The organism is Phenylobacterium sp., from assembly GCF_041920015.1.
In the GTDB taxonomy this organism is placed as follows: domain Bacteria; phylum Pseudomonadota; class Alphaproteobacteria; order Caulobacterales; family Caulobacteraceae; genus Phenylobacterium.
Genome location: NZ_JAYRST010000015.1, coordinates 1 through 55,455 on the forward strand (window position 1 = coordinate 1; position 55,455 = coordinate 55,455).

Here is a 55,455-nt window from a genome sequence, read left to right on the forward strand (position 1 = left end):
GGCCGCCCTCTTCCTTGGTCAGGATATAGGCCTCGGCCACGAACTTCGTGTGCGGGGTGATCGAACCGGGCTTGCAGAGAACCTGGCCGCGCTCGACGTCCTCGCGCTTGGTGCCGCGCAGCAGCACGCCCACGTTGTCGCCGGCCTGACCTTGGTCCAGCAGCTTGCGGAACATCTCGACGCCCGTGCAGGTCGTCTTCTGGACCGGACGGATGCCGACGATCTCGACTTCCTCGCCGACCTTCACCATCCCCTTCTCGATCCGGCCGGTCACGACCGTGCCGCGGCCCGAGATCGAGAACACGTCTTCAACCGGCATCAGGAACGGCAGGTCCACCGGACGCTCCGGCTGCGGGATGTAGGCGTCGACCTGGGTCATCAGCTCCAGGATGCGGTCAGCCCCGATCTCCGGGTTGCGGTCTTCGACCGCCGCCAGGGCCGAGCCCTTCACGATCGGGATGTCGTCGCCCGGGAACTGATAGCTCGACAGAAGCTCGCGCACTTCCATCTCCACCAGGTCCAGCAGCTCGGCGTCGTCGACCATGTCGACCTTGTTCATGAACACCACCAGGGCCGGCACGCCCACCTGACGGGCCAGCAGGATGTGCTCGCGCGTCTGCGGCATCGGGCCGTCCGCCGCCGACACCACCAGGATCGCGCCGTCCATCTGCGCAGCCCCCGTGATCATGTTCTTCACATAGTCGGCGTGGCCAGGGCAGTCGACGTGCGCGTAGTGACGGTTCTCCGTCTCGTATTCCACGTGCGCGGTGTTGATCGTGATCCCCCGCGCCTTCTCTTCCGGCGCAGCGTCGATGTCGGCGTAGTTCATCGCCTTGGCCCCGCCGCTCTTGGCGAGCGTCAGCGTGATCGCCGCCGTCAACGTCGTCTTGCCATGGTCAACGTGACCAATCGTGCCGATGTTGCAGTGCGGCTTGTTGCGTTCGAACTTTTCCTTGGCCATCGGGATCCTGCCGGCGGTTGAATTCAAAAGGTTGGAGCGGGTAGCGGGAATCGAACCCGCATCCTCAGCTTGGAAGGCTGCTGCACTACCATTGTGCTATACCCGCCGAAGGATGCGCGATACTCGCGCCACTCTCCGTTGATCGTCTTGCTCCGGCGCGTGGTGGGGGAAGTAGGACTCGAACCTACGAAGCCATTACAGCAGCGGATTTACAGTCCGCCCCCTTTGCCACTCGGGACATTCCCCCAGCGCGCTCAGAGCCGCATCGGACGCCTGGACAAGACCTCTACGCCTGGGCGAAGAACCTGTCCGGCCCCCAATTTGGAGCGCGTCTTATAGTGTCCTCCCCTCGCGAACGCAACGCGCACTGGAAGGGATCGAAAAAATCGAGCCCGAAACCCTTCAATCGCAAGCCTGACAACGGTTCCGACGACTGGCTGTGGGGCTGGCACGCAGTCGCCGAAGCCCTGGGCAACCCCAGGAGAGGCGGCGCGATCCGCATTTTGGCGACCCCCGACCGGGCGCGCGAACTCGAATCGAGATTCGGCCGTCCCAAGGCCCTCGAGGTCGTCGAGGCCGCCGCGATCTCGCAGATCCTGCCCCAGGGCGCGGTCCACCAGGGCGTGGCCCTGCGCGCGGCCCCGCTCGAATCCGTCGCGCTGGAGGACTTCGAAGCGCGCCGCGGCGCCGTCCTCCTCATGCTCGACCAGGTGACGGACCCGCAGAACGTCGGCGCCATCCTGCGTTCGGCTGCGGCCTTCGGCGCCTGCGGCGTGATCCTTCAGGACCGCCACGCGCCAAAACTGACGGGGGCGCTCGCCAAGGCCGCGGTCGGCGCCGTCGATCGCATCCCCACCGCCCACGTGGTCAATCTCTCACGCGCCTTGGAACGGCTTGCCGATCTCGGCTGGCGGGCCGTCGGTCTCGACGGTCATACCGAGACCTTCCTGGGCGACGCGCTCGACGGCGGGCCCACCGTGCTTGTCCTCGGCTCCGAGGGCGAGGGCCTGCGCCGGCTGGTCGCCGAGCATTGCGACACCCTGGCCAAGATCCCCATGCCCGGAGGCTTCGAGAGCCTCAACGTCTCGGCCGCCGCCGCCATCGCCCTCTATGAAGCGGCCCGCCCGCGCTGACGGGAATCACATCTTCCGCGCCTTACCCGTTGCGATGACGGGCGCGCTGTCGCATTCAGAAGCTGATGCTAGACGTTCTTTTCGCGCCCGGTGCGTTCGCCGCCCTCTTCTCGGTCCTGATGATCGATCTGGTCCTGGCCGGCGACAACGCCGTCGCCGTGGGCCTGGCCGCGGCGGGCCTGCCGCCCGATCAGCGCCGCAGGGCGATCCTCTACGGCCTGATCGCCGCGGTCACCATGCGCATCCTCTTTGCGCTTATCACCGCCCAGCTCCTCGGCATCGTCGGCCTGCTGTTCGCCGGCGGCATCCTGCTCCTGTGGGTCTGCTGGAAGATGTGGCGCGAACTGCGCGATCAGGCCCAGCAGGAGGAAGCCGTCGCCGGGGCGGTGATGGACGACGACCCGACCACCGAGCCTTCGCCCGAAGCGATCGCCAGGCAGCCCAAGACCTTCCGCTCGGCCTTCCTGCAGATCTTCATCGCCGACCTGTCGATGTCGCTCGACAACGTCCTGGCCGTGGCCGGCGCCGCGCGGCAGCACCCGGCGATCATGGTCTTCGGCCTTCTGATGTCCATCGCCCTCATGGGCGTGGCGGCCAGCTTCATCGCCCGGCTGCTGCATCGCTATCGCTGGATCGGCTATATCGGCTTGGCCATCGTGCTCTACGTGGCCCTGCACATGATGTGGGAAGGCCATCAGGACATCGTCCGCGACCTCGGCAAGACCGACGCCTACAACGCCGTCATGCCCGATTTCATGGACATCCAGCCCAAGGCGCCCGCTCCCGCCCACTGAATGCGGCGCCACGCCGCATTGAGCGCGACGATCCGTCGGGCGAAGGGGTTTTCCAACGTGGCGTCTTAACCACGTCTCCCCCCGAAAGATCGCCGCTGGGGAGAAATGTAAAAAGTCTCGCCCGTCGCTCGCTTAATGGGCGAGCGTGGTTGCGCGCCCCTTGCCACTCCCGTTAAACAGTCGTTATCCAAACCGGATACTCCCGGTCGGGTGCGCACGCAGCCGGATCTCGGGAAACTGCACTCTGGGGTCACACATGAAGAAACTTATGCTCGGAGCGGCGCTCGCCGCATCCATGTTTATCGCAGCGCCGGCGGCCTATGCGGCCACCACCATCACGCTGGATCCGCCTGCGGCTGACGGCTCGATCGTCGGCGGCTACACCGAAAGCGGGATTTCTGGTCCGTTCGCTTTTGAATACACCTTCGACTTCCCGTCGGCCGGCACCGCCGCCGCGTTCCTGTCGTCGATCGGCGTCACTGCCTCGACCAACGTGAACTTCACGCAGGTTCTGTTCAACGAGAAGGCGCTGAACATCATCAACGGCGCCCTCGACACCGCCGGCATGCTCAGCAACGGCGACCTGCAAACCTGGCTGGTCAGCGCCGGTCCGCAAACGCTGAAAGTCTTCGGCAACAGCGGCGGCAACGGTGAATTCACCATCGACGTCGCCTTCGCTCCGACCGCCGTGCCGGAACCGGCCACCTGGGCGATGATGATCATCGGCTTCGGCGCCGCCGGCGCGATGGTCCGCAACCGTCGCAAGCTCGTCCCGACCGTGGCCTAAGCCACAGCGGACAAGCGCTACAAGTTAGACGCCGCCGGCCTCGCGCCGGCGGCGTTTTCTTTTGCCGACAGGGAAATCCCGCCTTGCTGACCGGCGGGGTTGTGCTCACTCTGCCGCCCCTCCCCTCTATCGGCGGCCCAAGATGAGCACGACGCCTTTCGTCACCCTCGACGTCTTCACCGACACGCGCTTCGGCGGCAATCCGCTGGCCGTCTTCACCGACGCCCAGGGCCTGACCGACGCCCAGATGCAGGCCCTGGCTGCCGAGATGAACCTCTCGGAGACCACTTTCGTCCTGCCGCCGCAAGACAGCGCCAACACCGCGCGCGTGCGCATCTTCAACCGCACGGCCGAGATGCCGTTCGCCGGCCATCCGACCGTCGGGACCGGCTGGGTGCTCTCGCAGATGGGCCGCGGCGACCTGCTTAGGCTCGAAGTCCCGGCCGGCGTGGTCGAGGTCCGAATCGAGGATGGCGGCGCGATCATCGCCGCGCCACAGCCGCTCAGCCTGGACGCGCCTCTGCCGGTCGCGACCATCGCCGCCTGCGCCGGCCTTGCGCCCGCCGACATCGTCGCAGCGGCCCATCCGCCCATCGCCGCCAGCGTCGGCGTGCAGTTCATCATCGCCGAAGCGACGCCCCAGGCGCTGTCGCGCGCCGCCCCCGACCTCCTGGCCTTCCGCAAGGCCGCCAGCGACCATCCCGAACATGGCGATCGCCTGTCGCTGCACCTCTACGCCCATGACGGCGAAGGCCGCCTGCGCGCCCGGGTGTTCGCGCCCAACTCCGGCACCATCGAAGATCCGGCCACCGGCAGCGCCAACGCCACCCTCGCCGCGCTGCTGCTGTCGTTGTCGGGGCAGGAGGAAGCCGCCTGGAACGTCGTCCAGGGCGTCGAAATGGGCCGTCCCTCGCGCCTGCGGATCGCTGCGCGACGCAGCGCCGACGGCGTCCGCGCCACCGTCGGCGGCGGTTGCGTTCCGGTCCTGAGCGGCGAGGCCCGGCTGGACTGAACCTTAAGCGGCCTCAGGCCCGCCGAAACGCTCCAGCCATTCGGCGACCTGCTCGTTCTCGACCTTTTTGAACAGCACTTCAGGCGCCGCCACCTTGCGGCCGGCCGGCAGGATATCGAGCACCGCCGCGCCCTCCCCCGTCGGCCAGGCGCCGGGGAAGCCTTCGCCCACCGCCAGCGCGATCTTCTCGGCCGCGAACGGGATGAAGGGCTCTGAGACCTTGGCGAACAGGGCGACGAGGTTGAGGCCGGTGCGCACCACCACCGCGGCGCGTTCCACATCGGTCTTGATCGCCGTCCAGGGCGCAGCTTCGGTAAGATACTGGTTGCCCAGCACCCAAAGCTGCCGAAGCGCGGCGGTCGACTTGCGGAACTCGCGCGCCTCCATCAGTTCGGTCAGCTCGGCCAACTTGGCGGCGACGTCGGCGTGGAGCCTCGCCTCCAGTTCGCCCGGCTCGCCGCCCGCCGGGACCACGCCCTCGAAGCGGCTTTCAGTGAACTTCAGGATTCGATTGACGAAATTGCCCAGCACGTCGGCCAGGTCGGCGTTCACCTGCGCCTGGAACTGCTCCCAGGTGAAGGTCGAGTCCGAGGTCTCCGGCGTATTGGCCGTCACCCACCAGCGCCAGTAGTCAGCCGGCAGCAACTCCAGCGCATGGTCCATGAACACCCCGCGCTTCTGCGAGGTCGAGAACTTTCCGCCGTAATAGTCCAGCCAATTGAAGCCCTTGAGCTGGTCGACCAGCTTCCAGGGCGCGTTGCTGGCGGGCGTCCAGCCGCCCTCGACCAGCTTCTCGTTGATCCCGATCAGGGTGCAGGGAAAGCCGACCGTATGGAACGGCACGTTGTCCTTGCCCATGAATTCCACATAGGTCACGTCCGCCGCTTCCGGCCCGCGCCACCAGCGCTCCCACTCGGCGTCCTCCGCCGGCCCGCGCCCCTCCTCGGCGGCCTTGGCGTCGGCCCATTCCCAGGTCGCGCCGATATATTCGATGGGCGCGTCGAACCAGACGTAGAACACCTTGCCGGCCAGGCCCTCGATGTCGGGCAGCGCCCCTTCCGGGTTCGGCCCCCACTCGAAGGCGTTGACCGGCACGCCCCATTCCAGGTCGCGGGTGACGCCGCGGTCCTGCAGCCCCTCGTCCAGCCACTTCAGCGCGATGGAGGTGACCAGCAGCGGCCACTGGCCCTTCTTGCCGTCGATCCAGGCGCGCAGCCGGTCGGCGAACAGGCTCTGGCGCAGGAAGAGGTGCTTGGAATCGCGGATCTCGATGTCTTCCGAACCGGAGATCGCCGAGCGCGGATGGATCAGGTCGGCCGGGTCCAGGACTCGCGTGCAGTTCTCGCACTGATCGCCGCGGGCGGCGTTGTAGCCGCAGTGCGGGCAGGTGCCGATCACGTAGCGATCAGGCAGGAAGCGCTTGTCGGCGTTGGAATAGACCTGCTGGGTGACCCGCTCCTCGATGAAGCCGTTTTCCCAGAGCTGCTGGGCGAAACGCTGGGTCAGGCGGTGGTTCTGTGGCGAGGACGAGCGGCCGAAGTGATCCCAGGACAGGCCGAACCTGCGGCCCAGGTCGTGCTGGATTTCGTGCTGCTCGGCGCAGAAGGTCGCCGGGTCCTGGCCCGCCGCGGCGGCGGCCAGCTCGGTCGGCGTGCCATGCTCGTCGGTCGCGCAGATATAGAGCGTCTCGGCCCCGCGCGAGCGCTGGAACCGCGCATAGACGTCGGCCGGCAGCATGGAGCCCGCAAGCGTCCCCAGGTGCTTGATCCCGTTGATGTAGGGCAAGGCCGAGGTGATGAGGATGCGGGACATGGGGTCTCTCGAAATGAGGAGGAGCGCGCGCTTATAGGGCGCCCGCCAGGCTTCGCCAAAAAATAACGACCTGTGGGCCGGCCGGCGGGAGCCCATCCCTGCAGTCGACGGCTAGATCATCTCGCCGGCCTGGGATCCGGCCTACAACTCGACCTTGCAACTCGGCATCTTCGCCAATCTCTATGTCTTCGAAGCCGGAACCGGCGCCGCCTGGAACAACTTCTCGTCCCATCCCGGCGCCCTGGTCTCGCAGTCGGTGTTCCTGAGCTATGTCAATCCGGCCGAGGCGCTCAACGAGACGATCTTCCAAAGCCTGTCGGGCACGGTTTCGGTAACCGGGAACCAGAGTTTCGATGTCTTTGCGAGCCTGTCGACCTTCGGCGCGCTGAACAACAACCCGGCCACTATCGAGCTCGACTTCCTCAACACCGCCACCTTCGGCGTCAAGGGCGCGGAGGGCGTCAGCTACACGTCCGACTCCGGCGTGTTCCTCGGCGGCGCGATGACCTCCGCCGTTCCAGAACCCGCGACCTGGGCGATGATGATCGCCGGGTTCGGGCTCTCCGGAGCCACGCTTCGGCGTTCACGCCGGCATCTGGCGCTGAGAGCCTGACGGGCGCCGGGTCGGCGGCCCCCACGCCGGCCCGGCCCTTCAGGTGCAGGCCTTCAAGCCCGCCTGCACCGGCTTCAGATTGTTCTCGCGGTCGAAGTCGGAGAGCGAGCCCGCCGTCTCGTAGACCATCATGATCGCCTGGGATTCCCGCAGGGCCGCACAGCCGCGTCCGGCCTGTCCCGCCCGGCCATAGACCTGCGAGATATCCTTCAGGCCCACGGCCAGGGCCAGCCGCGAACCCTTGTTGCCGCCGCTTTTCACCGCCAGCGCCCTGCGGATGGCGATGGCCTCGTCCGCCGCGGCGAGTGCAGCAGCGTGCGCGCCGCGATCGCTCTGCACCTGCGCCAGGGTCAAGCCCACCAGGGCGAGGCCTTCCTGCGGCCCCGCATCCTCCGCGCCCTTGGCGGCCTCGGCCTTGGCGATCCGATGGGCTTCGGCGATGGTGGCGAGCGCCGGGTCCAACCGGCCGGACACCCGTTGCATGTCGGCCAGCGACCATAGGGAGGCGACGAGCTTGCGAGTCGCCGAAGGGGTGCCGGCCTCGGCGACGTTGCGCCGGTTGACGGCCACCGCCTCCTGCATTCGGGCGAGGGCCGGCTCCACGCGGCCGGCGTGGCGGTGGACCTCGCCGCTCTGGCGCAGCAGGCCGGAATGGAACTCGCGCACCTGTTCGCTGTCACGCAGCTCCGGCGGCATGGCCGCCACCGCCGTCAGACCCTTTTCATAGACGGCGCCGGCCCCCGGAATGTCGTTGTCCCAGCCATAGCTATCGCCTTCATAGAGATAGGCGGCGGTCAGGGCGCCGGCGCTGCGCGGCGACGGCGGGTCCACGGCGGCGAGCAGCGCCCTCGCCCGCTCCGCTCGCTTGCGGCCGGTCTTGCTGTCGCCCTCGGCATAGAGGCTCTCGCCGGCCATGACCGCCAGCAGCGATCCCAGGGCCAGCTTGACATCCTCGCGCTCGGGATGGGCCTTCAGCAGATCCTCGAGGATTTGCTCGGACTTGTTCAGCAGGTGCTTGCCATCTTCGCGGCGCCCCAACGATCCGCCTCCGGAGAAGCCGATCACCCGCCCCAGGCGGAAGTAACCCTCCCCGGCCTCGACACGCACGTCCACGGGCGCGCCAGGGTCGGCGGCCAGCCTGTCGAGATAGGCCTGGGCGGTCTCGGCCAGCAGCAGCCGCGCCTTGGCCGACCCCGGCACTCGGTTGATTTCGTCATAGATCTCGAACATCAGGGTCTTGGCTAGGCCCCGCACCTCGGCGAACCGGGCTTCGGCCTGGGCTCTGGCGGCCTCTGCGCGGGCGTTGGCGACCAGAGTGGCCGACAGCGCTCCGATCAGCATCACCACGGCCAGGGCGCTCGCGGCCACCGCCACGCGATGGCGGCGCACGAACTTGGCGGTCACATAGCCGCGCCCGCCGCCCAGAGCGGCCAGCGGCCGTCCGGTCTGATAGGCGACGAGGTCGGCCCGCAACTGATCGGCCGTGGGATAGCGATCTTCCGGCCGAGCCGCGGCGGCCTTGCCGATCACCGCGTTCAGCTCGCGGTCGGCGTCCGGCGCCAGGCGTTGCAGGATCATGCCCAGCGAATAGATGTCCGACAGCGTCGTCACCGCCCCTCCGGCCAGCCGCTCGGGCGAGGCGAAGCCCGGAGTGAGGCTGATCGCGCCGGGAGGAAGGCTGGTCCGCCCGCCAGCGCCCGAACCGCCCACTGCGCGGGCGATGCCGAAGTCGATCAGCTTGGGCGCTCCACCCTCGGCGACCAGTACGTTCGACGGAGTGATGTCGCCGTGGACCACCAGGTTCTGATGGGCGTAGGCCACGGCGTCGCAGAGCGCCGACATCAGGGCGATGCGAGCCGCCAAGTCGGGCGTCTCAGCCTTCAGCCACGCATCGAGCCCGACGCCGTCGATCTTCTCCATGACGATATAGGGCTCGCCCGCCACCGTCTCGCCGCCGTCGAACAGCCGCGCGATGCCGGGATGGGCCAAGCGCGCCAGGGTCTGACGCTCGCGCCGGAACCGCTCGGCGAGTCCATCGGACAAGGCGCCGGGCCGGATGACCTTGATGGCCACGGCGTGATCGAAGTCCCCGATAGCGCGCTCGCCCTCGAACACCGCCCCCATGCCGCCCTGGCCGATGAGCCCGGTGATGCGATAGGCGCCGATCCGGTCCGGCGGCTCGATGACGCGATGGCGGGCGCCGCCGGTGGGCAGCACCTCGGCCGCGCCATCCCCCAGCCGCAGCAGCTTCAGGGCGCGGTCCTTGACTTCGGGCGCCACGGCCTGGGCCATGATCCACGCCTCTCGCGCGTCCGCCGGAAGCTCCAAGGCGCCGTCCACCAGCTCCAGAGCCAGTGAGTCGTGGTGCGCCCGGCTCATGCCGAGGGCCCGAGCGCTTCGTAGAGCCAGAGCCGCGCCGAATGCCAGCGGCGCTTCACCGTCGCCTCGGAAAGCCCCAGGACCACGGCGACGTCGGCGATCTCCATGCCGCCGAAATAGCGCATCTCGACGATCTCGGCGCGTTGCGGATCGATCCGCGCCAAGCGTTCCAGGGCTTCGTGAATCTCCTCGAGCTCGACGTTCACCGCCTCGGGGATATTGGTGTGCAGCAGCACCTTCTGGTGATCGCGCTTGCCTCTTCGCTTGGCGCGCACGTGGTCGATCAGCGCCCGGCGCATCATGCGCGAGGTGAGCGCCATGAAATGCGCCCGATCCTGCCAGTGGATGCGGTCCAGCGCTATCAGGCGCAGCAGACTCTCGTGCAGCAGATCGCCGACCGAGAGCGAGACATGCCGCTCGCCGTGCAACAGCGCCGCAGCCGCCTGACGCAGTTCGTCATAGAGCAGATGGAACAGCATATCGCGGGCATGGACGTCGCCGGTGCGCCAGCGCACAAGCAAGTCCCGCACATCGCCAGACGCCACAACCTCCGACATGCCGACGATACTACTAAGGCCGTCACAACGTGACAAGCAATCTCGCCGTCTGAGCGAAGAAATCTGCAAGACAGATGAGCCGTCGCGCCAAATATTGACGCCTTGACGCTTGAGGGGGAATTCGCCCTCAGCGGCGCGCCCTTAACTCTGGGTCGAAAACAGAAGAAATCGCCTCCCAGGGCCCAGGTCAGACCGTTTCAAAGCTTTCGGTCTCCTGAGCCCTCGGACATCCCATCGGCAGGCGGGCCTGGGATTGAGCTTCCGCCGGACGGCCAGCATCCACTTCGGCGGGAAATGCTCTAGATGGGCGCCACGCGGTCGAACCAGGGCCGCGCCTGTTCGAGCTGCCCGGCCAGGCGGTAGAGCAGCGCCTCCTCGCCCATCCGGCCGACGAACTGGATGCCGATCGGCAGGCCGCCGCGCGCGCTCCAGGCCAGCGGCACGGTCATGGCCGGCTGGCCGGTGTTGTTGAAGGCCTGGGTGTTGGGCATGAAGGCGAACAATCGCTTGGCGATCTCGGCCGGATTCTCCGTCAGATGGCCGATCGGGATCGCCGGGCTGCCGAGCGTCGAGAGCAGCAGCACGTCGTAGCGCTGGAAGAGCCCGGCCACCGCCCGGCCATAGGCGTGGATCGCCGCCAGGCCGCGCACATAGCTCGCGCCTGAAATCTGCTTGCCACGCTGGTAGGTGAGCCAGGTCATGGGCTCGACCTCGCCCTCGGCCACCGGGCGTCCGCGCCGCTCGCCCTCGGCGTCGAGCAGGGCTGCGATGCTGGCGGCGATCACCTCGCCGGCGCCCCGCTGCATGGCCGCCAGGTCGCCGGGCATGGTCGTTTCCTCGACCATATGCCCCAGGCCCTCGCACAGCTTGGCCGCGTCCAGCACGGCCTGCGCGCATTCAGGATCGAGCGCGTCGGAGGCCAGGGCCGCCGTGGTGAAGCCGATCGACAGCTTGCCCGGATCGCGGCCGACCTCTTCGGCGAACGGCCGCTCGGGCCTGGCCAGGAAATAGGGGTCGCCGGGCTGCGGTCCGCACACCGCATCGAGCAGGACGGCGCTGTCACGCACCGAGCGGGTGACCGCATGCTGGATCGAGGCCCCGCCCCATCCCTCGCCCGCCGGCGAGAACGAGACGCGCCCGCGCGAGGGCTTCATGCCGAACAGGCCGCAAGCCGAGGCCGGCGTGCGGATCGAGCCGCCGCCGTCGCTGGCGTGGGCCGCCGGCACGATGCCCGCCGCCACGGCCGCCGCCGCCCCGCCCGACGATCCGCCCGGCGTGCGCGTGAGGTCCCAAGGGTTGCGGCAGGCGCCCAGCAACGCCGGCTCTGTCACCGGCATCAGGCCGAACTCCGGCGTATTGGTCTTGCCGAAGATCACCAGCCCGCCTTCCTTATAGGCGGTGGTGATCGCGCTGTCGGCGCTGGCCAGGCTATCCTTGAACACCGCCGAACCGGCGCTCGTCGGGGCGCCGGCCAATTGCGCGCCAAGATCCTTGAGCAGGAAGGGCACGCCGGCCAGCGGACCGCTCCAGATCGGCCGCTTGACGTCCTGGCGGCCCCATTCGGTCAGATCCATGGTCACGGCGTTGATCTTCGGATTGACCACGGCCATCCGCGTCACCGCCGTCTCCAGCAGCTCGGCGGCGCTGACCTCGCCGCCCGCCACCAGTCCGGCCAGGCCCACGGCGTCGTACTTGCGATAGTCCTCGAACTTCATCGACGTTCCTCCTGCCTCAATCCTCGACGATCAGGCTGTGCTTCTGGGTGTCGCGCATCCGCAGATAGGTGATCAGCGAGACCCCGATCATGCCGGTGACGTACCAGTAGAAACCGCTCTCCATCCCCTGCTGCTTGAACCACAGGGCCACGTATTCGGCCGTGCCGCCGAAGATGGTGTTGGCCAGGGCGTAGGGCAGCGCCACGCCCAGGGCGCGGATATGGGCCGGGAACAGCTCGGCCTTCACCACCGCATTGATCGAGGTGTAGCCGGTGACGATGATCAAGGCCCCCAGCACGATGGCGAAGGCTGCGAACGGGTCCGAGGTCTTGGCCAGGGTCGTGAAGATGATCCAGGTGAAGGCCACGCCCAGCACCCCGAAGGCGACCATCAGCGGCTTGCGCCCGATCCTGTCCGACAGCGCCCCGGCCAGCGGCTGGATCAGCATGTAGACGAACAGCGCCGCGGCGCTGATCGCCGTCGCCGTCTCGCGGCTGAAGCCCGAGGTGTTGACCAGGAATTTCTGCATGTAGGTCGAGTAGGCATAGAAGGCGAGCGTGCCGCCAGCGGTGAGCGCGATGACCGTCAGCGCCTGGCGTGGATAGCGGCGGAACAGGATCAGGCCGCTGGAGCGCGGCGCAGCCTCCCCCTCGGCCTGGGCGTTCTTGAACGATTCCGTCTCGGCCAGTCCCCGGCGCAGATAGAAGACCACCACCGCCAGCGCCCCGCCGATCACGAACGGGATGCGCCAGCCCCAGGCCTCCAGCTCCGGCTCGGGCAGCACCGCCTGCAGGAGCAGCAGGACCAGCAGCGCCAGGAGCTGACCCGAGATCAGGGTCACATACTGGAAGCTGGAGAAGAAGCCGCGCCGCCGCTTGCCGGCCATCTCGCTGAGATAGGTGGCGCTGGCCCCGTATTCCCCGCCGACGCTCAGGCCCTGCATCAGCCGCGCGGCCACCAGCAGGGCCGGCGCGCCCCAGCCGATCTGGTCGTAGCCCGGCGACAGCGCGATCAGCAGCGAGCCGCCGCACATCAGGGCGACCGACAGGGTGAGCCCCGCCTTGCGCCCCTTGCGGTCGGAATAGATTCCCATGATCCAGGCGCCGATGGGCCGCATCAGGAACCCCACCGCGAACACCGCCGCAGCGTTCAGCAACTGCGCGGTGCGGTCGCCCTGCGGGAAGAACACCGGCGCGAAATAGAGCGTGAAGGCCGAATAGACGTACCAATCGTACCACTCGACCAGATTGCCGGTCGAACCGCCGATGATCGAACGCAGACGATGGCGCATCGCGCTTTCGGCCATGCAAGGTCCCTCCCTGACTCGCTGAAGCGAACCTAAGGGCTTGGAGCTACGGCGTCATGAAAAGATGCGGCCGATCGGCCTTGCTGGTGCCGGCTGCAGGGCTCGAACCCGCGACCTTCGGTTTACAAAACCGCTGCTCTACCAACTGAGCTAAGCCGGCGCGGCGGCGCAACCGCGCCGCTGGCGGCGACCGATGCCATGGCGCGGAGGACATGCCAACCCCCCGCCCCTTCGCATGGCGGCGCCCGAGGCGTATGGACAAGCCATGGAGTCTCCCCCACTCACCATCTTCATCGACGCCGACGCCTGCCCGGTGAAGGACGAGGTCTACAAGGCCGCCCAGCGCTACGGCCTGAAGACCATCGTGGTCTCCAACGCCTTCATGCAGATTCCCGCTTCGCCGCTGATTTCGCGGATGATCGTCGACGCCGGCCCCGACGCCGCCGACGACTGGATCGCCGACCAGGCGGTCGAGGGCGATGTCGTCATCACCAACGACATTCCATTGGCCGACCGGGTGCTGAAGATCGGCGGCCATCCGCTCTCGGCCCAGGGACGGCCTTTCACCCCCGATTCGATCGGCGCGGCCCTGGCCCAGCGCGCCCTCATGGAACATCTGCGCTCGACCGGCGAAATAACCGGCGGCCCCCGCCCCTTCGATCGCAACGACCGCTCGCGATTCCTTCAGGCGCTCGACCAGCTCATCCAGAAGGAGCGACGACGACGGGCCTTGCAACCACCCCGTCCTTAACCAGCCTGCAGCCAAGTTTGATCGAGGGGATCACTGTCATGCGCAACACCACCCTGATGACCGTCCTGGGCGCCTGCGCCCTTCTCGCCGCCTGCGGCAAGAGCGGCGAAACCGACACCGCGGCCACGCAAAGCTCGGCGCCCGCCGCGGCCAGCCAGGCCGCCCCGCCCGAGCCGACCGCCGAGGAAAAGCAGGCCCTGCTGGCCAGCCTTCCGGCGCCCTACAACACCGGCGACCTGGCGAACGGCAAGGCCAAGTTCGGCATGTGCCGCTCCTGCCATACGATCGTCGAAGGCGGCGCCAACCTGACCGGCCCCAATCTCTACGGCGTCTTCGGCCGCAAGGTGGGCTCGCTGCCGGGTTACAACTATTCGGAGGCGGTGAAGACCGCCGGCTTCACCTGGGACGCCGAGCATCTCGACAAGTGGCTCGCCCAGCCGCGCACCTTCCTTCCCGGCACCAAGATGACCTTCCCGGGCCTGAAGGCCGAAAAGGACCGCGTCGACCTGATCGCCTATCTGAAGGTCGAGACCGGCTATAAGGCGCCGTAGGGCGTCAGCTCTCCGCTCTATCAACCTTGACGGGAATTTCCGTTGGCCGCAGGATCGCGCAGATCGCGGCTGCGCTTGCATCTGTCCAGCCGAGATTCCGCGCCGTCCCGCGCGACGCCTCCTTGGCGCCGGGGCGGCGCTCCCGACAACTGCCTCCCCCGCCCGGGGGAGGCTTTTTCGTTGCAGCTATTCGGCCGCGTTGGCGGCGCGCGCCTGTTCGGCTTCCTCGAAGGCTTCGATGCGCCGCGCGGTCGCCTGCGGCGATTTCGTGAACCGCGCCAGCATGTTGTAGAACACCGGCACGATGAACAGGGTCAGCAGGGTCGAGAAGATCGCCCCGAAGAATATGACGACCCCGATGGTCTTGCGGCTCTCGCCGCCGGCCCCGCCCCACAGGATCAGCGGGATGGCGCCCGCCGCCGCCGAGATCGAGGTCATGATGATCGGACGCAGGCGCAGGGATGCGCTTTCGATCACCGCCTCGCGCACCGACAGTCCCTCGTCGCGCAACTGATTGGCGAACTCCACGATCAGGATGCCGTTCTTGGCCGCGATGCCGATCAGGATGATCAGGCCGATCTGGCTGTAGGTGTTGACGGTGGACCCGGCCACCAGCAGGCCGAACAGTCCGCCCAGCGCCGCCACCGGCACGGTCAGCATGATCACCGCTGGGTGGATCCAGCTTTCGAACTGCGCCGCCAGCACCAGGAACACCAGCAGCAGCGCCATCCCGAACGCCAGGCCGACCGCGCTGCCGGCCTCCAGATAGTCGCGGGCCATGCCGCCCCACTTGACCTGCGGGCCGGGCGGCAGCTTGGCGACCTCGGCCTGGAAGAACTTCACCGCCTCCCCGACCGGATAGCCGGGGTTGAGTTGCGCCGACAGGGTGACCGACCGCAGCCGGTCGACGCGGGAGCGGTCGGGCGTGTCGCCGCGCACCTCGGTCGTGGTCACGGTCGACAGCGGCACCAGTTGGCCGGAGCTGGCGCGGACATAGAGGTTGCCGATGTCCTGCTCGGTCTGGCGCTTCTCGCGGTCGGTCTGGAGCAGGACGTCGTATTCCTGGCCGTTCTTGATGTAGGTCGTCACCCGGCGCGTGCCGAAATTGCTTTCGAGCGCCCGGCCGACCGCCTGCGCCGATACGCCCAGGCTGGCCGCCTTCTCGCGGTCGATACTGACCAGCACGCGGGGGCTGGTCGGCTCGTAGTCGAGGCGCGCGCGCGACAGGCCCGGATTGGCTTCCGCCGCCGCCAGCAGCGGCTGGATCCACTGGGCGATCTGGCCGTAGTCGTCGCCCACCGCGATCACGTCGACGCCGGCCCCGCCTCCGCCGCCCCCGCCGCGCGAGAAGGCTGGCCGCACGGATGCAATGGCCCGCACCGAGGTCACCGAAGAAAGCTCGCGGTTGAGCTGGGCGGCCAGCTCATTGGAGGTGACGCCGGTTCCCGCCGCGACGTTGACGTTGCCGAAGCCGCCGTTGAACTGGGTGCCGCCGAAACGCGGAACACCGATGATGTATCGGGTGATCAGGCCCTGCTTCAGCAGTTCCTGCAGCCGCGCCTCGACCTGGCCGGCGGCCTTGAGCGTATAGTCGTAGCCGGCCCCTTCAGGGCCCGTCATGTTCAGGTCGATACGGCCGCGGTCTTCGTCGGGCACCAGTTCGCGCGGCAAGGCCGCGAACAGGCCGCCCGCCCCCACCGCCAGGATCACCACCACGGCTGCGGTCGCGATGGTCGCGCTGCGCCGGCCCAGCAGGGCGTCGAGCGAGGCGTGGTACGAGGATCTCAGCCGGTCCATGGCCGCATCGACGCGGCGGGCGATGAAGCCCTCGCCATGCGCGGGCCGCAACAGCTTCGAGGCCAGCATCGGCGACAGGCTGAGCGCCAGCAGCGCCGAGAACACCACCGCCGCGGCGATGGCCACCGCCAGCTCCACGAACAGCCGTCCGATGTAGCCGGGCAGGAACATCAGCGGCGCGAACACCGAGATCAGCACGATGGTCGTCGCGACCACGGCGAAGAACACCTGCCGCGCCCCGCGCTGGGCCGCGACGATCGGCGGCTCGCCGTCGTCGACCCGCCGCTGGATGTTCTCGACCACCACGATGGCGTCGTCGACCACCAGGCCGATGGCCAGAACCAGGGCGAGCAGGGTCAGCAGGTTCAGCGAAAATCCAAGCGGCGCCAGGACGATGAAGGTCGAAAGGATGCAGATCGGGGCCACGACCGAGGGGATCAGCGCCGCGCGCCAGGTGCCCAGGAAGATGAAGTTCACCAGCGCCACCAGCGCCAGCGAAATGCCCATGGTGATCCAGACTTCCTCGATCGCGTGCCGGGTGAAGATCGTGTAGTCGACCGCGACCTCCAGCGACGTGCCCTTCGGCAACGACTTGTTGAGCTCGGGCAGCAGCTTCTGGACGCCGTCGGAAATCTCCAGGTCGTTGGCCTGGGACTGGCGCGTGATGCCGATGCCGACCTGGTCGCGGCCGTTCGACCGGAAGGTCCGCCGGTGCTCGTCGGGCCCTTCCTCGACGCGCGCGATGTCGCCCAGGCGGGTGACATAGGGCTGGGTGGTGTTTCCCGTCGCCGCCGAGGCCGCGCCGCCGGACGGAACCACCGGCAGTTGGGCGAACTCCTCGGGCGTGGAATAGCCGCGGCCGACCCGGATCGTGAAGTCCTTGTCGGGCGCTTCCAGCGAACCGGCCGGCAGTTCCAGGTTCTGGTTGTTCAGCGCGTTTTCGACGTCGTCCACGGTGACGCCGCGGGCCGCCATCCGGTCCGGGTCCAGCCAGATGCGCATCGAATAGAGCTGGCTGCCGCCGACGAACACCTGGGCGACGCCGGGCACCGTCGAGAACCGCTCGATCAGGTAGCGCTGGGCGTAGTCCGACAGCTCCAGCCGGTTCAGCGTCGTGGAGGCGAACGAGATGAACATGATCGGCGAACTGTCGGCGTTCGCCTTGGCGATCTGCGGCGGGTCGGCCTGCAGCGGCAGGTTGGCGGCGACCCGGCTGACCGCGTCGCGCACGTCGTTGGCCGCATCGTCCAGGTTGCGGTCGAGCCGGAACGAGATGTTGATGTTCGAGCGGCCGTCGCGCGAAGAGGAGTTCACGCGGTCGATCCCCTGGATGCCGGAGATCTGGCGCTCGATGACCTCGGTGATCCGCTCTTCCACCACCTCGGCCGAGGCGCCGCGGTAGGTCGTGGAGATCGACACCACGGGCGGGTCGACGCTGGGCAGTTCGCGCACCGTCAGCGAGGCGAACGCCGCCAGGCCGACCACGCAGAGGATGATCGCCGCGACGGCGGCGAAGACGGGCCGACGGACCGAAAGGTCTGACAGCATCATGCGCCGGGCCGCGCGGCGCGCGCTCCGGTCGGGGGGGCCGCCATGGCTTCACGCGCGCCGGCCGCCAAGGGCGTCACCGGCTGGCCCGGTTGGATCTTGTTGAGGCCGTCGGCGACGATCCGCTCGCCGGCCTTCAGCCCGTCGCGGATCTCGACCATGCCGTCCTGCCGCGCACCGGTCAGCACCGGGCGCTGCTCGGCGATGGTGGCCTCGCCCTGCTTGGTCAGCACATAGACGAAGTTCGAGGCGCCCTGCACCGACACCGCAGCCTCCGGCGCGGCGACGACCTGCCGCTGGCCGCGCGCGATGCCGATGCGCAGCATCATCCCGGGCTTCAGCCGGCCGTTCGGATTGGGGAACTCGGCCCGCGCGGTGATCGCCCGGGTCTTCTCGTCGATCCGCGTGTCCAGCTTCTGGATGCGGCCGGCGATTTTCTCACCGCCATAGGCGTCGATGCTGGCGGTGATCGGCTGGCCCTCGCGGATCGTGGCCAGGTAGCGGTCCGGCACCTCGAAATCGACGCGGATGGCGCTGACGTCGTCCAGGGTGACGATCGGCGCGCCGGGATTGATCAGGGCGCCGGGCGCGATGTCGGTCAGGCCCACCACGCCGGCGAAGGGCGCGCGGATCGTCCGGTCGCCTTCGCGGGCCCGCGCGGCGTCGACATCGGCCTTGGCCGCCAGATAGGTCGCCTCGCGCTGGTCCAGCGCCGACTTGGCCGCAAAACCCTGGGCGGCGAGCTGCTTCCAGCGGTCGTAGTCGCGCTGGGCCTGCACCAGCTTGGCCTGGGCCTGCACCAGGGCCGCGTTCTGCTCGGTCGCCTTCAGTTCGACCAGCACCGCGCCCTTCGGCACGTACTGCCCGTCGCTGAATCGGACCTTGTCGACCAGTTGCGTCGCCGCCGCGGTCAGGGTCACCGACTGGCGTCCCTTGGCCAGGCCGATCACGTCGATGGTGTCGGTGAACACCTTCTGCTGGACGGCGACCAACGCCACGGGCATTCCCCCGCCGCCGGCGCGGGGGCCGCCAGCGCGCGGGCCTCCCTTTCCTGGAGCGCCCTGCGCCATGACCGCGCCGCCGCCTCCGGGACCCTGTTTCTTGCCCAGGGTCAGCTTCCAGGCGCCTGCGGCCACCATGAGGCCGAGGATCACCAAGGCGCCTACGAGGAAGAAGTGGCGACGTATCAAGCTCAAGGAACTCCGGACCGCTCGACAGTCGAGGCGGGATGACACTGAATCGTAACGGGACTTATGGCGACGACTTAGGCGCCGTCCAGTGACAGAACGATGGCTGAGCGTGTCGACTTTGAAATAGAGCCCCGCTGAAAAGCGGTTCGACACGCCCGAAATCAGGAAACTACGGACAAAACGGTAATCGCAAAGAAAACAGGCGCCTCTAGAAGGGGCGCCCGCTTACCAATCTCTTAAGATGCGCCCGACCTAGCTGTCATAGCCGGGCAGCGCCCGGTCGAGCTGGCGAAGGGCCCCGGGCCAGGCCAACTGCCCGCCCAGCCCGCGCGCAACCTGGCTCTTCACCTCGTCCTGGGCCTCCTGCGGGGCGATCAGCACGTTGTCGCGGCCGGCGCTCAGCGCCATCACCTGCTGCTTACAGGCGCGCTCCAGATAGAACATGTTGATCCAGCACTCGGCCGCCGTCGCGCCGACGGTCAGGGTGCCGTGGTTGCGCAGCAGCATCATCTTCTTGTCGCCGATGTCGGCGACCAGCCGCTCGCGCTCGTCCAGGTTCAGGGCGATGCCTTCATAGTCGTGATAGGCCAGCATGGTCCGCACGATCAGCGCATGCTGCGACAAGGGCAGCAGCCCGTCCTTCTGCGCCGACACCGCCACGCCCTGGTCGGAATGCAGATGCATGACGAAATGGGCGTCGTCGCGCGCCGCATGGATGGCCGAGTGGATCGTGAACCCCGCGGGATTGATGAAATAGGGCGTGTCCTGGAGGATGTTGCCGTCCAGGTCGATCTTCACCAGCGACGAGGCGGTCATCTCGGCGAAGTACATCCCATAGGGATTGATCAGGAACTGGTGTTCCGGCCCCGGCAACCGCGCCGAAATGTGCGTATAGATCGCATCGTCCCAGCCATAGAGCGCCACCAGCCGGTAGAGCGCGGCCAGGTCCACCCGCGCCTGCCACTCCTCGGCGCTGACCTTGCCCTTCAAAGACGTCACGCTCGCGAGCGAACCATCGGCCATGACGGCCTCCCTTTGTTATTGTCTGATCTTGATCTCTGGGGATCAGAGTCACGCCGGGGGCGGCGAGCGTCAAGCTGTGGTCTTCACCCGCGCCACCGCGTCCAGCCAGCGCGCATAGGCCGCCTCGCGCTCATGCGTCCCGCGCGCCGGCTCGAAACGCTCGGTCGTCGGCCGGGCGGCGACCGCCGCCTCCAGGTCGGGATAGACCCCCGCGCCCAGGCCGGCCAGCAGCGCCGCGCCCAGGGCCGTGGTCTCCATATAGCTCGCCCGGCCGACCGCCACGCCGGTCAGGTCGGCCAGCCGCTGGCTGAACCAGACGCTGCGCGACATCCCCCCATCGATCCGAAGCTCGACGTCGCGACCGAACGCGCCGGGCGCATCGGCGCGCATGGCTTCGATCAGGTCGCGCGTCTGCAGGGCGCAGGCGTCGAAGGCGGCCTGGGCGATCTCGGCCAGGCCTGTGTCGCGGGTCATGCCGAACAGCGCCCCGCGCGCATTGGCGTCCCACCACGGCGCGCCCAGGCCGGTGAAAGCGGGCACCAGAACGACGCCATGATCCTCGCGCGCGCTCATGGCCAGCTTCTCGACGCCGGCCCCGCCGCCCGGCACGCCCAGGCCCTCGTTCACCCATTGCAGGGCCGCGCCGGCGATGAAGATCGAGCCTTCCAACGCATAGGTCGTGCGACCGCCCAGCCGCGCGGCCACCGTGGTCAGCAGCCGCGAGCGCGACGGCGCCAGATGCTCGCCGGTGTTGACCAGCAGGAAGCAGCCGGTGCCATAGGTGGCCTTCATCTCCCCGGCGCGGACACAGCCCTGGCCCATCAAGGCCGCCTGCTGGTCGCCCGCCACCCCACGGATCGGGACCGGCCGCCCCAGCACCTCGGGCAGGGTCTCCCCATAGTTGTCGGCGCAATCCAGCACCTGCGGCAACAGCGAAGCCGGGACCGCCAGCATCTCCAGCATCTCGGCCGACCAGGCCTGGGCCTTCAGGTCGAACAGCAGGGTGCGCGAGGCGTTGGTCGCGTCCGTGGCGTGCACCGCCCCGCCGGTCAGCCTCCAGATCACCCAGGCGTCCATGGTCCCGGCCAGCAGTTCGCCGGCCTCGGCGCGCGCCCGCGCGCCTTCGACCTCGTCCAGCAGCCAGGCGATCTTCGTGCCCGAGAAATAGGGATCGAGCAGCAGGCCGGTGGTGCTGGTCACCAGCGGCTCCTTCCCCGCCGCCCGCAGCCGCTCGCAGGTCGCCGCCGTGCGCCGGTCCTGCCAGACGATGGCCCTGTGGATCGGCTCGCCGGTGGCCTTGTCCCAGATCACCACCGTCTCGCGCTGGTTGGTGACGCCGATGGCCGCCACCTCCTCCATGGCGCGGCCCGATTTCGCCACCGCCTCGCGCAGCACCTCGACGCTGGCGGCGTAGATCTCCTCGGCGTCGTGCTCCACCCAGCCGTCGGCCGGATAGAACTGTTCGAGCGGGCGGCTGGCGTCCGAAATCTGCACGCCCCGCGCATCGAACAGGATCGCGCGGGTTGAGGTCGTGCCCTGGTCGAGCGCCAGGATCAGGGGTTCGCCCATCTTGCCCGCCTTGCGATCTGGTCGGCGGCGCGACTCGCGCGCCGACATGGTTTGCCGGTTGTAACCATGTTTTCATGCGCCCGATGCAGAGTCACCGGGGTCGCCCGACCGCGATGGTCCGGCTTCATCGTTTCGGAATGCGCGCTTGAGCTTCGCCGCCAAGACCGACGAACTGCTGAACCTGGCGCGCAGCCGCGCGCCGGCCGATCGCGAACGCCTGCTCCTGGCCATCGTCGACCTCTGCGACGCCGGAGACGCAGCCGTCGGCCTGATGACCTCCCAGCCGATCCAGGCCCTGCTCAACTCGATCTTCATGAGCCTGGTGGTCGAGGCCGAGCGCGACATCCGCCGCCGGCTGTCCGAAAAGCTCTCCGCCGCCGAATGGGCGCCGCCCGCCCTCATCAACGTCCTGGCCCTGGACGACATCGAGATCGCCCGGCCGGTGATCGCCGGCAGCCCGGTCCTCAAGGACCACGACCTCGTGCGCCTGCTGGTCGAGGCGACGATCGAGCACCAGATCGAGGTGGCCGGCCGCCCAGGCATCGGCCCGCCGGTGATCGCCGCCATCCTGCAGCAGAGCGAGCCGGCCGTTCTCACCGCCCTGGCCGGCAACGCCAGCGCCGCGCTCGGCGCGCACGACCTGGAACGGTTGGTCGAGGCGGCCCAGCGCCACGCCGCCATCCGCTCCCCGCTGGCGCGGCACCCTGCCCTCTCCGGCGACCTCGCCGCTCGCCTCTATCTCTGGGTCGGACAGGCGATCCGCCAGTCGCTGGTCGAACGCTTCCGTCTCGATCCCGTCGCGCTCGACGCCGCCATCGCCGCCTCCGTCCGCGAGGCCCACGCCGGAACCGCCGCCGAAGCGTGCGAGGGGCGCACCCTGGCCCGCGACGACGAGCGCGAGGATATGGAACGGCGTCTGGTCGCCAAGCTCAGCGCCGCCGGCCAACTGCGCGCCGGCTACCTGCTGCGCGCCCTCAAGGAAGGCCGCCTGCCCCTCTTCGCCGCGGGCCTGGCCGCGCTCGGGCGCTTCGAAGAGAGCCAGGTGCGCCGCGCCCTCGATTCCGACCGTCCCGAACTGCTCGCCCTGGCCTGCGCGGCGGTCGGCATCGACCGCAGCGCCTTTCCGACCATCCTGGCCATGGTCCGCGACCTCAACGGCGGACGCCCCGGCGGCGGGTCCGAAGGCGCGCGCCGGGCGTCCGGAGCCTTCGGGCCGTTCGACGCCAATATCGCCGGCGCCGCGTTCCGCCAGACCGTGAACCCCGGTTGACGGATCGCCCGTTTCCCTGACTTCTGCCCGGAATGTTCAAGCCTGAGCCATTCGTGACCCGGCTGGCCTTCGCCGCCAGCGACCGCCCCGAGGCCCAGGAGGCCAAGGCCGCCCTCATCGCCCGCTACGGCCAGGCCAGCGCCGAGGACGCCCAGGTCATCGTCGCCCTCGGCGGCGACGGCTTCATGCTCGAGACCCTGCACGAGAACCTCAAGAACGGCCGGCCGATCTACGGCATGAACCGCGGCTCGGTCGGCTTCCTGATGAACGAGTACAGCGAAGACGGCCTGCTCGAACGGATCGCCGCCGCCGAGCAGGCGGTGATCCATCCGCTCTCCATGCGGGCCGTCGACATCACCGGCGCGCGCCACGAGGCCCTGGCCATCAACGAGGTCTCGCTGCTGCGCCAGACCCGCCAGACCGCCAAGCTGCGCATCTCCATCGACGGCAAGGTGCGGCTGGCCGAACTCTCCTGCGACGGCGCCCTGGTCGCCACCCCGGCCGGCTCAACCGCCTACAATCTCTCGGCGCACGGCCCGATCATCCCTCTCGACGCCAAGGTGCTGGCCCTCACCCCGATCAGCGCCTTCCGCCCGCGCCGCTGGCGCGGCGCCCTGCTGGCCCACACCGCCACGGTCACCTTCGAAATCCTCGAGGCCGACAAGCGCCCGGTCAGCGCCGTGGCGGACAATTTCGAGGTGCGCGACGTGGTCGAGGTCCAGGTCGCCGAAACTCGCGACGTCGCCCTTCACATGCTGTTCGACGCCGGCCGCAGCCTCGAGGAGCGCGTGCTTTCCGAACAGTTTTCCGTTTGATAACAATCAACTGCGCGGATCATGCGTTGTTAACGCCTGAGAGCTAGGCTTTCGAACGCAGTCCCAGGAGGCGCGTTGTGAGCCAGCAGAACCCGGTCATCCAGCCCCCCAACCTTCGCCTGAAGGTCGGCGGTCGGTTCGGCGCCATCGACCCGGCGGCCATCGCCAAGGCCGAGGCGGCCCTGAAGAGCCTGTCGGGCAATTTCGCCCAATGGCTGGCCGACGAAGTGGTCAAGCTCGACGCCGCCCGCCAGCGCGTCCGTGACGAGGGCATGACCGTCGAGGCCATGGAGACCCTCTATCTGCGCGCTCACGACCTCAAGGGGCTCGGCACGACCTACGAGTTCCCGCTGATCACCCGTATCGGCGCCTCGCTCTGCCGGCTGATCGACGACAAGGACAAGCGCCTCACCGCCTCCCTGGCCCTGATCGACGCCCATATCGACGCGATCAAGGCCGCCGTGCGCGACAGCATCAAGACCGACGACCATCCCATCGGCCGCGTGCTCATCGAAGAGCTGGAGCGCAAGGTCGCCGCCGCGGCCTGAGGCCGAAGGTTACATCACCCGTTCCAGCGGCTCCTCCACCGCGCCATAACCGGCGTCTGGCGGCAGGACCAGCACCTTGCCGCCGGGTCGATCCTGGATCTGCGGCTCCACCGTGACCAGCCGCCGCGCCTGCGCGCGCGCCACGCAATCGTCCGCGCTCTCGGCTTCCGCCAGCAGTTGCAGGTTCATCCGGGTCGGAAAGATCACCTTGCGCTCGCCGGCCTGGGCCAGCCGCAAGGCTTCGCCCGGCGCGATCCACTCGGCGTCCACCGTCTCGCGGCCGTCGCACGCCGCCACCTGGTCGTCAGGCGCGGCCGCCGCATAGAACCAGGTGTCGAACCGCTTGGGCGTCAGCGGCGGGGTGATCCACCGCGCGAACACCGTCAGGGCGTCCAGGTCGATCTTCACCCCCAGGTCGCGCACCAGGTCCAGGAACGCCAACTCGCCCGCATCGACCTTCAGCCGCACCTCCAGGCTGGCGCTTTCGCCCCGGATCGGCGCGCCGGCCGCGTCGCGCCCCAGCAGGATGCCGGCCTCCTCGAAAGCCTCGCGGATGGCGGCGGTCCGCAGGCCGCGCTGCTCGGCGTCGAACCGCTCCCAGCCGATCGCATGCTCGGCCCAGGCGGGGTCATGGTCGCCCGCATGGCTCTTGCCGCCCGGGAACACCAGCGCGCCCGAGGCGAAGTCGATCTGGTGGTGGCGCTTGACCATCAGCACCTCCAGGCCCGGATCGTCGCGCAGCAGCAGGATGGTGGCGGCGGGTTTGATGTCGGAAGCGCTCATGCCGCAAGTTTCAGGCTCGCCACCCGGCCGCGCAAGCATGACGTCGCGGCAGCAGCTCAGGCGCGGACGGCCATGTGGGAATCGCGCGCCGCCTCGGACAGCCGGTCCATCTTGTCGAGCAGATAGTCGACGTCCTCGCGCGCCGCCGTCAGCGGCTGCGTCAGGAACCGCTGCAGCATCCGCTCCTGGAACCGCTCGCGGTCACGCGCGCCGCCGTCGAACTCCATCGAGTGATAGGTGTCCACGCCCGCGCGAAACGCGCTGTAGAGCCGCGCCGGCAGTCCCGCCCGCTCATAGATCGCCTTCAGGCCCAGCGGCCCGGCGTCGTGGATCATCAGCCAGGTGCGGTGGTGCGGCACGCTGGCCAGTTCCGCCAGCCCCCACTCCAGGAAGGTCATGTGGCCATGCGCCAGGGCGCGCAACAGCAGCGAGGCGGTGAGCCGGTTGTTGCGGTGCAGATGGGCGACGAAACCCTTGACGTCCGGCGTGCGCCCGGCCTCGTCCACCAGGTCGACGGTCGCCCGCTCGGCCGCGGTCGTGGCGATCTCCAGCGCCAGGTCCGCGGGAATCTGGTGATGGTTCAGCAGGTGGTCGCGCACCTGGTCGGAGGCAAGCCGGACCAGTTTCTCGGTCACCGACAGCGGCAGGACCCGGCGATAGGCGATCGCGGTCAGCACCCGGTCCGAAGCTTCGAACCGCTCCACCGCAGCCTTCAGGGTCTGCTCGGCGAAATCGGCGTTGTCGTTGGCGCAGACCGCCTCGACCGCTCGCTCGCAGCCCTGTTCGACGATCGCCTGGCTGAGCGCCTGCGACACCCGTGGCCGCTTGGCCACCGCCACCTGCCGCACCGGGCCGCCGATCCGGACGATCTCGATCAGGTCGGCGTCGGTGAAGACCGGCGAGGCGCCAAGGATCGGCAGGCAGACGCACTCCACATCCTTGGCCAGTTGCAGAGCGACGTCCCGCGGCACCAGCGGCGAGGATTTCAGGGTGGTGGACAGCGCCGCGCGCACCAGTTCGGCCGCATCCTGCGCCAGGACGCGGAGAATCTCGTGGGCCCGTTCCCGGTCGGCCTCGGTCAGAACCGCGCCGTCCAGCGTGCGGCAGATCTTGTGCGCGGCCAGCGCCCGTTCGTCGGGCGTGGCGCCCCTGACCAGCGTACGGATGTCCTCTTCGGTCAGCGCCGCCCGCGTCGTCGCCATGGCCCCCTCGCCCTTCGGCGGCGGCCGAAGGCCCCGCCAAGATGGATAATCGATGGTTAAGCTTAATGAACGGTTGCGGCCTTCCCGGGGGATTTACGCTGCGCCGTAACCTGTCGCCAACCGTGCGCCGATAGGGTCGGCTCTTGCCGCCGAGGAATGGGTCCATGCCGCCAGAGATCGAACAGACCGCCGCCCTCGATGGTTCGGTGGCGCGGCAAGCGCTCGACACCCAGACCTCGCTGCTCCCCCACGCCCTGGCGGCCTTCGCCGTCAGCCTGCCGTTCTATGTCTGGGCCGGCTCCTACGCGCTCAACGCCGTCTGGATGACCGGGACCTTCGCGATCTTCGCCGCCGCCTGGGGCGTCTTCTACATCATCGTCAACTGGCTGAAGCAGCCGCAGAACGCCGCGAACCTGCGCGACCGCAGCCGGATGCACATCCTGGCCGGCCTGCTCTGGTCGATCGCCGTCGGCCAGATCGCCGCCTTCGCCGACGGCGCGGGGCCGGCGCGCACGCCGCTGCTGCTGATCTCGGTGGCCGCGGCGGTGATGGTGATCTTCTTCACCTCGCCCTGGCTGCCCAGCCTGCTCATCGTCGGCGGCGCCACGGCGGCCGGGCCGCTCTATTTCCTTCACGACATCCAGGAAGACAAGGCGCTGGCCAATACGGCCTGGGGCGCGATCGCTTTGGCCCTGGCGCTGGCCCTCATCGTCAACCGCCTGCTGCGCCGCCAGTTCACCCTCGCCGCCGAGCGCGAACACCTCATATCCGAGCGCGCCAGCCAGACCGACCAGGCCCAGCGCCTGGCCCAGTCGAAATCCGACCTCCTGGCCACCCTCAGCCACGAGATCCGCAACGGCCTGACCGGCGTCGCCCACGTCCTCTCGGCCGCCGTCGGGCGCAACGGCCGCGCCGCCCCCTCGCGCGAGCAGTTGCTGGCGGCGCTCGATGCGGCCAACGACCTCCTCGCCGTGCTCAACACCACCCTCGATTCCGAAACCGCCGAGGCCGGCCGCCTGGAGGTCGAGCGCGAGCCGTTCGACGCCCTCGCCCTGCTCGGCGACCTCGTCATCCTCAACCGCCCCCACGCCGCGGCCAAGGGTCTGGAGCTGTCGCTCCACATCGATCCCGAACTCGCGGGCCTGCGGCGGGGCGCGGCCGTCGCCGACGCCCATCGGGTGCGCCAGATCCTCGCCAACCTGCTCGGCAACGCGCTCAAGTTCACCGTCCGCGGACGGGTCGAGGCGCGCGCGGAACTCACCGCAACCGGCATGCTCGCCATCGAGATCGCCGACACCGGCCCTGGCCTGGCGCGCGAGGAGCTGGAGCAGGCCTTCGAGCCGTTCAACCGCATCGCCCGCACCAGCGCCGGCACCTCGGGCGCAGGCCTTGGCCTGTCGCTGTCGCGTCGCCTCGCCCGGCTGATGGGCGGCGAGCTGGCCGCCCACAGCGCCGTCGGCGTCGGCTCCTGCTTCCGCCTCGAACTGCCCTTCGACGACATGGCCCTGGCCGAACGCCCGTCGCAGGCGGCGAGCGAGGCCGCCGCCGGTCCGGCCGCAGCCCCCGAAGCGCGCCAGGCCCTGCGCGTGCTGATCGCCGAGGACGACGCCCTCAACGCGGCCATGCTGCGCGCGGTGATCGAGCAACTGGGCCACCAGGTCGTCCACGCGGTCGACGGCCGCCGCGCGGTCGACCTCGCCAGCGTCTGCGAGTTCGACCTGCTGATGATCGACGGGCGGATGCCCAATCTCGACGGGCCGGCCGCCATCGCCGCGGTCCGCGCGCTCGACGGCGCCTGCGCGGCCGTGCCCATCGTCGCCGTGATCGGCGGCGACGCCGACGAAGCCCGCGAATGCGTCGCCTCCGGCGCCGATGCGGTGCTGCGCAAGCCGGTCAGCGTCAACGCCGTCGCCCGCGCCATCGCCGAGGCGGTCGCCGCCGAGCGCGACGACGACCGTCCCCTGCGCGCCTTCGCCTGACGCCGCTCGCACGCCCTTGAGGCGCCGCCCCCGCCCAGCCAAGATGCGCTCCAATCAAAGAGGGAGGCGTGAAAGTGCTGCTGCAGGGTCTCAAGGTCGTCGAGTTCGCCTCCTACATCGCCGCGCCCGGCGCCGCCGGCGTGCTGGCCGACTGGGGCGCCGAGGTGGTCAAGGTCGAGCGGCCCGAGGGCGACCCGATGCGGCACGTCTTCGGCGACGCCAAGAGCGAGATCGCCAGCAACCCAACCTTCGGCCTCGACAACCGCGGCAAGCGCGCCATCGTCCTCGACATCTCCAAGCCCGAGGGGCGCGATGCCCTGGCCCGCCTCGCGGCACAGGCCGACGTCTTCCTGACTAACGTCCGTCCCGCGGCCCTCAAGCGCGCCGGCCTGGACGAAGCAGCCCTGCGCGCCGCCAACCCACGGCTGATCTACGCCATGGTCACCGGCTATGGGCTGGAAGGCCCCGACGCCGCCAAGCCGGGCTTCGACGTCACCGCCTTCTGGTCGCGGGCCGGCGTCGCCCACATGCACGCGCCCAAGGGCTCGGACCCGTTCATCCTGCGCACCGGGGTCGGCGACCACACCACCTCGCTCGCCACCGTCTCGGCCATCCTCGCGGCCCTCTACGAGCGCGAGCGCACCGGCCAGGGCCGCGTCGTCCAGACCTCGCTGCTGGCGACGGGCGTCTATTCGGTCGGCTCCGACCTCGCCGTCCAGCTCGCCTTCGGCAAGCTCGCCTCCAACCGCCCGCGCAACGCCCCCTTCGATCCGCTGGCCAATTTCTATCGCAGCCGCGACGAGCGCTGGTTCGTGCTCAATCCCCGCGGGGCCAGCAACGACTGGCAGACCCTCTGCAAGATCTTCGAGCGCCCCGACCTGCCCGCCGATGAGCGTTTCGCCACCGGCCGCGTCCGCCGCCTGCACAGCGCCGAGCTGGTCGCCGAACTCGACAAGGCCTTCAACGCCCTGGACTTCGACGAGATCGCCGCCCGCCTGGACGCGGTCGATTTCGTCTGGGCGCCCGTCCAGTCCCCGGCCCAGGTCGCCGCCGACCCGCAGGCCGCCGCCGCCGGCGCCTTCGTCGAGGTCGAGGACGGCCAGGGCGGAACCTATCGCTCGCCCGCCGCCCCGGCCCTGTTCCCCGGCCTGGAGCGCCAGACCCGCCCGGCCTCGCCCGACCTTGGCCAGCACACCCGCGAGGTCCTGACCGAGCTCGGCTATTCGTCCGAGGACATCGAAGCCCTGATCGCCGCCGGCGCCGCCGCTTAGCGTTGATAACTATTATCAGCCCGCGCTATATTCGGGTGGGAGATCGGTCATGGCGAGCAGCGTCAATCTCGGAAGCCGGCTGGAAGATTTCGTCGCCAGCCTCGTAAAGACGGGCCGCTACAATTCACGCAGCGAGGTCATGCGCGAGGGCGTTCGTCTCATTCATGAGCGCGAAACCCGCCTTGCAGCGCTCGACGCTTCGATCCGCCGCGGGCTCGACGACGCCGACAAGGGGCGTGTCCACGATCTCGATACCGTGCTGGAGACCCTCGACGCAAAATATGCGGCCATGGATGAAGCCGGCGGCGATCGGTGAAGGTCGTCCTCTCGGACGAAGCCCGCGACGATCTCGAACGCATTGGCGACTATATCGCGCAAGATAGTCCCTCACGCGCCCGGAGCTTCATTCGCGAATTGATCGCCGCCGCACGTGAGATCGGCGACATCCCGAACGGATTTCCACTCGTCCCACGGTATGAGCGGCTCGGGATTCGCCGTCGGCCCCATGGCGCCTATCTCATCTTCTACCGCGCCGAGGCGGGCCGCGTGACGATCCTCCATGTCCTGCATGACGCCCGCGACTACGAGGCTCTTCTGTTTCCCGATGCCTGATCGCGCGTCATCGCGCGCCGCCTAGCTCTTCTTGTCCCGCGCCTCGGACAGCACCCGCAGCATTTCGCTGGTGAACAGCGAGCCGGTCGCCCGCAGGCTGGAGCTGGCGTCGTCGTCGGCCTTGCTGCCGCGCAGGATCAGGTCGACCATCGCCTCCTGGCTCACCTGCATGGCCTGCTGGCGGGCCGAGGCGTACTGGATGAAGCCACTGCTCTCCTGCACGGGCCTGGCCGCCGGCGCCGCCAGGCCTGCGCCCCCCGTCCGCGTCAGGTTGGCATAGACCTCCGAGACCGTGGCGGGCCGGCCGTCGCGATAGAAGATCGAGCGGTTGGCGCCGGCCGCATCGGGGAACAGGCTGGCCGCGCTGGCGCCCGGCTGGCTGCGCATCGCCTCGATCAGCCGCGCCGAGCCCTGCGGCCCCAGGAAGTGCGCCGCATAGAGCTCGCCCGCGGTCGGCGTGCGTCCCACCCGCCCGCGCAGGTACGAGGCGTGGTCCGAGGTCAGCTCCCCGGCCATCAGCGAGGCCGCATGCGGGTCCAGCCGCAGGTCCATCACCGCCTTGCGCGCCTCGGCCCCGGCCACGCGATAGCGCCCGTCCGCCCCCTTGGTGATCAAGTCGGCGTAGCGGGCGTAGCCGTATTTCGCCCCATGCTGCTTGAGGGTCGAGAGCCAGGTCTGCTCGACGAACTGGAACAGCCCGGCCGCCGAGGACGACGACGCCTTGGCCTTGGGGTTGTAGCCGCTCTCGCGGTGCGCCGTGCGCATCAGGAAGGTGAAGTCGACGCCGGTGGCGTTGGAGGCCCGCTGGATCGCGGCCTCCACGGCTCCCCTGATTCCCTGGATCGACATGCGCCAGATGTCGCCGCTCATGGTTAACGCGGCGCTAACCATGTTCGGCCAGCCGGCGCCGGAAGGTCACCGCCCCGCCACGGTTACGCTTCCCCAAGGTCAAGCTGCAGCCACGATCGCGGCGCGACCCTTTGTTTCAGCGACGCAAGAAACAAAGGGAGGTCGCCATGGTCGTCCGTCAATTCCTGCCCCTCGCCGCCGGCCCCGCCGCGCCGCGGCCACGACGCTCGCCCGCCGTCACCGCCGCCGTCGCGCTGTCGGTGCTGATCCACGCCGGCCTGGCCGCCTATCTGGCCGTGAAGACCTGGACCCCGCCGCAGGCGCCGCCCCTGCCCGAAGGCCCGATCATCTCGGTGGAGACCGTCACCCTGCGCCCCCCGCCCAAGGTCGAACCGCCGCAGGACCGGCCGCGGCCGGTGAGCCCGCGGGTCAGCGCGCCGGTCCAGGCGCCGCTGCAGGTCGCGCCGATCCCGATGGCCCCAGCGCTCAGCTCGCCCCCGCTCGCCCCGCCCGCGACCATCGCCCCGCCGGCGACGCCAGCTCCGGCGCCCGCGCCGGTGATCGTCTCGCCCGACTGGCTGAAGCGCCCCGGCGCCCGCGAGTTCGCACGCTTCTATCCCGACTCCGCCCAGCGCCGCGGAATCGGCGGAACCGCGACCCTCGCCTGCCAGGTCAGCGCCTCCGGCCTGCTCAGCGCCTGCTCGGTGGTCCGCGAAACTCCGGCCGACGAAGGGTTCGGCCGCGCGGCCCTGAAGCTCGCGCCCTTCTTCCGCATGAGCCCCATGACCCGCGACGGCCAGGCGGTGGAGGGTGGGACCGTGCAGATCCCGATCCGCTTCAACCTCGGCTGAGCGCCGCGCTCGGCCTGTTCAATAGCTCTTGGGCAGGCCGAGCACCCGTTCGGCGATGTAGTTCAGCACCATCTCGCGGCTGATCGGGGCGATCCGCGCGATCATCGCCTCGCGGAAATAGCGCTCGACGTGGAACTCCTTGGCGTAGCCCATGCCGCCGTGCGACAGCACCGCCGCCTCGCAGGCGAGGAACCCCGCCTCCCCGCCCAGGTACTTGGCCGCGTTGGCTTCGGCCCCGCACTCGCGGCCGGCGTCGAACAGGGCCGCGGCCTTGAACGCCATCAGGTTCGCCGCCTCCAGCTCGGCCCAGGCCCTGGCCAGCGGATGGGCCACCCCCTGGTTCTGGCCGATCGGCCGGCCGAACACTACGCGCTCCTTGGCGTAGCCCGCCGCACGCGCCAGGGCCGCGCGCCCCAACCCCACGGCCTCGGCCGCGAACAGCACCCGCTCCGGGTTCAGCCCGTCGAGCAGGTAATAGAACCCGCGCCCCTCCTCGCCGATCAGGTCGCCGGCCGGGACTTCCAGGCTGTCGATGAAGACGCTGTTCGACTCCACCGCCTTGCGGCCCATCTTCGGGATCACCGTGGCGCTGATCTTCGAGCGGTCGAAGTCGGTGTAGAACAGGCTGAGCCCTTCGGTCGCCTTCTTCACCTGATCGCGCGGCGTCGTGCGCGCGATGATCAGCATCTTGTTGGCGCGCTGGGCCATGGTGGTCCACACCTTGCGGCCGGAGATCACATAGCCGTCGTTGGTCCGCACCGCCCGCGTGGTCAGGCTGGTGGTGTCCAGCCCCGCATCCGGCTCGGTGATGCCGATGCAGATCTTGTCTTCCCCGGACATCAATCGCGGGATCGCCCGGTTCCGGAGTTCATCGCTTCCATACCGGACGATCGGCATCGGCCCGAAGATGTTGAGATGCATGGCGCTCGCGCCGGAGAACCCGGCCCCTGACTGCGCTACCGCCTGCATGACCAGCGCCGCCTCGGTCAGGCCCAGCCCCGCCCCGCCCAGCTCGGCCGGCATGGCCGTTCCCAGCCAGCCGCCAGCGGCCATGGCTGCGACGAATTCCTCAGGAAAATCGCCGGTTTCGTCGGTCCGCCTCCAGTAGTCGGCGTCGAACTGGGCGCAGAGGCGCGCAACGCTCTCGACAATGGCTTCCTGTTCCTCGCTCAGCCAGAAGCCGCTCATCGTCCGTCCTCCCCAAAGCCGCTTCAGCCGGCGTCGAACCGCGCCGGACTCAGGCGCTCGGCATAGGGGCCGGCTTCCCCCTCCGTCACGCAAGCGGCGATCAGCCGGGCGACCAGCGGCGCCAGCAGCCAGCCGTTGCGCCTGGCTCCCACCGCCAGCAGCACGCCATGGTGCCGCCCGCGCCCGACCAGCGGCAGGCCGTCGGGCGTCGCCGCCCGCACCCCGGTCTCGGCCTCGAACCTCGCCCCCGCCAGCGCCGGGAACAGCCGCGCCCCGGCCGCCTCCAGCGGCGCGGCCTGATCCGGCTCTACCGCCCGGTCCGCCGCGCCCGCCTGCATGGTCGCGCCGACGGTCAGCCCCCCCGGCGCGCCGGTCACATAGGCTCCAGGCCCCCGCACCACCACGCCGCGATAATCGACGTCGCGCGTGCGCAGGATATGTCCCTTGATCGGCGACAGGTGCGACAGCTCCGGCGCCACCACCGCCAGGTCGCGGCCGCCGCCCGTGGCGATCACCAGCCGCTCGCCGCCCTCGAAGCCGGTGGCCGCGGCCTGGCGGAACTCCACTCCGGCCGCCTCGGCGGCGCGCCGCAGGGCCGCCAGCGCCGCCTTCGCCTCGATCCGCCAGTCCTCGCGCACCAGCAGGCCGCGGCCCCAATCCGCCGCCAGGCCCGGCGCCAGCCCCTCCAGCGCCCGGCGCTCCAACTCCGTCGGATGCAGGCCAAGCCCCCGCAGCCGCGCCTCCACTCCCGCCAGATGGGCGCTGTCGCCCGTGGCCAGCGCGCCCGCCCGGTCGACGACGATCCCGATCCGCGCCTCCAGCGCCGGCCACAGGTCGCGGGCCGCCAACAGCAGGTCGAAGTGCGGCGTCGCGGCGGCGTCCAGCACCGCCTCGAAGGCCGGCGCCAACATGCCCGCCGCCACGCCCGAGGCGTTGTCGCCCAGCCCGGCCGGATCGAACACCGTCACCTGCGCCCCAGCGTCCGCCAGGGCGAGCGCCGTGGTGAGGCCGAGCGCGCCGGCCCCGGCCACAGTGATCTTCGGGCCTTTGGTCATGGCCTTAACGAGCGGGCTTCGCGGTCAAAATCAAGGGGCGTGGCCGCGCCGGTTCCGCTCAGCGGCGTCGGAACAGCACCTCCAGCCCCTGGATCACGTCTTCCATCAGCGGCGAGTCCCGGGCCGCGCCCTCGGCCAGGGTCAGGGAGGCGGCGCCATGGCCGCAGGCCCAGACCGCCAAGGCGACCTTGTGGACCAGGTCCGGCTCGACGCCCTGCTGGCTCGGCGCCTTGCCGATCAGCTCCTCCAGCACCGCAAAGGCGCTGTCGCGGGCCGCCGCCGCCTCCGGGTCGGTCATCAGGGCGGCGTCGAACATCAGCTCGTAGAGCGCCGGCTGGGCGCGCGCGAAGGCGAAATAGGCCAGGGCTGCGGTGCGGATCGGCGTCTCGGTCGGCGCCTGTTCGGAGGCTTCGCGCAGGCTGGCCTCCAGGTCGCGGAAGCCGCTGGCCGCCAGCCCCGCCATCAGGGCCGCCTTCGAGGCGTAGTGATGATAGACCGAACCGGCCGCGATCCCCGCCCGCGCGGCCAGGGCGCGCAGGTTCAGCTCCGAGCGGCCGCCCTGTTCCAGCAGGGCCCGCGCCTCGTTCAGAAGCAACGCCCGCAGGTTGCCGACATGATAAGGCCGCCGCCGCGGCGCGCCGCCCTGCACCCACGGCATCAGTTCGCCTCCGCAGCGACGAGGGCGCTCGGTCTGCGAGTCATGGCGATCCTCCAGGGCGTCTCCGGCGAAGTCGCGCCGGCTCAATCAAGAAAATTGTTTAAATTCAAAAGCTTTTAAGCGAAATCCGAAATAGGATCTCGCTGCGGGTGAACGATGTTCACAAGCTTGACGCAGCTTGTCGATAGGCGCTTTGCGCGGCGTCAAGCCGCGCGGGCGGCCTCGGCGCTCTGCAAGGCCAGCTCCAGGATCTCGTACAGCCGCGCGATCTCCAGGGGCTTGGGCACGAAATCGTCCATGCCGGCCTCGGCGTACTCCGCCACCTGATGGGCCATGGCGTTGGCGGTCAGGGCGACGATCGGCGTCCTCGCCCGACCCTCGGCCCGCTCGCGGGCCCGGATCATCCGCGTCGCCGTCGGCCCGTCCATCCGCGGCATCTGCACGTCCATCAGCACCAGGTCCCACGGCTGCTGTGACCAGGCCTCCAGCGCCTTGGCCCCGTCGTCGACGATCACCGGCTCTATGCCCACCTGCTCCAGCAGGGTCTTGAGCACGAGTTGGTTGACCGGATTGTCCTCGGCCGCCAGCACCCGCAGCGCCGCCGCACGCCGCCCGTCGAACGCCTCGACGGCCGGCGCCGCGGCATGCTGGCGTGCGCCCTCCACCCGCCGCAGCGGCAGGGTCACGACGAAGGTCGTTCCTTCGCCCGGCCGGCTCGACGCCACGATCTGGCCGCCCATCATCTCGGTCAGCTCGCGGCAGATCGCCAGGCCCAGCCCCGTGCCGCCGAACCGCCGCGTGGTCGAGGCGTCGGCCTGCTCGAACTTGGCGAACAGGCTGCTCAGCCGGTCCGGCGACACGCCGATGCCAGTGTCGCGCACGATGAGCGTGAGTCCTGCCGATCCATGCGCGGCCTCGACCGACACCTGGCCTTGCTCGGTGAACTTCAGCGCGTTGGAGAGCAGGTTGTAGAGAATCTGGCGCACCCGCGTGGAATCCCCGCGATAGACGCCCCGCGCCCGCGCCTCGATGGCCAGCGAGAACTCCAGCCCCTTGCTCCGGGCGATGGCGGCGAAGGCGGCGTGCGCCCCGCGCGCCAGGTCCTCGATGTCGAACTCGGTCTCCTCGAGCTCCAGCTTACCGGCCTCGATCTTCGACAGGTCCAGCACGTCGTTGAGGATGGCCAGCAGCGTCTCGCCCGATTGCCGGATCACCTCCAGCCGCTCGCGCTGGCGTTCGGGCAGGGCCGCATCGGCCGCCATGGCCTGGGCCATGCCCAGCACCCCGTTCAGCGGCGTGCGGATTTCATGGCTCATCGTGGCCAGGAACGCCGACTTGGCGCGGTTGGCGGCCTCGGCCTCCTCCTTGGCCTGCACCAGCGCCCGCTCGGCCATCTTGCGGGTGGTGACGTTCTGGATGGCTCCGACCACCCGCACCGGCCGTCCGCGAGGGTCGCTGAACAGCCGCGTCGCGCCGGTCGCCCAGACCTCCACCCCGTCGGTCCGCGCGATGCGGTATTCCGGCATCGGCCCCTCCTCGCCGGCCAGATGCGCCTGCCAGGCCGCGATGATCGCGGCCCGGTCGCGCGGATCGATGGTGCTGAACAGGTCGTGCTCCAGCTCCTCGAAGGTCTTGGGCTCGGTAAAGAAGGTGTCCTCGGCCCCGACCTTGATGAGTTCGCGGCGCAGGTAGTCCATCTCGAAGACGTGGACGTCGGCGATCTGCATGGCCAGCTTCAGGCGCTCTTCCGAACGCTCCGTCGCTTCCAGCGCCCGCACCACGTCGGTGATCTCGTGGCTGGCCAGGATCATGCCGCCGACCGCGCCGCCGGCGGTGCGCCAGGGGGCCAGTTCGGCGCTGTACCAGCGCAGGGTCCCGTCGTCGCCCGTGACCGAGAACCGCTCGGCGCGGATGGCCTCCCCGGCCAGCACCCGCGCATAGGTCTCGCGCCAGGGCTCGAACTCGCGCGGGGCCAGTTCGCAGACCGACCGCCCCTCGATCTCGCGGCCTTCCAGGCCCAGAGTCCTGATCCACCGGGGGCTCGCCTTGACCACCCGCAGCTCGGCGTCGGTCAGCACCACAGCCACCGGCATCGCCTCGATCATCGCCGCCAGGGTGGCGCGCACCGCGTCCCGCTCGCGCAGGCTCTCCTCCCGCGCGCGCGCGGTCTGGGCCCGCTCCCAATCGTCGGCGACGAACTGCGCCAGGTCGCCCAGCCGCGCCGCCAGCCTGGGGTCGAAGGCCATCGGCTCCACGCCGGCCACCGCCAGCACGCCCGGTGTCGATCCGTCGGCCAGGCGGATCGGCGCGCCGACATAGAACCGCAGATGCGGCGGCCCGACCACTGGGGGCAGGCCGGCGAAGCGCTCGTCCTTCCGCGCGTCCTCGATCCAGAGCAGCCGGCCCTCGGCCAGCACGATCTCGACGCCGCGGTCGCGGGTCCGTCGGACGTCTTCACGCCGCTCGCGGCTGCACCAGATTTCGCCGTCGCGCGTCAGGACCACCTGGGCGTCGAGCGCGCCGAACATCGTCTTGGCCAACCGCGAGGCGCGGTCGCAGACAGCCTGGGATATGTCCAGCCCCAAGGGACGCTGTTCCCCCGCGCCTGTCGCCATGCCCGTTCTCCGCCCCGAAAACCCCGCCGATACTGCGGGGGCAAGGTTAAGGCGCCATTGAGCCGCCCGGCTCGCATGTAAGGCTGCAATCCAGAATCGCGTTAGAGGCGCGTATTAACTTTCTGTTGCGCCGCAATACCCGCCTCACGATAAAGGTGTGGCCGGGCGGGTTGCGGCCATGCCAGAGAGCCGAAGCGTCGCCATGGCGCACCGTGATCGAGGACGTTCTCTAGTGAACGAGCATTCTGAAGACCAAGGCCCGGATCCGATCGACGTCGCGGTCGGCCACCGCATCCGCGTCCGCCGCAAGTGGCTGGGCGTATCCCAGTCGACTCTGGCCGAACACCTGGGCGTCAGCTTCCAGCAGGTCCAGAAATACGAGCGCGGCGCCAACCGCGTGTCGGCCTCCATGCTCGTGCGCATCGCCCAGAGGCTCGACACCACCGTCGGCGAACTGGTCGGCGAGACCGCCACCCCGTTCAGCGACGAGGGCCTGTTCGAAAAGCTCGCCGTGCCGGGCGCGGTCCAGTTGCTGGAAGCCTTCGCCAGCGTCCAGCAACCCTCGATGCGCACCGCCATCCTCAACCTGACCCGCTCGCTGATCGACGAGTCCGACGCAGGCTCGGTCGCCGTCCGCCGCGCGCGCTGAGATCAGGCGCTCCGCCGCTTCGCCATGAAGGCCAGGTGGTGCAGCACGATCCCCGAGGTCGCCGCCACATTGAGGGAATCGAACGCGCCCGCCATCGGAATGCGGACCGTGCGCGCCTGCGCCAGCAGGTCGTCCGCCAGCCCCGGCCCCTCGGCCCCCAGCAGCACAGCCGCCCGCGCCGCCCGCTCGGTCTGCGCCAGGGTTTGCGCCCCGCGCGGGCTGAGCGCCAACGCCTCGAACCCATGCGCCGCCAGCAGGCCGGGCAGGTCCTCGCCCGGCGCCAGCCGCGCGAACGGCGTGATCAGCGCGGCCCCCACCGAAACCCGGATCGCCTTGCGATAGAGCGGGTCGCAGCAGTCGGAATCGAGGATCACCGCGTCCGCGCCGAACGCCGCCGCATTGCGGAAGATTCCGCCCATATTGTCGTGATTGGCGATCGCGCTCAGCACCAGCACCAGCGCCTCGCGCGGCAGCCTCGCCAGCAATTCGTCGGCGCTCGGCGCCGCGCGCCTGCGCCCCAGCGCCAGCATGCCGCGATGGATCGGAAACCCGACGATGGCGTCCATCGCCGCCTGGCCGGCGACATAGACCGGCGTCCCGTCCGGCAGGGCCTCGATCACCTCGGCCAGGGCCGCCAACCGTTTCTGCGCCACCAGCAGCGACACCGGCGCGCATAGCGGCGAGCGCGACAGCACCCGCAGCACCACCTCGCCCTCGGCCACGAACAGTCCCTGACGCCCGACCAGGTCGCGCTCGCGCACGTCCCGATAGGCGGCCGTCCGCGGATCGTCAGCGTCTTCGATATGGACGAGCTGGCCCGCCAGGTCTTTCCCCTCGCTCTTCCTTGCGCCCGGCGGGTCATACACCGGGGCGTTCTTCGGAACATCCCTCGCCCCGCGAAGTTGAAACCCGAGAGGAGAGCCGACATGAAAACCCTGATCCTGGCCGCCGCCATGGCCGCCTTCGCCCTGGCCGCCTGCGACCAGCGCCCCGAGCCGCAGGGCGAGACCACCGGCGCGGCCATGCCCGACACCTCACAGCCGACGCCCGTTCCCGGCCCGGCCCAGACCGCCGCGCCCGACGCCGGCGACACCGGCGTGGTCCCCGCCGACGGCTCGGCCCCGCCTATGCAGCCCTCCCCGCCGCCGGCGAAATAGCCTCAAGCCGCCCTGGCCCGGCGCAACGTGCTGAGGATCGACTGCGCGGCTCCAGCCGCCTGGCTGCGGATGTCCGGCGCCGAGGTGATCTCCCAAAACGCGCCGCGGGTCAGCGGCCCGACGGCGTAGAGCCCCGCTTGCGCCTGCCCGCCGGCCCCCACCAGGCGCGATCCGACATCGACCTCCGCGCCCAGCCGGCACGGATCGGGCCGGATCAGGCCCGAAGCCAGCAGCCGCGCCAGCAGCGGATCGCGCGCCTGCTCCAGGTCGCCCAGGAAGCCGCTGCAGTTCACCACCGCCGAAACGCCCAGCCGGCGCGCCACACGGCCGCCCCGCGGCCGCCATGTCGCCTCCACGCCGCCTTGCGTCAGGGCCAGGCCGGTCAGTTCCCCGGCCCGCACCACCAGTTCGCGCCCGCGCATCATCAGCCCGATCCGCCGCGCCACGCTGGGCGCCAGCCGGTGGCGGTGAACGTCCCACCATGGCCGCACATGCCGCAGGAACTGGCGCCGTTCGGCCAGGCTCCAGCCCAGCCAGATCCCCTGCACATGCGGCCGCAGGGCGTCGACCGCCTCGCGCCAGCGGCCGCCATCCGAGGCCGCCCGCACCGCCGCGAACAGCTCTCGCGGCGATCCAGCCGTCCGCATCGGGACGGCCGCGCCCGCGGTCGGCGCATGCGGCCGCGGAACCAGCCCGCGACGCGAGATCGCCCAGAACCGCCGCCCCGGCCGCCAGAGACTGATGGCCGCGTCGATCATGGTCAGGCCGCTGCCGATCAGCAGCACGTCGCTCGCCGCCCCATCCAGCCGCGCCTTCGGGTCCCACGGGTCGCCGATGTAGCGCGGCGAGGCCAGCAGGTCGGCGCCCGCCGCGGCCGGCGGCGCCGGGGCCAGCACACCCAGCGCCAGCACCACCGCGTCCGCCTCGATCTCGCGGCCCAGCGCCAGCCGCACCCGCCAGCCTTCGCCGGCGCGCCGCACCTCCACCGCCTCGTCCTGCTCCAGCAGCAACCGCCCGGCGGGCGCGCTTTCCAGCGCCCGGCGCAGCAGGTCCTGCAGATAGTCGCCATAGACGCCGCGGGTCACGAACCCGCCATGAGCGCTCCAGCCCTCGCGCCCCGCCAGCCAGCGGGTGAAGTGGTCCGGGTCGTCCGGATAGGCGCTCATATTGGCCACCCGCACGTTCAGCAGGTGATCTGGATTGGCCGTCGCATAGGCCGCCCCGCGCCCGAATGCGCCGGAACGCTCGATCAGCCGCACCGTCGGCCCATCGGGCGCCGCCGCCAGGTGCAGCGCCGTCAACAGCCCCGAGAACCCCGCCCCGATCACCGCCACCGCTGGTCTTTGACTCATGGCCGAACTCCGCATGAGCCAAATTCCTATCAATCTTATTGGATTTAAACAGGCAGAAAAACTGCATCCAAACGCAGATCGGATGGGACGGCGGCCCAAACATGCGCTAAAAAACTTGACGCATGCGTCATCTTTGGCTGAAGACCACGGGGCGTTGACCGAGGAGGAAGTTCTACATGAGCGACGGCAATATCGATTTGAGCAAGGACGCGCGGGCACTCGCCTATTCGACGCCGCTCGACCAGATCAACCCGGCCCAGCCCGCCCTCTTCCAGGCCAATGAGATGTGGTGGAACTTCGAGCGTCTCCGCAAGGAAGACCCGGTCCACTACACGGCCGAGAGCGAATACGGCCCCTATTGGTCGGTCACCAAGTACAACGACATCATGTCGGTCGACACCAATCATCAGGTGTTCTCGTCCGAGCCGGGCATCACCATCGCCGACCAGAACGGCGACGAAGGTCCGTTGCCGATGTTCATCGCCATGGACCCGCCCAAGCATGACATCCAGCGCAAGACCGTCAGCCCGGTCGTGGCTCCGCACAACCTGCAGATCCTGGGCCCGCTGATCCGCGAACGCGCCGCCAAGATCCTCGACAACCTGCCGATCGGCGAGGAGTTCGACTGGGTCGACAAGGTGTCGATGGAACTGACGGCCATGACCCTGGCCACCCTGTTCGGCATCGACCAGGCCGACCGCCGCAAGCTGACCTACTGGTCCGACGTGGTCACCGCCGTCCCCGGTCATGGCCTGATCGACACCCTCGAGCAGAAGATGCAGATCTTCCTCGAGTATCACGCCTACTTCACCGAGCGCTGGAACGAACGGGTCAACTCCGAGCCGACCGGCGACCTGATCTCCATGCTCGCCCACGGCCCCGACACCCGGGACATGTCGCCGCGCGAGTATTTCGGGAACGTCGTGCTGCTGACCGTCGGCGGCAACGACACCACCCGCAACACCATCTCCGGCTCGGTCTACGCCCTGAACCAGAATCCGGACCAGTACCGGAAGCTGCGCGAGAACCCGTCGCTGATCCCCTCGATGGTCTCCGAAACCATCCGCTGGCAGACCCCGCTGGCCCACATGCGCCGCCGCGCCACCCAGGACTTCGAGCTGGGCGGCAAGCAGATCCGCAAGGACGACAAGGTGGTCATGTGGTACGTCTCGGGCAACCGCGACGACGAGGTCATCGAGCGTCCGAACGACTACATCATCGACCGCGCCCGTCCGCGTAACCACATGTCGTTCGGCTTCGGCATCCACCGCTGCGTCGGCAACCGTCTGGCCGAGCTCCAACTCCAGATCATCTGGGAAGAGATCATGAAGCGCTTCCCCGACATCCAGCTCGTGGAAGAGCCCAAGCGCGTCTACTCGACCTTCGTGAAGGGCTACGAGTCGATGAAGGTGGTGATCCCCAAGCGCGCCTGATCGCTGGCGCGATCCGTTTCGATAGAAAGAGCCCGGGGTTCTTCCCCGGGCTCTTTTTCTTTCATGGCCGGGCAGAACGGCCGCTGGACCTTCCCCACCGTCACGCGCGTAGCGTCGGACACGCCCCTCGGAAGCTGGGAGTCCCCATGGCCGAGCCGTTCGACATCGAGGCCCACGTCCAGCGCCTGGCCAGCGACGGCTATACGCTCATAGAAGATTTCGCAGGCGCAGGCGCCCTTGCGGCCGCACGCGCCGCCCTGGTTCCGCACCTGGGCGCCCATCACGGCCGCAACGCCTTCGAGGGCTTTGCCACCGAGCGGGTCTACACCCTGGTCGCCCGCGGCAAGGTGTTCGAGGACCTGACCGCCGAACCGCGCCTGCTCGCCCTCCTCGACCGCTTCCTGCTGCCCGGCTACCTGCTGACCGCCAGCCAGGCGATCTGCATCCATCCCGGCGAAGCGGCCCAGGCGGTGCATTTCGACGACGGCTTCTATCGCCAGCCACGCCCTCGTCCGGCCGTCAGCCTTTCGCTGATCGGCGCCATCGACGCCTTCACGGACGCCAACGGCGCCACCGACATCATCCCCGGCAGCCATCTCTGGAGTGACGCCGACATCGCCGCCCTCTCGCCGCAGAAGGCCGAAAGCCTGCTGCGGCCCGTCGTCATGCCCGCCGGCGCGGCCATCGTCTTCCAGGGCACGCTGCTGCACCGCGGCGGCGCCAACCGCTCGAACGCGCCGCGCCTGGCCTTCACCAACCAGTATTGCCAACCCTGGGCCCGCACCCAGGAGAACTTCTATCTCGGCGTCCCGCGCGCCCGCGCCAGGGCCATGTCGCCCCGCCTCCAGGACCTGCTCGGCTACAACATCTGGCCCCCCTTCATGGGCCAGGTCACCGGCTCCCATCCCTTGAAGAGCCTCGAAGACGACTGGGTGGCGCCGGTGGAGCGCTGACGACGACGCGCGCGAACCGCTCCCTACCCCAAATTCCGCCGGAACAGCGCATTCAGCCGCGCCCAGTGCTGCTCGGCTGCGGCCTTGTCGTAGAGCGCCCGCTGGGGGAACACGAAGCCGTGCTGGACGCCGGGATAGACCTCGACCTCGGCCTTGATCCCATCGGCCTTCAGCGAGGCGGCCAGGGCCTCGACCGTCTCGGCCGGCGCCCAGCGGTCGATTTCGGCGCAACCGAAATAAAGCTCGCCGCTGGCCTTGCGCGCCGCCAGGTGCGGGCTGTCGTCCTTGTCGGTGACCAGGAAGGTGCCGTGGATCGAGGCCGCCGCCTTCACCCGGCCCGCATGGCGCGCGGCCGCATTGATCGAGAATTGCCCGCTCATGCAGTAACCCACGCACCCGACCCTGGCCGCATCCGCCGCGGCCTGGCCCTCGGCGAAGGCCAGCAGGGCGTCGGAATCCTCCATCACCATCGCGATGGAGAGCCCGTCCATCAGCTCCATCATCCGGGCCCGCAGCGCATCGTCCATCGCCCCGCCCGGCGGGACCAGCTCCAGCACCCCGGCGCGGTAATAGAGGTTGGGCAGCATGACGTAGTAGCCGGCGGTCGCCAGCCGCCGGGCCATGTCGCGCAATTCCTCGCGGATCGCCGGAGCGTCCATGAAGAACAGGATCACCGGATGCGGCCCATCCCGGTCCGGATGCACGATGAAGGTCGTCGTCGCCCCGTCGCGGGTCGGAATCTCGATCGTCTGCTCGATCATGCCGCCGCCCTCGGCATCAGCACGCAGGCCCGCGCCAGCGACACCCGCGTCAGTTCGCGCCGCCGCAGGAACACCTTCATCGCCTCGCTGGTCGGGTCGCGCGAGACCTGCCATTCGCCGAGGTCCCGATAGCGCGTCATCAGCAACAGCCGCCGCGCCCCGTCCCGCCGGTCCGCCTCCGACGCCTCGGCCAGGAAGAGGCCGTAGATCTGCGTCTCGAACCTGGCCTCGAAGTCGGGCCAGGCCTCGCCCGACAGCCGCACGAACTCCTCGGCTGCATCGCCGTCGATGGTGAACCAGTTGTGGACGTAGATTCCGCCCTGCGGCGGCTCTACATCGGCCGTGGGCCGCAGGGTCGGGGTCAGTCGGTCGCGCTCGCTGGCCACCACGCCCGGCGCGGTGGCCACATCCGCTCCTGCCTGCGTCAGCACCAAGGTGGTGTTGGAGGCAAACCCCAGCAGCGGCGCAAACACCGCCCGCGTCCGCGGCGCGGCGTAGAGCTGGTCGGCCAGCGCCCGCTGCGCCGTCCGCTCACGGCCCAGGGTCAGTTGGAAATAGTCGTATTCCAAGGCCTTGCTCCTAATAGTTCACGCGGGTCGAGATCGCCCCGTCCACCACCAGATTGACCCCGGTCGTGAAGGCCGAGCGGGGGCTGGCCAGGAACACGGTCGCGGCCGCCACCTCTTCCGGCGTCGCCATGCGCCCGGTCGGGTTGCGCTTGATCATCTGGTCGAAGAAGGCCGGCATGCCCGCCTTGACGTTGCCCCAGACCCCGCCTTCGAAGAACACCGTGCCGGGCGAGACCACATTGGCCCGCACGTGCTTGGCCGCGCCCTCTCGCGCCAGCCCCTTGGCGTAGTGGATCAGCGCCGCCTTCATCGCCCCATAGGCCGAGGGGTTGCTGGCCTCGGCGGCCGACACCGACGAGGTGACGAGGAAGGCCGCATCGCCGTTCGCCTCGCCCGCCGCCTCCAGGAACGGCTGCGCCGCCTCGAAGGTGCGCACCGCGCCCAGCACGTCGATCTCGAACATCCCCCGCCAGGACGCCTCGTCCGCCCCCTGGACCAGGGCGCTGGCGTTGGAGACCATCACGTCGATCCCCCCAAGCGCCTCGCCCGCCGCCTTCACGAAGCCTTGCAGCGCCGGGCCGTCGGCGATGTCGACCGCCTGGCCGAACGCCTTGACGCCCTTGGCCTCCAGCTCGGCCACCGCCTGCGCCACCTGCTCGGCGTTCCGCGCGCAGACCGCGACGTCGCAGCCTTCGTCGGCCAGCAGGTCGGCGATCGCCCGCCCGATTCCGCGCGTGCCGCCGGTGACGACGGCCTTCCGGCCCTTCAGACCCAGGTCCATGTTCCACTCCCGTTTTTCGTTGGACGAGGTTCTAGCCCGCCCCGAACAGCTTGCGCAGGCTTGACAGGCGTCCTCACACGACAATTTGTGAGCCCATGCTCACGCCCGCCCCATCGACCAAGGACAAGCTGCTCCGCGCCGCGCTGCAGATTGGCGCGCGCGACGGGCTGGAGGCGGTCACCACCGCCGCCATCGCCGCCGAGGCGGGCGTGGCCGAAGGCACGCTCTATCGCCACTTCCCCTCCAAGGACGACCTGCTGATCGAGGTCTATCGCGGGGTCAAACGCCGCATCTTCGAAGCGATCAGCGACGGCGAGGATGGGGACGAAACCCCCGACGCCCGGCTCAAGCGCGTCTGGCGCAAGCTCTACGAGGCCTACCGCGAGGAGGCCGAGGCCTTCATGTTCGGCCAGCGTTTCGCCGAATCCTCGCTCTCCAAACGCGAGGGCGGCGCGGCCCACGAGCAGATCGCCGCCGCGGTCGGCCGCCTGCGCCAGGCCGGCATCGACGCCGGCGTCTTCAAGGACCTGCCCAGCGACCTGATGGGCGCCTTGTTCTTCGCGCCGGTCGGCTACCTGCTGAAGATCGAGCTCAAAGGCCGCGGCTGGACCCCCGCCGAACTCGACGCCGCCGCCGAGTCCGTCCTGGATTCCTGGCGCGCCTGAACCCGACCGCTTGACGATATCCCATGGCGGGTCTAACTATCAGCATGTGAGTGAGCGCTCACACTTCCCACAATCCAACCTGCGGAGTTTCCCATGATCCGTCGCCAGATCGGCCAGACCGGCCGGGACGTGAACGCCATCGGCCTGGGCTGCATGGGCATGTCGATCGCCTATGGCGAGCCGATGGACCAGGCCGAGGCGGTCAAGCTGCTGCACGAGGCCCTCGACCTGGGCGTCGACCACTTCGACACCGCCGAGCTCTACGGCTTCGGCGCCAACGAGACCCTGCTGGGCCAGGCGTTCCAAGACCGCCGCGACAAGGCGTTCATCGCCACCAAGTTCGGCCCGGTCGGCGACCTCGCCACCCGCACCGTGCGCGGCGTCGACGGCTCGGAAGAGAACATGCGCCGGGCTATCGAGCAGTCCCTACGCATGCTGAAGACCGACCACGTCGACCTCTACTACCTGCACCGCAAGGACCCGAACCGTCCCATCGAGGAGACCGTGGGCGCCATGGCCAAGCTGGTGCAGGAAGGCAAGGTCAAGGCTCTCGGCCTCTCCGAGGTCAACGCCGACAGCCTGCGCCGCGCCCAGTCGGTCCACCCCATCGCCGCCGTGCAGTGGGAATATTCGATCTTCACCCGCGACGCTGAAAAGGAGGTCCTGCCGCTCTGCCGCGAGACCGGCGTCACCCTCGTCGCCTATTCCCCGCTCGGCCGCGGCATGCTGACCGGCGCCTTCACCCGCGACCACAAACCCGAGGGGAACGACTACCGCGCCGCCGTCTCGCCCCGCTTCCAGGGCGACGCCTATGAGGCCAACCTCGCCCTGGTGGAGGAGATCGGCAAGATCGGTGCCGCCCGCGGCGCGAACGCCTCCCAGGTCGCTCTGGCCTGGGCGCTGGCCGCCAGCCCCAACGTGGTGACCATCCCCGGCACCACGCGGCTGGCGAACCTGAAATCCAACCTCGCCGCCGCCGACATCGCCCTGACCGCCGAGGAGACCGCCAGCCTCGACGCCCTGGCCGCCAAGGTCGCCGGCGACCGCTACGACGAACGCGGCATGACCCTGGTCAACGCCTAGGACGCAGCTCCCCTTTTCCTCTCCCGCCCGCGGGAGAGGAAAAGGCTTCCGTTCCCACACGGAACGGCGGCAACCTTCCTCCCGGAATCGAGGGCGCATCAGACGCCCCGGGAGGACGCCGATGAAGACCGCCGCCCTGGCCCTGGCGCTTTGCGCCACCGCCAGCCTCGCCCACGCCAAGACCATCGCCGTCACGCCCGGCCCCGACGCCCAGGAGCGGGTGCAGACCGCCCTGCTCGACGCCAGGCCCGGCGACACCGTCGCGCTCGGCGCCGGAACCTTCGCGTTCACCGACGGCCTCTCGCTCGACATCGACGACGTGACGGTGACCGGCGCCGGCCAGGACAAGACCATCCTCTCCTTCAAGGGCCAGAGAGGCGCGGGCGAGGGCCTGCTGGTCACCTCCGACCGCGTCACGGTCCGCGACCTCACGGTCCAGGACACCAAGGGCGACGGGATCAAGTCCAAGGGCTCGGACCAGATCAGCTTCCTCTCCCTCACCGTCGAATGGACCGGCGGCCCCAAGGAGACCAACGGCGCCTACGGCGTCTATCCGGTCTCCTCGACCAACGTCCTGATCGACAAGGTGAGCGTGCGCGGCGCCTCCGACGCCGGCATCTATGTCGGCCAGTCGAAGAACATCGTGGTCAGGAACAGCCGCGCCGAGTTCAACGTCGCCGGCATCGAGATCGAAAACTCGATGAACGCCGACGTGTTCGACAACGTCGCCACCCGTAACACCGGCGGCATCCTGGTGTTCGACCTGCCGAACCTGCCGCAGATGGGCGGCCACTCCACCCGCATCTTCCGCAACCAGGTGGTCGACAACGACACCCCGAACTTCGCGCCCAAGGGCAACATCGTCGCCAGCGTCCCGGTCGGGACCGGCGTGATGCTGATGGCCAACAAGAACGTCCACGTCTTCGAAAACCGCATCGACGGCAATCAGTCCGCCGCGGTCATGCTGGTCGCCTATGTCCAGCCGTTCGACGACAAGACCTACAACCCCCTGCCCCGCGACATCGTCGTGCGCGACAACCAGATGGGCCGCAACGGCTTCAAGCCGAGTTTCGAGGGCGGAGACCTGCTGGCCAAGGCCTTCGGCGGCGCCCTGCCGCCGATCATGTGGGACGGGATCTTGACCCACCCGGCCAGCCCCGAGCCGGTCCGCGTCTGGCTGAAGGACGGCCCGGTCCTGAACCTCAACCTTCCGGCTCCGGGCGCCCTCGACAAGGCCGCCCCCTCGGTGAAGCCCGTCATGGGCGAGGCCGCGCCGGCTCCCGAACCCGCCCCGGTGGCCTTGCCGCCCGCCCAGGCCCGGCTGGCGCCGTGACGTCTCTCCCAATTCCTCCCTCTCCGGGGGAGGTGGATCGCCGCGCAGCGGCGAGACGGAGGGGGCGCGCGGAGTCAAAGTCCCCCTCAGTCCGCCATGCGGCGGACAGCTCCCCCCGCGGGGGAGCAATTTGGTGCGCCATCCTCGCCGCCGCTCTCAGCCTCGGCGCCGGCCCGGCCCCGCCGCCCGTCGACCTCGCCGCCTTGCTCGCCGAGACGCCGGCCCCGACCCTATCGGCCTATCGCCTGTTCACCGACGCCGGCGCCCGCACGCCCAACGCCAGCCTGACGCCCTACGCCCTGAGCACCCCGCTCTTCAGCGACTACGCCGAGAAGTTCCGCTTCGCCTACCTGCCGCCTGGAACCTCGGCCGCCTACCGCCAGACCGGCGCCCTCGACTTCCCGGTCGGGACCACCCTCGTCAAGACCTTCGCCTATCCGGCTGATTTCAGGCGGCCTTCCGAAAACGTCCGCTACCTGGAGACCCGCCTGCTGATCCGCCAGGCCCAGGGCTGGACCGCCCTCGCCTATGTCTGGAACGAGGCCCAGGACGAGGCGCGCCTCAAGCGCGCCGGAACCCGCCTCGACATCTCGTTCGTCGACGCCCATGGCCAGCCGCATCGCATCGACTACGCCGTCCCCAACGCCAACCAGTGCAAGGAGTGCCATTCGCTGTCCGGCGAACTGGCGCCCATCGGCCCCAAGGCCCGCAACCTCAACGGCGACTTCGCCTATTCCACCGGGACCGAGAACCAGCTCGCCCACTGGGCCCGGACCGGCCTGCTCTCCGGCGCGCCGGCCCCGTCGCAAGCTCCGCGCACCGCCGCCTGGGACGATCCCGCCGCCCCGCTCGCCGATCGCGCCCGCGCCTATCTCGACGCCAACTGCGCCCACTGCCACAACGCCGCCGGCATGGCCTCCAACTCCGGCCTCAATCTCGACCTCGAGGAGGACCGCCCCGCCGCCCTGGGGATCGGCAAGCGCCCGGTCGCCGCCGGCCGCGGCTCCGGCGGTCTGGAGGTCTCCATCGCCCCCGGCGATCCCGACCATTCCATCCTGCTGCACCGGATGAAGTCGACCGAGCCTGGCGTGATGATGCCCGAACTCGGCCGCACCGTGGTCCACGAGGAAGGCGTCGCCCTCATCGCCGACTATATCCGCAGCCTGCGCCCCTAAGAGCTAAGAGCTAAGCGCCATACGTTCCCGCATAGCGTTCGCGCAGCAGGTTCTTCTGCACCTTGCCCATGGCGTTGCGCGGCAGTTCGTCCACGAAGAACACCCGCTTGGGCGTCTTGAACGCCGCCAGCGTCCCGCGCAGAGCCGCGATGATCGCGCGCTCGTCGCCCGATCCGATCACCACCGCCGTCACCGCCTCGCCGAAATCGGCGTGCGGCAGGCCGATCACCGCGCTCTCGACCACCCCGTCCATCTCGTCGAGGATCAGCTCGATCTCCTTCGGATAGACGTTGAAGCCGCCGGAGATGATCAGGTCCTTGGCCCGGCCCGAAATCCACACCCGGCCGTCGGCGTCCCGCCGCCCCACGTCGCCGGTCTTGAAGAAGCCGTCGGCGGTGAACTCCTCGGCGGTCTTTTCCGGCATCCGCCAATAGCCGCCGAACACGCTGGGCCCGCGGATCTCGAGGACGCCTGTCTCCTCCCCGCCGCCGATCCGCAACTCCACGCCGGGCAGCGGATAGCCGACGCTGCCGGCGATCCGTTCCCCCTCCAGCGGATTGGAGGTGATGATCACCGCCTCGCTCATGCCGTAGCGTTCCAGGATGCGCTTGCCGGTCCGCTGCTCGAACTCGGCGAAGGTCGATTCCAGCAGCGGCGCCGAACCGGAGATGAACAATCGCATGTGCTCGGCCGCCTCCCGCGTGAACCCCGGATTGGCCAGCAGCCGCGTATAGAAGGTCGGCACGCCCATCATCACCGTGGATGTCGGCAGGGCGGCCAGCACCTGCGCATCCTCGTACTTCTCCAGCCACACCATCGGCGCCCCCGACAGGAACGCGCAGTGCAAGGCTACGAACAATCCATGCACGTGGAAGATCGGCAGGGCGTGCAGCAGCACGTCCTCTTCGGAGAACCCCCACGCCTGGTGCAACGCCGCGGCGTTGGCCGCCAGGTTCCCATGGCTCAGCATCGCCCCCTTCGAGCGCCCGGTCGTGCCCGAGGTGTAGATGATCGAGGCGAGGTCGCCGTCCTCCCGCGCCACGCTCTCCCACAGCGGCGCGCGCGTGCGCGCATCGGCCACCAGTTCCACCGCATCCTCGACGAACAGCGCCGGCTCGGCGTCCTCGATGAAATAGTCGACCTCGGCCTCGGTATAGGCGGTGTTCAGCGGCAGGAAGACCGCCCCGACCTTCAAGGTCGCCAGATAGACCGCCACCGCCTCGATACTCTTGACTGACTGCATGGCCACCCGGTCCCCCGGCTCGACCTCATGCTCGACCAGCAGCGCCGCCGTCCGCGCCACGTCCTCCTCCAGCGCCCCATAGCTGACCGCGCGCCCATCCGGCAGCAGGAACGCCGGCCGCGAACGATCAGCCGGAAAACGCGAAGCGAGCAGGTCGTAAAGGTTCATGCCCCTTGCCTAGCGGGTCTCGGCCAGCCCGAGAAGGCGGCAAGACACCGTCCAGGCCATTCGTGCACTCAAGATGCTCCCCCGCTGGGGCAGGGCAATCGCATATGGCGCGGATAAGCGGCGGCAGCCCACTTCGCATGTCGTCCCGGAAAGCGCGCAGCACTTGTCCGGGATCCATGAACGCCTGAGCTTTCAGGATATTGCGCCGCCGGGACGGATTCTGAACCGCCTGTGTTCATGGATCCCGGTCTTGCTTCGCAAACCGGGAGGACACTCATATGCGATCGCCCTGCCCGCTGGGGGAGCTGTCAGCGGAGCTGACTAAGGGGGACTGCGACTCCCCCTAAACCGGCAGGGCGGTCGTGAACTTGATCTGCTCCATCGCGAACGCCGAGCTCACGTCGTCCAGCGGCGCGGTGGCGATCAGCCGCTTGTAGAAGCGGTCATAGGCGGCGATGTCCGAGACCACCACCTTCAGCAGGTAGTCCGTCTCGCCGGCCAGCCGGTAGATCTCCACCACCTCCGGCAGGGCCGAGGCGCCGCGCGCGAACTGGGCCAGCCAGGCCTCGTCGTGGCGGCTGGTCTTCAGCGAGACGAACACCACCAGCCCCAGGTCCAGCTTTTCGCGGTCGAGCAGCGCCACCTTGCGCGCGATCACCCCCTCGTCGGTCAACCGCTTGACCCGTTTCCAGCAGGGCGTCTGCGACAGCCCCACCCGCTCGGCCAGCTCGGCGACGGGAATCGTCGCGTCGGTCTGCAGCTCGCGCAGGATTCGCCGATCTATCGCATCCAGAGAAATCATATATCTGCACAAGTCCAATATGGGAGAATTATGTTCTCCATTTCTGCCGCATCACCGCCAGATCGACAACGTCTTTCTCCGCAAACGGCCCGATCCTCCAAGCCTTCTGGCGAGTATGGAGAGCCTCAATGCTGGACGCGTTCAACCGGCACCCGGAATCGGTCGGCGAGACCTATGGCGAGCATCTGGCCCAGGCCGGGACCTTCGGCGGAACCATGATCGCGGCGGGCGCGGCCTGCCTGGTCCACGCCGTCTTCCCCTTCCTGTTCGAGAAGACCGCCAGCCAGTGCGTCCAGCGGCTGCACGCCCAGATGTCGGCCCGCAGCCGCCTGGCCGAGACGGCGCCGCGCAAGGCGCTCCAGGCGTGACCCATATCGCCGCCGGCGACGCCCTGGCCTCGCGGCGCCCGGCCGCCGGCGCGGCGATCATCGGCGTCATCGCCGCCCTGGCCCTGACGATCGGCAAGGCGAGCGGCTTCCCCGCCCCCGTCCTCGCCGCCGTGGCCGGCATGGGCCTGGGCCTGGCGGGCTGGTCGCCGGCCATGGCGCCGGGCCTCGCCCTTTGGGCCAAGCCCGGATTGAAGACCGGCGTCGCCCTGCTGGGCGCCCAGATCGCCTGGGCCGAACTGGCCGCGCTCGGCCTGCCGGTCGCCCTGGCCAGCGGCGGGGTGGTGATGGCCAGCCTCGGGGCCGGAACCGGGCTTGGCCTGCTGCTCGGCCTGCCCCTGGTCGAGGCGCTGATCGCCGCCAGCGCGGTCTCCATCTGCGGCGCCTCGGCCGCCATGGCCGCCTCCAGCGCCCTGCCCGACAGCGAGGCCAGCCGCCGCACCACCGCCCTCGTCGTGGTCGGCGTCAACCTGCTCTCGACCCTCGCCATGGTCGCCTATCCGGTCATCGCCCGCCATTTCGGCTTCAGCGAGCGCCAGACCGGCGTCTTCCTCGGCCTCTCGATCCACGACGTCGCCCAGGTGGTCGCCGCCGGCTCGTCCGTTTCGCCCACCGCCGAGGCCTCGGCCGCCCTCTCCAAGCTCTCGCGTATCCTCTGGCTCGGCCCGGTCGTCATCGCCGTCGCCCTCTCCATGGGCGTCCGCGCCGGCCAGCGCCGCTTCCCCGCCCCGCCGCTGTTCGTCTGGGCCTTCGCCGCCCTGATGGCCGCCCGCAGCCTCGACCTGATCCCGGCCGCCGCGCTCCCGGTCCTCAGCCTCGCCTCGCAACTGCTGCTGCTCGGCGGGGTGGCCGCCATCTCCGCCCAGGTCGCCCCCCGCGACCTGATGCGCATCGAGCCCAGGCTCGCCTGGACCCTCGCCACCGCCACCACCGTCATCGCCCTGCTGGCCGCCACGGTCAGTCTGGTGCTGGTGCGGTAGGCGGACAAATCCTAGATCCTCCACCTCCAGGCAGAGCTATCGCACATGGCGCTGGCGCACTTCTCCTCCCCCATTTTATGGGGGAGGGGGACCGCCCGCAGGGTGGTGGAGGGGGCGGGATCAAGCTCGGTGCCGGCCGCTCGCCCCCTCCACCGGCTGCGCCGGTCCCCCTCCCCCGCTGCGCAGGGGAGGAAAAGAAGGTTTGATCGCATATACGATCGCCCTACCCGATCGCCGCCTCCAGCGCCGCATGCGCCTCGCGCGCCTGCGCCCACAGGTCCGGGCTGGTCAGGTCGGCGGGCGTGATCGTCTCGGGCCAGTAGGCCTCCACCACCTTCGCCAGCGCCTCCCAGCGCGCCGCATCGAGGATGAAGCGCGGGTCGATCCCGGCCTGGGCCGCCCCATCCGCCGGCACGCGCAGCCGCAGGCACGCCGGCCCGCCGCCGTTGCGCATGCTCTCGCGCACATCGACCACCACCGCCCGCTCGATCGGATTGTCGCCGGCCAGCACCGCCTCGACCGCCGCCCAGGCCGCCGCGTTCTCCCGAACGTCCGAGGGCAGGACCAGCGCCGTGCCCCCGCCCGGCAGGCTGACGAGCTGGCTGTTGAACAGATAGGACGACACCGCGTCGGCAAGGCTCACCCCGAAGGTCTCGACCACCTTCAGATTCGGCAGCCCCTCGCGCAGGTCGCGATAGAGCCGCGCCGGGTCGGCGAAGGCCTGCGGATGGGCCAGCAGCACATTGGCGTTGGCCACCGCCACCACGTCGTTGTGGAAGGCGCCGGCCTGCACCGCCGCCGCGTTCTGCAGGGCGTAGAAGGTCCGCGCCGGGTCCAGCCCGGCCAGCCGCGCGACGGCCTGGCTGGCGCGCAGGCTCTGCCGCTCGGGAAAGCCGCCGCCGCGGCTCGCCTCGCCGTGGACGAAGATGTTGAGGCCCGGCGCGCCGTGGCTGGCGGCCAGCCGCATGTGGTTGGCCGCGCCCTCGTCGCCGAAATGCCGCGCGCTGGGCAGCGGCCCATGCACGGCGAAGCGATCCTCGTCTGCGAACACCCGCTTCAGCAGGGCGAAGGTCTCCTGCGCCTCGAAGCTTCGATGCAGCATGCCGGCAAGGTTCGCCACCACCAGATGCACCCGCCCGTCGCCGGTGTCGGGCGCGGCGAGCACGCTTGCGGCGTTGGCCCGCCACATGCTCGAGGCCGAGCAGGCCGCCCGGAAGAGAGCCAGGTCCGCTTCGGCCGCGGCGGCCAGCACCTCGTCGTCGCCTCCCCTGAAGCCGAACCCGCGCAGCACCTGCGCCGCCGGTCGCAGCGGCGGGGGAAGGAACCCCTGGACGAGGCCCAGTTCCATCAGCGTCCGCATCTTGGCCAGGCCCTGCAAGGCCGCAGCGCGCGGATGCGAGACCTCGCCGACATTGGTCTGGCTGGCGAGGTTGCCGACCGACAGGCCCGCATAGTTGTGGGTCGGCCCCGGAAGGCCGTCGAAATTGATCTCCACCGCACTCATGGCGCCAGCCCCGTCCCGATACGGAAGCCGGCCTCGCCCGCCTCCATGCTGGCGACCGGATAGGCGCAGTAGTCGGCGGCGTAATAGGCGCTGGGCCGATGGTTGCCCGACAGGCCCGGCCCGCCGAACGGCGCGGTGGCCGCCGCGCCGGTGGTCGGCCGGTTCCAGTTGACGATCCCCGCCCGCACCCGGCTCCAGAAGTCGCGGTAGCGCGCCTCGTCGTCCGACAGCAGGCCCGCGGCCAGGCCGAAGCGCGTGGCGTTGGCGCTCGCCACCGCCTCGTCCCAGTCGCCCGCCCGCACCAGTTTCAGCAGCGGCCCGAAATGCTCGACATCGGGGATCGGAACCCCCGTCACGTCGATCAGTCCCGGCGTCAGGAACGGCCGCCCGGCCTCCACCTGCCGCATGGGCCGGATCGCCTGACCGCCCAGCCGGTCCTGCGCCTCCAGCAGCGCCTGCGCGCTCGCCAGGTCGATCACCGGCCCCATGAACGGGGCCGGCTCATCGAACGGCGCCCCGACCACGATCTTGTCCATCACCTGCGTCAGCGCCTCGACGATCTCATCGCCCGCCGCGCCGGCCGGCACGATCAGCCGCCGCGCGCAGGAACAGCGCTGCCCGGCCGAGACGAAGGCCGACTGCACGATCAGGTGCGCCGCGCTCTGCACGTCCCCCACGTCCCAGGCCACCAGCGGATTGTTGCCGCCCAGCTCCAGCGCCAGGATCTTCTGCGGCTGGTCGGCCAGGGCCCTATGGATCGCCCGGCCCGCCGCCACGCCGCCCGTGAACAGCACGCCGTCGACCTCGGGATGAGCCGTCAGCGCCTTGGCGACGTCAGGCCCGCCGATCACCGCCTGCAACGCCTCGGCCGGCACGCCCGCCTCGCGCCATAGCGCAACCAGCAGCAACCCGCTGGCAGGCGTCTTCTCGCTCGGCTTGAACACCACCGCATTGCCGGCGATCAGCGCCGGCGCGATGTGGCCGTTCGGCAAGTGCATGGGGAAGTTGAACGGTCCGATCACCGCCAGCACGCCATGCGGGCGATGCGCCAGCCGCGCCTGGCCGCCGGCGATCTCCGTCGCCCGCTCGCCGGCCCGCTCGGCTTGGGCGCGGATCGAGACCTCGATCTTGCCCGCGACCGTATCGGCTTCGGTCAGGGTCTCCCAGAACGGCTTGCCGGTCTCGCGGCTCAGCAGGGTCGCGATCTCCTCGCGCCGCGCCTTGGCGAGGTCGGCGAAGCGCCGCGCCGCCGCATGCCGCTCGGCCA

General features: G+C 69.6%; 50 protein-coding genes, 3 tRNA genes and 1 pseudogene. 25 read left to right on the top strand and 29 right to left on the bottom strand.

Going from position 1 to position 55,455, the window contains the following annotated elements; all coding sequences use genetic code 11:
* The 3 genes from tuf to ACE3TL_RS05050 form a co-directional block, all read right to left on the bottom strand.
* A partial coding sequence (gene tuf / locus ACE3TL_RS05040) for an elongation factor Tu (RefSeq protein ID WP_374577632.1) occupies window positions 1-961 on the bottom strand: 961 nt, incomplete at its 3' end.
* Window positions 962-993: 32 nt separating this feature from the next.
* Window positions 994-1,067: transfer RNA gene (locus ACE3TL_RS05045), tRNA-Gly, on the bottom strand.
* A gap of 54 nt (window positions 1,068-1,121) precedes the next feature.
* Window positions 1,122-1,208: transfer RNA gene (locus ACE3TL_RS05050), tRNA-Tyr, on the bottom strand.
* A gap of 91 nt (window positions 1,209-1,299) precedes the next feature.
* Between ACE3TL_RS05050 and rlmB the strand changes: the two genes are divergently transcribed.
* The 4 genes from rlmB (at window position 1,300) to ACE3TL_RS05070 (ending at window position 4,687) form a co-directional block, all read left to right on the top strand.
* Entirely contained in the window at window positions 1,300-2,094 is a 795-nt protein-coding gene (rlmB, locus tag ACE3TL_RS05055) for a 23S rRNA (guanosine(2251)-2'-O)-methyltransferase RlmB (protein ID WP_374577633.1), read from the top strand.
* A 65-nt stretch (window positions 2,095-2,159) separates the two neighbouring features.
* Window positions 2,160-2,888 (top strand): TerC family protein, encoded by a 729-nt coding sequence (locus ACE3TL_RS05060; RefSeq protein ID WP_374577634.1) that lies wholly within the window; start codon window positions 2,160-2,162, stop codon window positions 2,886-2,888.
* A gap of 295 nt (window positions 2,889-3,183) precedes the next feature.
* Window positions 3,184-3,675 (top strand): FxDxF family PEP-CTERM protein, encoded by a 492-nt coding sequence (locus tag ACE3TL_RS05065; protein WP_374577681.1) that lies wholly within the window; start codon window positions 3,184-3,186, stop codon window positions 3,673-3,675.
* A 142-nt stretch (window positions 3,676-3,817) separates the two neighbouring features.
* A complete protein-coding gene (locus ACE3TL_RS05070; protein ID WP_374577635.1) occupies window positions 3,818-4,687 on the top strand; it encodes a PhzF family phenazine biosynthesis protein in 870 nt (289 codons plus the stop codon).
* A 3-nt stretch (window positions 4,688-4,690) separates the two neighbouring features.
* Here ACE3TL_RS05070 and metG read toward each other — a convergent pair whose 3' ends face one another.
* Window positions 4,691-6,499, bottom strand: coding sequence for a methionine--tRNA ligase (gene metG / locus ACE3TL_RS05075; protein WP_374577636.1), 1,809 nt, complete (start codon window positions 6,497-6,499; stop codon window positions 4,691-4,693).
* Window positions 6,500-7,001: 502 nt separating this feature from the next.
* Here metG and ACE3TL_RS05080 point away from each other — a divergent pair.
* A pseudogene (locus ACE3TL_RS05080) lies at window positions 7,002-7,112 on the top strand (PEPxxWA-CTERM sorting domain-containing protein); the annotation flags it as partial.
* A 39-nt stretch (window positions 7,113-7,151) separates the two neighbouring features.
* Here the strand turns inward: ACE3TL_RS05080 and ACE3TL_RS05085 are convergent.
* From ACE3TL_RS05085 to ACE3TL_RS05105, 5 genes are all read right to left on the bottom strand, one after another.
* The gene (locus tag ACE3TL_RS05085) at window positions 7,152-9,491 is read right to left on the bottom strand and encodes a serine/threonine-protein kinase (protein WP_374577637.1); all 2,340 of its coding nucleotides are present in this window, start codon (window positions 9,489-9,491) and stop codon (window positions 7,152-7,154) included.
* Entirely contained in the window at window positions 9,488-10,021 is a 534-nt protein-coding gene (locus ACE3TL_RS05090) for an ECF-type sigma factor (protein ID WP_374577638.1), read from the bottom strand. The genes ACE3TL_RS05085 and ACE3TL_RS05090 overlap by 4 nt, the downstream gene beginning before the upstream one ends.
* Window positions 10,022-10,347: 326 nt before the next feature.
* The gene (locus tag ACE3TL_RS05095; protein ID WP_374577639.1) at window positions 10,348-11,763 is read right to left on the bottom strand and encodes an amidase; all 1,416 of its coding nucleotides are present in this window, start codon (window positions 11,761-11,763) and stop codon (window positions 10,348-10,350) included.
* 16 nt (window positions 11,764-11,779) lie between these two features.
* On the bottom strand, window positions 11,780-13,069 hold the full coding sequence (locus tag ACE3TL_RS05100; RefSeq protein ID WP_374577640.1) for an MFS transporter: 1,290 nt from the start codon (window positions 13,067-13,069) through the stop codon (window positions 11,780-11,782).
* A gap of 84 nt (window positions 13,070-13,153) precedes the next feature.
* Window positions 13,154-13,229 (bottom strand) — tRNA-Thr (locus ACE3TL_RS05105).
* Window positions 13,230-13,334: 105 nt separating this feature from the next.
* On the opposite strand from ACE3TL_RS05105, the gene ACE3TL_RS05110 reads away from it, so the two are divergent.
* Together ACE3TL_RS05110 and ACE3TL_RS05115 are read left to right on the top strand one after the other, a co-directional pair.
* Window positions 13,335-13,820: a YaiI/YqxD family protein gene (locus ACE3TL_RS05110; RefSeq protein ID WP_374577641.1), complete on the top strand. Its 486-nt coding sequence runs from the start codon at window positions 13,335-13,337 to the stop codon at window positions 13,818-13,820.
* Window positions 13,821-13,858: 38 nt separating this feature from the next.
* Window positions 13,859-14,371: a cytochrome c family protein gene (locus ACE3TL_RS05115; protein WP_374577642.1), complete on the top strand. Its 513-nt coding sequence runs from the start codon at window positions 13,859-13,861 to the stop codon at window positions 14,369-14,371.
* Between the two features lie 186 nt (window positions 14,372-14,557).
* On the opposite strand, the gene ACE3TL_RS05120 is transcribed toward ACE3TL_RS05115, so the two are convergent.
* The 4 genes from ACE3TL_RS05120 to glpK form a co-directional block, all read right to left on the bottom strand.
* On the bottom strand, window positions 14,558-17,716 hold the full coding sequence (locus ACE3TL_RS05120; protein WP_374577682.1) for an efflux RND transporter permease subunit: 3,159 nt from the start codon (window positions 17,714-17,716) through the stop codon (window positions 14,558-14,560).
* Complete coding sequence (locus ACE3TL_RS05125) at window positions 17,716-18,906, bottom strand: efflux RND transporter periplasmic adaptor subunit (protein WP_374577643.1); 1,191 nt, start codon at window positions 18,904-18,906, stop codon at window positions 17,716-17,718. The genes ACE3TL_RS05120 and ACE3TL_RS05125 overlap by 1 nt, the downstream gene beginning before the upstream one ends.
* Window positions 18,907-19,158: 252 nt before the next feature.
* A complete protein-coding gene (locus tag ACE3TL_RS05130; RefSeq protein WP_374577644.1) occupies window positions 19,159-19,929 on the bottom strand; it encodes a class II aldolase/adducin family protein in 771 nt (256 codons plus the stop codon).
* 69 nt (window positions 19,930-19,998) lie between these two features.
* Window positions 19,999-21,498, bottom strand: a complete 1,500-nt coding sequence (glpK, locus tag ACE3TL_RS05135; protein WP_374577646.1) for a glycerol kinase GlpK — start codon at window positions 21,496-21,498, stop codon at window positions 19,999-20,001.
* A 145-nt stretch (window positions 21,499-21,643) separates the two neighbouring features.
* Between glpK and ACE3TL_RS05140 the strand changes: the two genes are divergently transcribed.
* The 3 genes from ACE3TL_RS05140 (at window position 21,644) to ACE3TL_RS05150 (ending at window position 24,131) form a co-directional block, all read left to right on the top strand.
* Entirely contained in the window at window positions 21,644-22,768 is a 1,125-nt protein-coding gene (locus ACE3TL_RS05140; RefSeq protein WP_374577647.1) for a DUF2336 domain-containing protein, read from the top strand.
* Window positions 22,769-22,800: 32 nt separating this feature from the next.
* Window positions 22,801-23,583, top strand: coding sequence for an NAD kinase (locus tag ACE3TL_RS05145; protein WP_374577648.1), 783 nt, complete (start codon window positions 22,801-22,803; stop codon window positions 23,581-23,583).
* A gap of 77 nt (window positions 23,584-23,660) precedes the next feature.
* The gene (locus ACE3TL_RS05150; protein WP_374577649.1) at window positions 23,661-24,131 is read left to right on the top strand and encodes an Hpt domain-containing protein; all 471 of its coding nucleotides are present in this window, start codon (window positions 23,661-23,663) and stop codon (window positions 24,129-24,131) included.
* Window positions 24,132-24,140: 9 nt separating this feature from the next.
* Here ACE3TL_RS05150 and ACE3TL_RS05155 read toward each other — a convergent pair whose 3' ends face one another.
* A complete protein-coding gene (locus ACE3TL_RS05155) occupies window positions 24,141-24,914 on the bottom strand; it encodes an NUDIX hydrolase (RefSeq protein WP_374577650.1) in 774 nt (257 codons plus the stop codon).
* Window positions 24,915-24,970: 56 nt separating this feature from the next.
* On the bottom strand, window positions 24,971-26,116 hold the full coding sequence (locus ACE3TL_RS05160) for a DUF2336 domain-containing protein (RefSeq protein ID WP_374577651.1): 1,146 nt from the start codon (window positions 26,114-26,116) through the stop codon (window positions 24,971-24,973).
* Window positions 26,117-26,280: 164 nt separating this feature from the next.
* On the opposite strand from ACE3TL_RS05160, the gene ACE3TL_RS05165 reads away from it, so the two are divergent.
* The 4 genes from ACE3TL_RS05165 to ACE3TL_RS05180 all read left to right on the top strand — a co-directional run bounded on the left by ACE3TL_RS05165 (window position 26,281) and on the right by ACE3TL_RS05180 (window position 29,978).
* On the top strand, window positions 26,281-28,095 hold the full coding sequence (locus ACE3TL_RS05165; protein WP_374577652.1) for an ATP-binding protein: 1,815 nt from the start codon (window positions 26,281-26,283) through the stop codon (window positions 28,093-28,095).
* Window positions 28,096-28,163: 68 nt separating this feature from the next.
* Window positions 28,164-29,366, top strand: a complete 1,203-nt coding sequence (locus ACE3TL_RS05170) for a CaiB/BaiF CoA transferase family protein (RefSeq protein ID WP_374577653.1) — start codon at window positions 28,164-28,166, stop codon at window positions 29,364-29,366.
* A 49-nt stretch (window positions 29,367-29,415) separates the two neighbouring features.
* On the top strand, window positions 29,416-29,682 hold the full coding sequence (locus tag ACE3TL_RS05175) for a type II toxin-antitoxin system ParD family antitoxin (RefSeq protein WP_374577654.1): 267 nt from the start codon (window positions 29,416-29,418) through the stop codon (window positions 29,680-29,682).
* Complete coding sequence (locus ACE3TL_RS05180) at window positions 29,679-29,978, top strand: type II toxin-antitoxin system RelE/ParE family toxin (RefSeq protein WP_374577655.1); 300 nt, start codon at window positions 29,679-29,681, stop codon at window positions 29,976-29,978. Before ACE3TL_RS05175 ends, ACE3TL_RS05180 begins: the two co-directional genes overlap by 4 nt.
* A gap of 21 nt (window positions 29,979-29,999) precedes the next feature.
* On the opposite strand, the gene ACE3TL_RS05185 is transcribed toward ACE3TL_RS05180, so the two are convergent.
* Window positions 30,000-30,827 carry a transglycosylase SLT domain-containing protein gene (locus ACE3TL_RS05185; RefSeq protein ID WP_374577683.1) on the bottom strand — a complete coding sequence of 276 codons (828 nt, stop codon included), beginning with the start codon at window positions 30,825-30,827 and terminating at the stop codon, window positions 30,000-30,002.
* Between the two features lie 167 nt (window positions 30,828-30,994).
* On the opposite strand from ACE3TL_RS05185, the gene ACE3TL_RS05190 reads away from it, so the two are divergent.
* The gene (locus ACE3TL_RS05190; RefSeq protein WP_374577656.1) at window positions 30,995-31,678 is read left to right on the top strand and encodes a TonB family protein; all 684 of its coding nucleotides are present in this window, start codon (window positions 30,995-30,997) and stop codon (window positions 31,676-31,678) included.
* An 18-nt stretch (window positions 31,679-31,696) separates the two neighbouring features.
* On the opposite strand, the gene ACE3TL_RS05195 is transcribed toward ACE3TL_RS05190, so the two are convergent.
* The 4 genes from ACE3TL_RS05195 to ACE3TL_RS05210 all read right to left on the bottom strand — a co-directional run bounded on the left by ACE3TL_RS05195 (window position 31,697) and on the right by ACE3TL_RS05210 (window position 37,194).
* On the bottom strand, window positions 31,697-32,866 hold the full coding sequence (locus tag ACE3TL_RS05195; RefSeq protein WP_374577657.1) for an acyl-CoA dehydrogenase family protein: 1,170 nt from the start codon (window positions 32,864-32,866) through the stop codon (window positions 31,697-31,699).
* 23 nt (window positions 32,867-32,889) lie between these two features.
* A complete protein-coding gene (locus ACE3TL_RS05200; RefSeq protein ID WP_374577658.1) occupies window positions 32,890-33,921 on the bottom strand; it encodes an NAD(P)/FAD-dependent oxidoreductase in 1,032 nt (343 codons plus the stop codon).
* A 58-nt stretch (window positions 33,922-33,979) separates the two neighbouring features.
* A complete protein-coding gene (locus ACE3TL_RS05205; RefSeq protein WP_374577659.1) occupies window positions 33,980-34,579 on the bottom strand; it encodes a TetR/AcrR family transcriptional regulator in 600 nt (199 codons plus the stop codon).
* Between the two features lie 203 nt (window positions 34,580-34,782).
* Window positions 34,783-37,194, bottom strand: coding sequence for an ATP-binding protein (locus ACE3TL_RS05210; RefSeq protein ID WP_374577660.1), 2,412 nt, complete (start codon window positions 37,192-37,194; stop codon window positions 34,783-34,785).
* A 232-nt stretch (window positions 37,195-37,426) separates the two neighbouring features.
* Here ACE3TL_RS05210 and ACE3TL_RS05215 point away from each other — a divergent pair, with 232 nt between their 5' ends.
* Window positions 37,427-37,843, top strand: a complete 417-nt coding sequence (locus ACE3TL_RS05215) for a helix-turn-helix domain-containing protein (protein ID WP_374577661.1) — start codon at window positions 37,427-37,429, stop codon at window positions 37,841-37,843.
* A 2-nt stretch (window positions 37,844-37,845) separates the two neighbouring features.
* Here the strand turns inward: ACE3TL_RS05215 and ACE3TL_RS05220 are convergent, their stop codons facing one another.
* Entirely contained in the window at window positions 37,846-38,667 is an 822-nt protein-coding gene (locus ACE3TL_RS05220) for a TrmH family RNA methyltransferase (RefSeq protein WP_374577684.1), read from the bottom strand.
* A gap of 102 nt (window positions 38,668-38,769) precedes the next feature.
* On the opposite strand from ACE3TL_RS05220, the gene ACE3TL_RS05225 reads away from it, so the two are divergent.
* Window positions 38,770-39,000: a hypothetical protein gene (locus tag ACE3TL_RS05225; protein WP_374577662.1), complete on the top strand. Its 231-nt coding sequence runs from the start codon at window positions 38,770-38,772 to the stop codon at window positions 38,998-39,000.
* A 2-nt stretch (window positions 39,001-39,002) separates the two neighbouring features.
* On the opposite strand, the gene ACE3TL_RS05230 is transcribed toward ACE3TL_RS05225, so the two are convergent.
* Window positions 39,003-40,352, bottom strand: coding sequence for an FAD/NAD(P)-binding protein (locus ACE3TL_RS05230; protein ID WP_374577664.1), 1,350 nt, complete (start codon window positions 40,350-40,352; stop codon window positions 39,003-39,005).
* A gap of 176 nt (window positions 40,353-40,528) precedes the next feature.
* Between ACE3TL_RS05230 and ACE3TL_RS05235 the strand changes: the two genes are divergently transcribed.
* Both ACE3TL_RS05235 and ACE3TL_RS05240 read left to right on the top strand, forming a co-directional pair.
* Complete coding sequence (locus ACE3TL_RS05235; protein WP_374577665.1) at window positions 40,529-41,785, top strand: cytochrome P450; 1,257 nt, start codon at window positions 40,529-40,531, stop codon at window positions 41,783-41,785.
* Window positions 41,786-41,931: 146 nt separating this feature from the next.
* A complete protein-coding gene (locus ACE3TL_RS05240; RefSeq protein WP_374577667.1) occupies window positions 41,932-42,738 on the top strand; it encodes a phytanoyl-CoA dioxygenase family protein in 807 nt (268 codons plus the stop codon).
* 23 nt (window positions 42,739-42,761) lie between these two features.
* Here the strand turns inward: ACE3TL_RS05240 and ACE3TL_RS05245 are convergent, their stop codons facing one another.
* From ACE3TL_RS05245 to ACE3TL_RS05255, 3 genes are read right to left on the bottom strand one after another with little or no spacing between them, the layout of a single operon-like run.
* Complete coding sequence (locus tag ACE3TL_RS05245) at window positions 42,762-43,499, bottom strand: dienelactone hydrolase family protein (protein ID WP_374577668.1); 738 nt, start codon at window positions 43,497-43,499, stop codon at window positions 42,762-42,764.
* Window positions 43,496-44,068, bottom strand: a complete 573-nt coding sequence (locus ACE3TL_RS05250) for a hypothetical protein (protein WP_374577669.1) — start codon at window positions 44,066-44,068, stop codon at window positions 43,496-43,498. Before ACE3TL_RS05250 ends, ACE3TL_RS05245 begins: the two co-directional genes overlap by 4 nt.
* 10 nt (window positions 44,069-44,078) lie before the next feature.
* Window positions 44,079-44,849 carry an SDR family NAD(P)-dependent oxidoreductase gene (locus ACE3TL_RS05255; protein ID WP_374577670.1) on the bottom strand — a complete coding sequence of 257 codons (771 nt, stop codon included), beginning with the start codon at window positions 44,847-44,849 and terminating at the stop codon, window positions 44,079-44,081.
* Window positions 44,850-44,944: 95 nt separating this feature from the next.
* Here ACE3TL_RS05255 and ACE3TL_RS05260 point away from each other — a divergent pair, with 95 nt between their 5' ends.
* The 4 genes from ACE3TL_RS05260 to ACE3TL_RS05275 all read left to right on the top strand — a co-directional run bounded on the left by ACE3TL_RS05260 (window position 44,945) and on the right by ACE3TL_RS05275 (window position 49,105).
* Window positions 44,945-45,514, top strand: a complete 570-nt coding sequence (locus tag ACE3TL_RS05260) for a TetR/AcrR family transcriptional regulator (RefSeq protein WP_374577671.1) — start codon at window positions 44,945-44,947, stop codon at window positions 45,512-45,514.
* Window positions 45,515-45,607: 93 nt separating this feature from the next.
* The gene (locus ACE3TL_RS05265) at window positions 45,608-46,597 is read left to right on the top strand and encodes an aldo/keto reductase (RefSeq protein ID WP_374577672.1); all 990 of its coding nucleotides are present in this window, start codon (window positions 45,608-45,610) and stop codon (window positions 46,595-46,597) included.
* A 121-nt stretch (window positions 46,598-46,718) separates the two neighbouring features.
* Complete coding sequence (locus ACE3TL_RS05270) at window positions 46,719-47,930, top strand: parallel beta-helix domain-containing protein (protein WP_374577673.1); 1,212 nt, start codon at window positions 46,719-46,721, stop codon at window positions 47,928-47,930.
* Between the two features lie 203 nt (window positions 47,931-48,133).
* Window positions 48,134-49,105 carry an SO2930 family diheme c-type cytochrome gene (locus ACE3TL_RS05275; protein ID WP_374577674.1) on the top strand — a complete coding sequence of 324 codons (972 nt, stop codon included), beginning with the start codon at window positions 48,134-48,136 and terminating at the stop codon, window positions 49,103-49,105.
* A gap of 10 nt (window positions 49,106-49,115) precedes the next feature.
* Here the strand turns inward: ACE3TL_RS05275 and ACE3TL_RS05280 are convergent, their stop codons facing one another.
* On the bottom strand, window positions 49,116-50,516 hold the full coding sequence (locus tag ACE3TL_RS05280; protein WP_374577675.1) for an AMP-binding protein: 1,401 nt from the start codon (window positions 50,514-50,516) through the stop codon (window positions 49,116-49,118).
* A 343-nt stretch (window positions 50,517-50,859) separates the two neighbouring features.
* The gene (locus ACE3TL_RS05285) at window positions 50,860-51,318 is read right to left on the bottom strand and encodes an Lrp/AsnC family transcriptional regulator (protein WP_374577676.1); all 459 of its coding nucleotides are present in this window, start codon (window positions 51,316-51,318) and stop codon (window positions 50,860-50,862) included.
* Window positions 51,319-51,446: 128 nt separating this feature from the next.
* Here ACE3TL_RS05285 and ACE3TL_RS05290 point away from each other — a divergent pair, with 128 nt between their 5' ends.
* Both ACE3TL_RS05290 and ACE3TL_RS05295 read left to right on the top strand, forming a co-directional pair.
* Window positions 51,447-51,686 (top strand): DUF6356 family protein, encoded by a 240-nt coding sequence (locus tag ACE3TL_RS05290; protein ID WP_374577677.1) that lies wholly within the window; start codon window positions 51,447-51,449, stop codon window positions 51,684-51,686.
* Window positions 51,683-52,684: a YeiH family protein gene (locus ACE3TL_RS05295; RefSeq protein WP_374577678.1), complete on the top strand. Its 1,002-nt coding sequence runs from the start codon at window positions 51,683-51,685 to the stop codon at window positions 52,682-52,684. Before ACE3TL_RS05290 ends, ACE3TL_RS05295 begins: the two co-directional genes overlap by 4 nt.
* 223 nt (window positions 52,685-52,907) lie before the next feature.
* Here the strand turns inward: ACE3TL_RS05295 and ACE3TL_RS05300 are convergent, their stop codons facing one another.
* Window positions 52,908-54,188, bottom strand: coding sequence for an N-succinylarginine dihydrolase (locus tag ACE3TL_RS05300; protein ID WP_374577679.1), 1,281 nt, complete (start codon window positions 54,186-54,188; stop codon window positions 52,908-52,910).
* Window positions 54,185-55,455, bottom strand: a 1,271-nt coding sequence (astD, locus tag ACE3TL_RS05305) for a succinylglutamate-semialdehyde dehydrogenase (protein WP_374577680.1), incomplete at its 5' end; no start/stop codon positions are given. The genes astD and ACE3TL_RS05300, both read right to left, overlap by 4 nt.

Coding starts and splice junctions, on each gene's coding strand:
- ACE3TL_RS05060 (WP_374577634.1), top strand. CDS start 2,160: ATGCTAGACGTTCTTTTCGCGCCCGGTGCGTTCGCCGCCCTCTTCTCG.
- ACE3TL_RS05160 (WP_374577651.1), bottom strand. CDS start 26,116: ATGGCGACGACGCGGGCGGCGCTGACCGAAGAGGACATCCGTACGCTG.
- glpK (WP_374577646.1), bottom strand. CDS start 21,498: ATGGGCGAACCCCTGATCCTGGCGCTCGACCAGGGCACGACCTCAACC.
- ACE3TL_RS05110 (WP_374577641.1), top strand. CDS start 13,335: ATGGAGTCTCCCCCACTCACCATCTTCATCGACGCCGACGCCTGCCCG.
- ACE3TL_RS05225 (WP_374577662.1), top strand. CDS start 38,770: ATGAAAACCCTGATCCTGGCCGCCGCCATGGCCGCCTTCGCCCTGGCC.
- ACE3TL_RS05145 (WP_374577648.1), top strand. CDS start 22,801: ATGTTCAAGCCTGAGCCATTCGTGACCCGGCTGGCCTTCGCCGCCAGC.
- ACE3TL_RS05155 (WP_374577650.1), bottom strand. CDS start 24,914: ATGAGCGCTTCCGACATCAAACCCGCCGCCACCATCCTGCTGCTGCGC.
- ACE3TL_RS05190 (WP_374577656.1), top strand. CDS start 30,995: ATGGTCGTCCGTCAATTCCTGCCCCTCGCCGCCGGCCCCGCCGCGCCG.
- ACE3TL_RS05070 (WP_374577635.1), top strand. CDS start 3,818: ATGAGCACGACGCCTTTCGTCACCCTCGACGTCTTCACCGACACGCGC.
- ACE3TL_RS05065 (WP_374577681.1), top strand. CDS start 3,184: ATGTTTATCGCAGCGCCGGCGGCCTATGCGGCCACCACCATCACGCTG.
- ACE3TL_RS05240 (WP_374577667.1), top strand. CDS start 41,932: ATGGCCGAGCCGTTCGACATCGAGGCCCACGTCCAGCGCCTGGCCAGC.
- ACE3TL_RS05165 (WP_374577652.1), top strand. CDS start 26,281: ATGCCGCCAGAGATCGAACAGACCGCCGCCCTCGATGGTTCGGTGGCG.
- ACE3TL_RS05265 (WP_374577672.1), top strand. CDS start 45,608: ATGATCCGTCGCCAGATCGGCCAGACCGGCCGGGACGTGAACGCCATC.
- ACE3TL_RS05260 (WP_374577671.1), top strand. CDS start 44,945: ATGCTCACGCCCGCCCCATCGACCAAGGACAAGCTGCTCCGCGCCGCG.
- ACE3TL_RS05175 (WP_374577654.1), top strand. CDS start 29,416: ATGGCGAGCAGCGTCAATCTCGGAAGCCGGCTGGAAGATTTCGTCGCC.
- ACE3TL_RS05255 (WP_374577670.1), bottom strand. CDS start 44,849: ATGGACCTGGGTCTGAAGGGCCGGAAGGCCGTCGTCACCGGCGGCACG.
- ACE3TL_RS05120 (WP_374577682.1), bottom strand. CDS start 17,716: ATGCTGTCAGACCTTTCGGTCCGTCGGCCCGTCTTCGCCGCCGTCGCG.
- metG (WP_374577636.1), bottom strand. CDS start 6,499: ATGTCCCGCATCCTCATCACCTCGGCCTTGCCCTACATCAACGGGATC.
- ACE3TL_RS05285 (WP_374577676.1), bottom strand. CDS start 51,318: ATGATTTCTCTGGATGCGATAGATCGGCGAATCCTGCGCGAGCTGCAG.
- ACE3TL_RS05235 (WP_374577665.1), top strand. CDS start 40,529: ATGAGCGACGGCAATATCGATTTGAGCAAGGACGCGCGGGCACTCGCC.
- ACE3TL_RS05270 (WP_374577673.1), top strand. CDS start 46,719: ATGAAGACCGCCGCCCTGGCCCTGGCGCTTTGCGCCACCGCCAGCCTC.
- ACE3TL_RS05210 (WP_374577660.1), bottom strand. CDS start 37,194: ATGGCGACAGGCGCGGGGGAACAGCGTCCCTTGGGGCTGGACATATCC.
- ACE3TL_RS05205 (WP_374577659.1), bottom strand. CDS start 34,579: ATGCCGTGGGTGCAGGGCGGCGCGCCGCGGCGGCGGCCTTATCATGTC.
- ACE3TL_RS05085 (WP_374577637.1), bottom strand. CDS start 9,491: ATGAGCCGGGCGCACCACGACTCACTGGCTCTGGAGCTGGTGGACGGC.
- ACE3TL_RS05200 (WP_374577658.1), bottom strand. CDS start 33,921: ATGACCAAAGGCCCGAAGATCACTGTGGCCGGGGCCGGCGCGCTCGGC.
- ACE3TL_RS05245 (WP_374577668.1), bottom strand. CDS start 43,499: ATGATCGAGCAGACGATCGAGATTCCGACCCGCGACGGGGCGACGACG.
- ACE3TL_RS05095 (WP_374577639.1), bottom strand. CDS start 11,763: ATGAAGTTCGAGGACTATCGCAAGTACGACGCCGTGGGCCTGGCCGGA.
- ACE3TL_RS05290 (WP_374577677.1), top strand. CDS start 51,447: ATGCTGGACGCGTTCAACCGGCACCCGGAATCGGTCGGCGAGACCTAT.
- ACE3TL_RS05185 (WP_374577683.1), bottom strand. CDS start 30,827: ATGTCGATCCAGGGAATCAGGGGAGCCGTGGAGGCCGCGATCCAGCGG.
- ACE3TL_RS05115 (WP_374577642.1), top strand. CDS start 13,859: ATGCGCAACACCACCCTGATGACCGTCCTGGGCGCCTGCGCCCTTCTC.
- ACE3TL_RS05230 (WP_374577664.1), bottom strand. CDS start 40,352: ATGAGTCAAAGACCAGCGGTGGCGGTGATCGGGGCGGGGTTCTCGGGG.
- ACE3TL_RS05300 (WP_374577679.1), bottom strand. CDS start 54,188: ATGAGTGCGGTGGAGATCAATTTCGACGGCCTTCCGGGGCCGACCCAC.
- ACE3TL_RS05195 (WP_374577657.1), bottom strand. CDS start 32,866: ATGAGCGGCTTCTGGCTGAGCGAGGAACAGGAAGCCATTGTCGAGAGC.
- ACE3TL_RS05130 (WP_374577644.1), bottom strand. CDS start 19,929: ATGGCCGATGGTTCGCTCGCGAGCGTGACGTCTTTGAAGGGCAAGGTC.
- ACE3TL_RS05100 (WP_374577640.1), bottom strand. CDS start 13,069: ATGGCCGAAAGCGCGATGCGCCATCGTCTGCGTTCGATCATCGGCGGT.
- ACE3TL_RS05280 (WP_374577675.1), bottom strand. CDS start 50,516: ATGAACCTTTACGACCTGCTCGCTTCGCGTTTTCCGGCTGATCGTTCG.